This window comes from Roseisolibacter agri, assembly GCF_030159095.1.
GTDB classification, from domain to species: domain Bacteria; phylum Gemmatimonadota; class Gemmatimonadetes; order Gemmatimonadales; family Gemmatimonadaceae; genus Roseisolibacter; species Roseisolibacter agri.
On sequence record NZ_BRXS01000007.1, the window covers coordinates 1 to 57,671 of the forward strand.

37 protein-coding genes and 1 pseudogene (1 of these 38 running past the window's edge) are annotated in these 57,671 nt (G+C 68.9%); 30 read left to right on the plus strand and 8 right to left on the minus strand.

The features are described from left to right. Positions 1–169: 169 nt before the first annotated feature. From rosag_RS21220 to rosag_RS21230, 3 genes are all read right to left on the minus strand, one after another. Positions 170–910, minus strand: a complete 741-nt coding sequence (locus rosag_RS21220; RefSeq protein ID WP_284352176.1) for a hypothetical protein — start codon at positions 908–910, stop codon at positions 170–172. After that, on the minus strand, positions 907–1,698 hold the full coding sequence (locus rosag_RS21225) for a hypothetical protein (protein ID WP_284352177.1): 792 nt from the start codon (positions 1,696–1,698) through the stop codon (positions 907–909). Before rosag_RS21225 ends, rosag_RS21220 begins: the two co-directional genes overlap by 4 nt. 76 nt (positions 1,699–1,774) lie before the next feature. Continuing rightward, the gene (locus rosag_RS21230) at positions 1,775–3,019 is read right to left on the minus strand and encodes a serine hydrolase domain-containing protein (RefSeq protein ID WP_284352178.1); all 1,245 of its coding nucleotides are present in this window, start codon (positions 3,017–3,019) and stop codon (positions 1,775–1,777) included. 637 nt (positions 3,020–3,656) lie between these two features. Between rosag_RS21230 and rosag_RS21235 the strand changes: the two genes are divergently transcribed. The 8 genes from rosag_RS21235 to rosag_RS21270 all read left to right on the plus strand — a co-directional run bounded on the left by rosag_RS21235 (position 3,657) and on the right by rosag_RS21270 (position 20,071). Further along, entirely contained in the window at positions 3,657–3,911 is a 255-nt protein-coding gene (locus rosag_RS21235; RefSeq protein ID WP_284352179.1) for a ComEA family DNA-binding protein, read from the plus strand. After that, positions 3,880–5,709, plus strand: a complete 1,830-nt coding sequence (locus rosag_RS21240) for a GspE/PulE family protein (protein ID WP_284352180.1) — start codon at positions 3,880–3,882, stop codon at positions 5,707–5,709. Before rosag_RS21235 ends, rosag_RS21240 begins: the two co-directional genes overlap by 32 nt. A 133-nt stretch (positions 5,710–5,842) precedes the next feature. Then, a complete protein-coding gene (locus rosag_RS21245) occupies positions 5,843–7,024 on the plus strand; it encodes a type IV pilus twitching motility protein PilT (RefSeq protein WP_284352181.1) in 1,182 nt (393 codons plus the stop codon). A 16-nt stretch (positions 7,025–7,040) separates the two neighbouring features. Further along, positions 7,041–8,234, plus strand: coding sequence for a type II secretion system F family protein (locus rosag_RS21250; RefSeq protein ID WP_284352182.1), 1,194 nt, complete (start codon positions 7,041–7,043; stop codon positions 8,232–8,234). Positions 8,235–8,900: 666 nt separating this feature from the next. Beyond that, positions 8,901–12,548, plus strand: a complete 3,648-nt coding sequence (locus rosag_RS21255; RefSeq protein WP_284352183.1) for a helicase-related protein — start codon at positions 8,901–8,903, stop codon at positions 12,546–12,548. Next, positions 12,545–15,475 (plus strand): DUF1156 domain-containing protein, encoded by a 2,931-nt coding sequence (locus tag rosag_RS21260; protein ID WP_345784871.1) that lies wholly within the window; start codon positions 12,545–12,547, stop codon positions 15,473–15,475. Before rosag_RS21255 ends, rosag_RS21260 begins: the two co-directional genes overlap by 4 nt. After that, positions 15,472–18,294 (plus strand): ATP-binding protein, encoded by a 2,823-nt coding sequence (locus rosag_RS21265; protein WP_284352185.1) that lies wholly within the window; start codon positions 15,472–15,474, stop codon positions 18,292–18,294. The genes rosag_RS21260 and rosag_RS21265 overlap by 4 nt, the downstream gene beginning before the upstream one ends. A 538-nt stretch (positions 18,295–18,832) precedes the next feature. Continuing rightward, a complete protein-coding gene (locus rosag_RS21270) occupies positions 18,833–20,071 on the plus strand; it encodes a hypothetical protein (RefSeq protein ID WP_284352186.1) in 1,239 nt (412 codons plus the stop codon). 258 nt (positions 20,072–20,329) lie between these two features. Here the strand turns inward: rosag_RS21270 and rosag_RS21275 are convergent. After that, a pseudogene (locus tag rosag_RS21275) lies at positions 20,330–21,457 on the minus strand (IS3 family transposase). 642 nt (positions 21,458–22,099) lie between these two features. On the opposite strand from rosag_RS21275, the gene rosag_RS21280 reads away from it, so the two are divergent. Then, positions 22,100–23,872, plus strand: a complete 1,773-nt coding sequence (locus tag rosag_RS21280) for an AIPR family protein (protein WP_284352187.1) — start codon at positions 22,100–22,102, stop codon at positions 23,870–23,872. Positions 23,873–24,167: 295 nt separating this feature from the next. On the opposite strand, the gene rosag_RS21285 is transcribed toward rosag_RS21280, so the two are convergent. Further along, positions 24,168–26,432 carry a GmrSD restriction endonuclease domain-containing protein gene (locus tag rosag_RS21285; RefSeq protein ID WP_284352188.1) on the minus strand — a complete coding sequence of 755 codons (2,265 nt, stop codon included), beginning with the start codon at positions 26,430–26,432 and terminating at the stop codon, positions 24,168–24,170. Positions 26,433–27,162: 730 nt separating this feature from the next. Here rosag_RS21285 and rosag_RS21290 point away from each other — a divergent pair. The 13 genes from rosag_RS21290 (at position 27,163) to rosag_RS21350 (ending at position 42,606) form a co-directional block, all read left to right on the plus strand. Then, on the plus strand, positions 27,163–28,998 hold the full coding sequence (locus rosag_RS21290; RefSeq protein ID WP_284352189.1) for a hypothetical protein: 1,836 nt from the start codon (positions 27,163–27,165) through the stop codon (positions 28,996–28,998). Positions 28,999–29,008: 10 nt separating this feature from the next. Beyond that, complete coding sequence (locus rosag_RS21295) at positions 29,009–29,815, plus strand: hypothetical protein (protein ID WP_284352190.1); 807 nt, start codon at positions 29,009–29,011, stop codon at positions 29,813–29,815. Positions 29,816–30,103: 288 nt separating this feature from the next. Continuing rightward, complete coding sequence (locus tag rosag_RS21300; RefSeq protein WP_284352191.1) at positions 30,104–31,219, plus strand: helix-turn-helix transcriptional regulator; 1,116 nt, start codon at positions 30,104–30,106, stop codon at positions 31,217–31,219. After that, positions 31,216–32,289 carry a helix-turn-helix transcriptional regulator gene (locus tag rosag_RS21305; protein WP_284352192.1) on the plus strand — a complete coding sequence of 358 codons (1,074 nt, stop codon included), beginning with the start codon at positions 31,216–31,218 and terminating at the stop codon, positions 32,287–32,289. The genes rosag_RS21300 and rosag_RS21305 overlap by 4 nt, the downstream gene beginning before the upstream one ends. After that, positions 32,250–33,518 (plus strand): hypothetical protein, encoded by a 1,269-nt coding sequence (locus rosag_RS21310; protein ID WP_284352193.1) that lies wholly within the window; start codon positions 32,250–32,252, stop codon positions 33,516–33,518. Before rosag_RS21305 ends, rosag_RS21310 begins: the two co-directional genes overlap by 40 nt. Positions 33,519–33,604: 86 nt before the next feature. After that, on the plus strand, positions 33,605–34,930 hold the full coding sequence (locus rosag_RS21315; protein WP_284352194.1) for a vWA domain-containing protein: 1,326 nt from the start codon (positions 33,605–33,607) through the stop codon (positions 34,928–34,930). Between the two features lie 121 nt (positions 34,931–35,051). Beyond that, on the plus strand, positions 35,052–35,807 hold the full coding sequence (locus tag rosag_RS21320) for a hypothetical protein (protein WP_284352195.1): 756 nt from the start codon (positions 35,052–35,054) through the stop codon (positions 35,805–35,807). A 4-nt stretch (positions 35,808–35,811) separates the two neighbouring features. Continuing rightward, entirely contained in the window at positions 35,812–36,330 is a 519-nt protein-coding gene (locus tag rosag_RS21325) for a hypothetical protein (RefSeq protein WP_284352196.1), read from the plus strand. A 232-nt stretch (positions 36,331–36,562) separates the two neighbouring features. After that, positions 36,563–37,558 (plus strand): VRR-NUC domain-containing protein, encoded by a 996-nt coding sequence (locus tag rosag_RS21330; protein WP_284352197.1) that lies wholly within the window; start codon positions 36,563–36,565, stop codon positions 37,556–37,558. A gap of 67 nt (positions 37,559–37,625) precedes the next feature. Then, positions 37,626–38,528: an HNH endonuclease gene (locus rosag_RS21335; protein ID WP_284352198.1), complete on the plus strand. Its 903-nt coding sequence runs from the start codon at positions 37,626–37,628 to the stop codon at positions 38,526–38,528. A 741-nt stretch (positions 38,529–39,269) separates the two neighbouring features. Then, positions 39,270–40,271, plus strand: a complete 1,002-nt coding sequence (locus tag rosag_RS21340; protein ID WP_284352199.1) for a hypothetical protein — start codon at positions 39,270–39,272, stop codon at positions 40,269–40,271. A gap of 12 nt (positions 40,272–40,283) precedes the next feature. Next, positions 40,284–41,339: a hypothetical protein gene (locus rosag_RS21345; protein WP_284352200.1), complete on the plus strand. Its 1,056-nt coding sequence runs from the start codon at positions 40,284–40,286 to the stop codon at positions 41,337–41,339. 259 nt (positions 41,340–41,598) lie between these two features. Further along, on the plus strand, positions 41,599–42,606 hold the full coding sequence (locus rosag_RS21350) for a DUF429 domain-containing protein (protein ID WP_284352201.1): 1,008 nt from the start codon (positions 41,599–41,601) through the stop codon (positions 42,604–42,606). A gap of 360 nt (positions 42,607–42,966) precedes the next feature. Here rosag_RS21350 and rosag_RS21355 read toward each other — a convergent pair whose 3' ends face one another. Continuing rightward, positions 42,967–43,896 carry a hypothetical protein gene (locus rosag_RS21355; protein WP_284352202.1) on the minus strand — a complete coding sequence of 310 codons (930 nt, stop codon included), beginning with the start codon at positions 43,894–43,896 and terminating at the stop codon, positions 42,967–42,969. Positions 43,897–44,337: 441 nt separating this feature from the next. Further along, positions 44,338–45,507 (minus strand): HigA family addiction module antitoxin, encoded by a 1,170-nt coding sequence (locus rosag_RS21360; protein ID WP_284352203.1) that lies wholly within the window; start codon positions 45,505–45,507, stop codon positions 44,338–44,340. A 608-nt stretch (positions 45,508–46,115) separates the two neighbouring features. Between rosag_RS21360 and rosag_RS21365 the strand changes: the two genes are divergently transcribed. The 4 genes from rosag_RS21365 (at position 46,116) to rosag_RS21380 (ending at position 50,405) form a co-directional block, all read left to right on the plus strand. Beyond that, positions 46,116–46,388 (plus strand): multiubiquitin domain-containing protein, encoded by a 273-nt coding sequence (locus rosag_RS21365; RefSeq protein ID WP_284352204.1) that lies wholly within the window; start codon positions 46,116–46,118, stop codon positions 46,386–46,388. Continuing rightward, complete coding sequence (locus rosag_RS21370) at positions 46,363–47,544, plus strand: ThiF family adenylyltransferase (protein WP_284352205.1); 1,182 nt, start codon at positions 46,363–46,365, stop codon at positions 47,542–47,544. Before rosag_RS21365 ends, rosag_RS21370 begins: the two co-directional genes overlap by 26 nt. Next, complete coding sequence (locus tag rosag_RS21375) at positions 47,535–47,990, plus strand: ubiquitination-like system serine protease family protein (RefSeq protein ID WP_425607527.1); 456 nt, start codon at positions 47,535–47,537, stop codon at positions 47,988–47,990. The genes rosag_RS21370 and rosag_RS21375 overlap by 10 nt, the downstream gene beginning before the upstream one ends. 1,515 nt (positions 47,991–49,505) lie before the next feature. Next, complete coding sequence (locus rosag_RS21380; protein WP_284352207.1) at positions 49,506–50,405, plus strand: phage exclusion protein Lit family protein; 900 nt, start codon at positions 49,506–49,508, stop codon at positions 50,403–50,405. A 320-nt stretch (positions 50,406–50,725) separates the two neighbouring features. Here the strand turns inward: rosag_RS21380 and rosag_RS21385 are convergent, their stop codons facing one another. Further along, positions 50,726–51,739: a TolB-like translocation protein gene (locus rosag_RS21385; protein ID WP_284352208.1), complete on the minus strand. Its 1,014-nt coding sequence runs from the start codon at positions 51,737–51,739 to the stop codon at positions 50,726–50,728. Positions 51,740–51,970: 231 nt separating this feature from the next. On the opposite strand from rosag_RS21385, the gene rosag_RS21390 reads away from it, so the two are divergent. The 4 genes from rosag_RS21390 to rosag_RS21405 all read left to right on the plus strand — a co-directional run. Continuing rightward, positions 51,971–52,612, plus strand: coding sequence for an ECF-type sigma factor (locus tag rosag_RS21390; protein WP_284352209.1), 642 nt, complete (start codon positions 51,971–51,973; stop codon positions 52,610–52,612). Continuing rightward, on the plus strand, positions 52,609–55,725 hold the full coding sequence (locus tag rosag_RS21395; RefSeq protein WP_284352210.1) for a bifunctional serine/threonine-protein kinase/formylglycine-generating enzyme family protein: 3,117 nt from the start codon (positions 52,609–52,611) through the stop codon (positions 55,723–55,725). Before rosag_RS21390 ends, rosag_RS21395 begins: the two co-directional genes overlap by 4 nt. Before the next feature lie 101 nt (positions 55,726–55,826). Then, positions 55,827–56,249 (plus strand): hypothetical protein, encoded by a 423-nt coding sequence (locus tag rosag_RS21400; RefSeq protein ID WP_284352211.1) that lies wholly within the window; start codon positions 55,827–55,829, stop codon positions 56,247–56,249. A 132-nt stretch (positions 56,250–56,381) separates the two neighbouring features. Beyond that, a protein-coding gene (locus rosag_RS21405; protein ID WP_284352212.1) for a TolC family protein crosses the window boundary here: on the plus strand, positions 56,382–57,671 show its 5' portion. It continues 318 nt past the right edge of the window; 1,290 of the gene's 1,608 nt are visible here — the first part of the coding sequence; the start codon lies at positions 56,382–56,384; the stop codon falls past the right edge of the window.

The window sequence follows — 57,671 nt, forward strand, 5'->3', positions numbered from 1 at the left end:
CGGCTCCGCGCTCACCGCCCGCGCGGCGACCACGCAAGCGCAGGAGCAGCTCCTCCGCGTGCTCACCCACAACCTGCTCCTGCTTTACGGCCGGAGAAGGATTCAACAGAGCCCCTGTCATCCTGTCTCGAGCAGTTCGTCGTTCAGATCCGCAGCGCGCGGCCCGCCGTCATCGGTTCACCGTCCACAGCACCATCTGCGTGTACACCACGCGCACGTCGTAGGGCGGGATCGTGACGGGCGCTCCCGGGAGGCCGGGGGTGAAGCCGTGCGACTCCTCCACCTGCAGCTCCGCGCGCCACTGGCCCGCGCCCGTCGCGGGCGGCAGCAGCTCGCGCGGCACGACGAGCTCCGCGGGCGGGTGCCCGGTGCCGCGGTAGGTGAGCGGCTGTGTGCCGAAGATCGTCAGCCTCCACGTGCGCGAGGCCGCCGCGTCGTCGCCCGGGGCGACCGCGAGGTGCAGGCGCAGCCCGCCGTCCGTGTCCGGGCGCACCATCTCCGCGTCGAGCGCGCGCACCGTCGTGATGCGCACGCGCGGGCGGTTCGGCGTCAGGCCCGCCACCGTGGGCGCCTCGATCGCCAGCGGCTCGCGGCCGAGGACCGTCGCGAGCCGCACGCTCACGGACTGGAGGTGCCGCGTCCCGAAGTCGTCGCTCGGCCCGCCGAGCGTGAACGCGCGCCCGCCGACCTGCAGCGGCGACTGCACCTCGCGCAGCGCGCCGCGCGCGTCGCGCCCCGCCACGACGTTGCCCGAGATCGACGCGATGCCGTTCGTGTCCGCGCGCGTGGGGGAGAGCATCTGCACGCTGACGAAGGCGGTCGCCGGCGTCTCGCCCTCCGGGCCCGTGCTGCCCTGGCAGCCGGCGAGCAGCGCCGCCAGCGCGAGCGTGCGTGCGACGGCGCGGCTCATGGACCCACCGGTGCGAAGCGCAGCGACGAGATGAGCGTCACGCCGTACGCGTACGTCGTGTCGGTCGGCACCGGGCGCAGGACCGTCGACTCCGCGGTCACGTAGTACAGCAGCCGCGCCGCGACCGGACCGGCGCCCGGCAGGATCGACTGCACGGGCAGCACGAGCTCGGACGGCAGTGCGGTGACGCCGTCGACGCTCGTCGTGCGGCCGTCGCGCGCGAGCACCACCGTCCAGTGGGGCGCGACGAGCGGCGGCTCGATCCGCGACGTGGGCGCGACCACGCGCAGCCGCAGGTTGCCGCCGGAGAGCACGGGCGCCGTGCCCGCCGCGCGTCCCAGCCCCTCCATGCGCAGCGTCGCCGGCGCGATGCCTTCGATGCGCGGGAGCGCGATCGTCACGACGCCGTCCGCCGGACGTGCGGCGATCTCGCCCACGTACTGCAGGGCGCTCTGGTAGGCCGGGACGCTGCCCTCGATCGCGGTGCCGTTGACCACGAGCCGCCCGTCCTCGATACGTCGCGGGCGCCCGCCCTTGCTCCCGGGCGAGAGGTAGCCGCGGACGGCCACGAGCCCTCCGGCGGGTGCGACGCGCAGCGGCGTGGGACCGGCCGGATACGCGAGCGACGTGGACACCGTGTCGCCCGCGTCGAGCATCTCGATCGTGAGGCTGATGCGCGGCTGCGGCCCGTCGTCGGGCGGGTCGTCCCAGATGCGGCAGGACGCGACGACGGTGAGGAGCGGCAGGGCGGCGAGGCGCGCGACGCGCCGGGGGCGGAGGGACGACACTGCGGGACCTGGAACGACGGACGACGGGACGCGCGGCATCGCGCGGGACGACCCACCGAGTCTAGCGCGGGCGCCGCTAGCCGACCATCCAGAAGAGCAGGCTCGCGCGCTCGCCGCCCGTGGCCGCGCGGACGATGCGGTCGTACGCGCGGGCGCCGGAGGAGGCGTTGGTGAAGACGGCGATGGCGCGCCCCGCCTCGGGATCGGCGACGACGAAGCTCTTGGTGCTCCCGTTGTCGCCCCAGTGCCACGCGAGCGTGCGCGCGGTCGCATGCTCGCCGGTGCGCTCGAGGCCCCAGCCGAGCCCCCATGCCAGCGCGTCCGTGATCTCGGTCTGCGGCCGCAGCTGCTCGGCGCGCAGCGCGGCCGGGAGGGCGAGCGGGCCGCCGGCGGCGAGCGCGCGGGCGAGGAAGGTGCCGTAGTCCGCCGCCGTCGTGAACAGCGAGCCCGCGGCGTTGGGCTGCGTCATCACGGGCACCGGCTGGCGCTGCGGGTTCGCGAGCGCGGCGCCGCGCAGCGCGTCGGCCGAGGTCCACTCGCGCGGCGGCCGTCCCACGCGATCGGCGACCTTCGCGAAGCCGCGGCCCATCTCGGCCAGCCCGTCGCGCGGGGTGTCCGGGGCGCCGTGGCCGCTCGCGGCGATCCCCTCGAACGCCGGCAGCCAGACGAAGCTGGAGCGCTGCATCCCGAACGGCGCGAGCACCAGCTCCTCCATCGCCAGCGCGAACGGCTGCGCGGTCACCTGCTCGATCACGCGCTGTAGGAGGTAGTAGCCCTCGCCCGAATAGCGGAAGCGCGCGCCCGGCTCGAACGCGGGGACCAGCGGCTCGTCGGTGAAGCGCCAGTTGGGGAAGCCGGTCGCGTGGCGCAGCACGTGGCGCGCGGAGACGGTGCGCGCGCGGGCGTCGGTGACGTCGGGGAGCTCCGCCTGCTCGACGAGCGGCCGGTCGAGCGCGAGGCGCCCCGCCTGCACGAGCCGCAGCGCGGCGTAGGCGGTGACCGGCTTGCTGAGCGACGCGGCCTCGACGACGGTGTCGGCGGTCATCGCGTCGGTGGTGCCCGCGCGCCGCACGCCGAACCCCAGGCGCTGCGCGACGGCGCCGTCCTCCAGCACGACGATCGCGGCGCCGGGCACGCCCGTGCGCGCGAGCAGCGCCGGAATCGACGCCTGCAGCGCGGGCGAGAGCGTCCACGGACCGTCGCGCAGCGCGGGGGCGGGCACGACGGTCCCCATCGGCGGGACGCCTGCCGCGCGCGCGCAGCCGGTGAGCGCGCCCGCGACGCCGGCGGCGCTGGTGAGGAGGAAGGAGCGGCGGTCCACGGCGGGGCGGGGCAGGGACTCGAACGCGGGACGCCGAGTGCGCCCTCATTCGTCAGACACGCGCCGCGCCCGGAGCGTTTCGCGCGCGTCGCGGGGAGCCGCCGCGCGGTACCGCGGTTCGGCTGTTCACGATCGGCCGCGTACACTGGGCAAAGGTCCAATCGACTGCAGCAAGGATGAAAGTCCGAGAAGATCTGATGACCGCCGATGCTCCGCGCGGGAGCGAGGGACGTCGTCCGACACGGAGCCATCCGTCGTTATCTGATCTTTTCAGATCTTCATCCTTGCAATGCAGTTCACACCGTCGGCGTCCGCCTCGATGATCCCTGCCGAACGGAAGGCGCTCCTCTTCCTCGCGACGCTCGGGGTGCTGGGCGTCGGCGCCCGGGTCGTCGGTGGGAGCGACGGCGACGCGCCGACCGTCAGCGAGACCGCGGCGCTCGACGCGCAGCTCGCGGCCGTCGACGGGGCGATGGCGAGGGAGCGTGCGGCGAAGCGTTCCGCGAAGCGCGCGCCGACGCGACCCCGGTCACCGAGACGGCGGGCCGGTGGCCAGCCGCGTGACGATCCAGGCCAGCCATCGGGGGGTGCGGGGCGCGACCTGCCGCGCGCTCGTGCGTCTGTTTCGGGAGGTCCCGTGGAGGGGCCGATCGACGTGGACGTCGCCGACGCCGCGTCGCTCGAGGCCCTCCCCGGCATCGGGCCGGCGCTCGCGCGCCGGATCGTCGACGACCGTGCGCAGCGCGGCGCCTTCGGCTCGCTCGAGGGGCTCGGGCAGGTGCGCGGCGTCGGGCCGCGGCTGCTCGATCGGCTCGCCGCGCACGTGACCTTCTCCGGCTCTCCACGACCACCCGCTCTCCATGGCCGCCGCCCCGCTCTCCCTCGTCGCTGACCACCAGCGCATCGGCGAGCTCCTCGTGAAGGAGGGGCTCGTCACGCGCGAGCAGGTCGCGCGCGCGCTGCAGGAGCAGCAGGCGACCGGGATGCGCCTGGGCTACTGCCTGGTGAAGCAGGGGGCGATCGAGGAGACGACGCTCGTCAAGACGCTCGCGCGGCAGTACCGCATGCCCGCGGTGGACCTGGCGCGCTTCGAGGTCGACCCGCGCGTGCTCAAGCTCGTGCCCGGGGAGCTGGCGTCGAAGCACCTCGTCTTCCCGCTGAAGCGCGACGGGCGCACGCTGACGGTGGCGCTGGCCGACCCGTCGAACCCCGGCGTCCTGGACGACCTCAAGTTCATCACCCGCTACGACATCTTCCCCGTCGTCGCGGGCGAGTTCACGCTGCGGGCGCTGGTCGAGAAGCACTACGAGAGCGGCGACCAGCAGATGCAGTCGCTGCTGGCCGAGATCAGCGGCGACGACGGCGACGTCGAGATCATCGAGAGCCAGGAGGACGAGGGCGGGAACGGGATGGCCGGGGTGGACGAGGCGCCGGTGGTGCGACTCGTCAACGCCATCCTCACCGAGGCCGTGAAGCGCGGCGCCAGCGACATCCACGTCGAGTGCTTCGAGCACGAGCTGCGGGTGCGCTTCCGCATCGACGGCGCGCTGCAGGAGGTGATGAAGCCGCCGATGAAGCTGAAGCCGGCGCTCATCAGCCGCCTCAAGATCATGTCGTCGCTCAACATCGCCGAGCGGCGCGTGCCGCAGGACGGGCGCCTCAAGATCAAGGTCGGCAAGCGCGTCATCGACTTCCGCGTCAGCACCCTCCCGACGCTGTTCGGCGAGAAGATCGTGCTCCGCATCCTCGACAAGGGGAACCTGACGCTCGACCTGGAGACGTTCGGCATCGAGCCGGCGGCCGAGGTGGCGCTGATGGAGGCGATCTCGAACCCGTACGGGATGGTGCTGGTCACCGGCCCCACCGGCTCGGGCAAGACGACGACGCTCTACAGCTGCCTGTCGAAGATCAACGTCGGGGACACGAACATCATGACCGCCGAGGATCCCGTCGAGTACAACCTCTTCGGGATCAACCAGGTGCAGGTGCGCCCCGAAGTCGGGCTGACGTTCGCGGCGGCGCTGAAGGCGTTCCTGCGCCAGGACCCGAACGTCATCATGGTCGGCGAGATCCGCGACCTGGAGACGGGCGGCATCGCCATCAAGGCCGCGCTCACGGGCCACCTCGTGCTCTCGACGCTGCACACGAACAGCGCGCCGGAGACCGTGACCCGTCTGCTGGACATGGGGCTGGAGGCGTTCAACGTCGCCAGCGCCGTGAACCTCGTGCTGGCGCAGCGGCTCGTGCGCCGCATCTGCCCCAAGTGCAAGGTGCGCCGCCCGGTCGATCCGCAGGAGCTGGCGGCCGCCAAGGCGACGCCGAAGACGACGCTCCGCGAGCTGCGCTTCACGCAGGCGGCGCTCGACAACGCCAAGGCGCGCGCGACCCCGGAGGCCGCGCCGCTGCTGACGAACATCACGCTCGACAGCACCGTCTCCGACCTGCCCTGGTGGAAGGGCAACGGCTGCGACCACTGCGGCGGCACGGGCCTGAAGGGCCGCCAGGGCCTCTACGAGGTGATGGCGATGACCGGCCCGCTGCGGAAGCAGGTGCTCAAGTCCGCCGACGCCGCCGCGCTGCGCGACCTGGCGATCGCGGAGGGGATGCTGACGCTGCGCATGGACGGGTGGCTGAAGGTCATCAAGGGGGTCACGACCCTGGAGCAGGTCATCCGGGAGACGAGCGCATGAGCGGCGGCCACCCGAGCGCCGAGCGCCGAGCGCCGAGCGGCGACCGTCCCCGCCTGGCGGGCCGCATCACCAATTCCGTACACGAATCGGCGCTCGGCGCTCAGCGCTCGGCGCTCACTCCGCTGCCACACCGATGACCGCTCCCGCCGCCACCCCGCCCGCCGCCGCGCAGGCGTCCGTCCTCCAGCTCAACCTCCGCGCGCTCCTCGAGGAGATGGTGAGCCGGGGCGCGAGCGACCTGCACATCACCGCCGGCGAGCGGCCCAAGCTGCGCATCGACGGCGAGATCGTGAACGCGATGTACGAGAGCACGCTCTCGCCGCGCGACACGATGACGCTCGCCTACTCGGTCCTCACCGACAACCAGAAGAAGCGGTTCGAGATGGAGGACGAGCTGGACTTCTCGTTCGGCATCCAGAACCTCGCCCGCTTCCGCGGCAACGCGTTCAAGCAGCGCGGCTGCGTGTCGCTGGCGGTGCGCCAGATCCCGTTCACGATCAAGCCGCTGGGCGACCTGGGGCTGCCGTGGCCGGTGGCGAACTTCGCCGACAAGCCGCGCGGGCTGATCCTCGTCACGGGGCCGACCGGCTCGGGCAAGAGCACGACGCTGGCGGCGCTGCTGGACAAGATCAACAAGGAGCGGCGGGGCCACATCATCACGGTGGAGGACCCGATCGAGTTCGTGCACCGCCACCAGAACTGCATCGTCAACCAGCGCGAGGTGGGGACGGACACGAAGTCGTTCAGCTCCGCGCTCAAGTACGCGCTGCGCGAGGACCCGGACGTCATCCTGATCGGCGAGATGCGCGACCTGGAGACGATCCAGGCCGCGCTGACGATCGCGGAGACGGGCCACCTGGCGTTCGCGACGCTGCACACGAACAGCGCGGCGGAGGCGATCAACCGCATCATCGACGTCTTCCCGAGCCACCAGCAGTCGCAGGTGCGCGCGCAGCTGTCGTTCGTGCTGGAGGGGATCGTCACCCAGACGCTGATCCCGAAGGCGACGGGGCGGGGGCGCGTGCTGGCGGCGGAGGTGCTGGTGGTGACGCCGGCGATCCGCGCGCTGATCCGCGACGACAAGGTGCACCAGATCTACAGCCTGATGCAGGGCGGCAAGAAGTTCGGGATGCAGACGCTGAACGACGCGCTGTACCAGCTCTACCTGAACAAGCAGGTGACCGCGGACGAGGCGGTGCGCGTGACGAGCCACCCGAACGAGTTCCTGCAGATGATCGGGCGCCCGCAGCTGGACGAGGCGCCGACGGGGCCGACGTCGAAGCAGTCGATGCCGCCGTCCATGCAGAAGCGCTGACCCGGAGTCGAATACGATGCCCACGTTCGCCTACACCGCCCGCGCCCTCAACGGCGACCTCCGCTCGGCGACGCTCGACGCGCCGTCGCGCGACGACGCCGTCCTGATGCTCAAGCGCATGCGCCTCTCCGTCCTCAAGATGGACGAGGCGTCGAAGAAGCCGAAGGGCGGCAGCAAGGTGCCGATGCGCGACATCGTCATCTTCACGCGGCAGTTCTCGACGATGATCAACGCCGGCCTCCCGCTGGTCCAGGCGCTCGACATCCTGGCCAAGCAGAGCGAGCACAAGGGGCTGCAGCAGATCACGAAGGCCGTCGTCTTCGAGGTCGAGAGCGGTGCCACCGTGGCCGACGCGATGCGCAACCACCCGAAGGGGTTCTCGGACCTCTACACCAACATGGTGGCGGCCGGCGAGGCGGGCGGTATCCTCGACACGATCCTGATGCGCCTGGCGACCTTCCTCGAGAAGAACGACCGCCTGGTGCGCAAGGTGAAGGGCGCGATGGTCTACCCGGCGGTGATCATGAGCGTCGCCGCCCTCGCGATCGTGATCCTGCTCTGGAAGGTCATCCCGGTGTTCAAGGACATGTTCGCGTCCGTGAACATGGAGCTACCGCTGCCGACGCGGATCGTCATCGGCGCCTCGGCCTTCCTCAACGACTATTGGTGGGCGATCGGCATCGGCGCTTTCGGCCTCGGCGTCCTGATCCAGCGCGTCTACGCGACGCCCGAGGGCAAGCTCGGGATCGACAAGCTGATGCTGAAGATGCCCGTGCTCGGCGACGTGCTGCGCAAGGCGTCGGTGTCGCGGTTCACGCGCACGCTGGGCACGCTGATCTCGTCGGGCGTGCCGATCCTGGACGGGCTGGAGATCACGGCGCGCACCGCGGGCAACCGCGTGGTGCAGGACGCGATCATGGCGTCGCGCGCGTCGATCGCCGGCGGTGACACCATCGCCGCGCCGCTGGCCAAGTCGAACGTCTTCCCGCCCATGGTCATCTCGATGATCGCCGTCGGCGAGCAGACGGGCGGCCTGGACGAGATGCTGACGAAGATCGCGGACTTCTACGACGACGAGGTGGACGCGGCGGTGAGCGCGCTGCTCTCGCTGCTGGAGCCGATCATGATCGTGGTGCTCGGCGTCGTGGTGGGCGGGATGATCGTCGCGATGTACCTGCCGATCTTCGACATGGTGAACGCGGTCGGGTGAGGCTCGGCCGCCGCGGCTGTGGGTGTGCTCAGTCTGTCGCAATTCCGGTCGACAGTCCGTCGTAATCGGTTGCTCAATCCGTCGTAAATGAGGCGGTGGGGTGGCGGCGCCTTGCCCCAGAGGTTGCTCCAAACCCTGTGAACGTCCGTGCGGCCCAGCCCCAAACACGGGGCTGGGCCGCACGCCATTCGGAGGTCCTTCGTGGGGGCCGGGGCTTGGGGCAAGCACCGGCGGGTAAGCAGGTAGGGATGTCTGAGCTCTTGGGACGGGGCGCGCACGTCCGACCGCTCCTTGAGAGGGGGGCGAGACCAGTGTCGGTACGCCGGGCTACTCTGAGAAGCCACGAGCTGCCTCGGAACTCGCCCTTTCGTCCGGGCGAGCGCAGCCACACGTTTAGACCGTCAGGTTGAGCCCGGCGGCGCCGTCGGACTCCCGAAGCTGCTGCTCCCCGCCTTCCCCGTCCCTGTAGGCCAGCCGGGCTATCCCCCGACGGTATCGCGAGTGGCGATGTGAGCGGCGCCCTGGGTCTGCGGGCGCTTGCCCTGAGTCACAGGGCCGCCCCGCGCTCAATGCAACCGCATCGGACACGGTCGCGCCGGCGCTGAGCCGGACCACCCCGACCTGGACCGAGCCACTTCCTCCGCTGGTTTCCCCTCGCCGTTCCGCATGCTGCTCGAAGAGATTCACCGTGGGTTGAACCTGACCGGCGTCGAAGCTGACCAGGTGGTGCGCGTCATCGCCACTGTCCCCGTCGGCGACGGCGCCGTCCAACTGGTCTACGGACTGTCCGACGGTACCATGCGCGAGCGCCTGCTCCACGCGAGCGACGCCGCGCACCTGGCGCTCGCGACGGCCGAGCGCCCGTGGGCCTTCGACGGCGACGCCGCGGCCTTCCAGCTCGCGTGCGAGGCGAAGCGGATCGACCTCGCGTTCCTATTCGACCCGATGATGGCGGTGCACAGCTCCAACGTGGAGCCGCTCCCGCACCAGATCACCGCGGTCTACGAGAGCATGCTCCCCCGCCAGCCGCTCCGCTACGTGCTGGCCGACGACCCGGGCGCGGGCAAGACGATCATGGCGGGGCTCTACATTCGCGAGCTGCTGATGCGCGCCGACGCCAAGCGTATCCTCATCGTCGCGCCTGGGAGCCTCGTCGAGCAGTGGCGCGACGAGCTGTACGAGAAGTTCGACCTTGGCTTCCAGGTCTACTCCTCGGCGCTCGACTTCGCGTCGCCGAGCGGCAACGCGTTCGCTGACCACCACCAGCTCGTGGTGCGGCTCGACCAGCTCTCGCGCAACGAGGAGCTTCAGGACAAGCTCTGCGAGGCCGGCTGGGACCTCGTGGTGTTCGACGAGGCGCACAAGCTCGCGGCCCACTACTTCGGCTCCAAACTGGAGAAGACGGCGCGCTTCCGCTTCGCCGAGAAGATCGGCGCGCACACGCGCCACCTGCTGCTGATGACGGCCACGCCGCACAACGGCAAGGAGGCCGACTTCCAGCTCTTCCTGTCGCTGCTCGACAGCGACCGGTTCTACGGCAAGTTCCGCGACGGCGTGCACAAGGTGGACGCCTCGGACCTGATGCGCCGGATGATCAAGGAGGAGCTGGTCAAGTTCGACGGCACGCCGCTCTTCCCTGAGCGCAAGGCGTACACGGTCAACTACCAGCTGTCGGACACCGAGGCCGCGCTCTACGAGGCGGTCACGCAGTACGTGAAGGAGGAGATGGGGAAGGCCGACCAGCTGGAGGGGCGCCAGAAGGGCTCCGTCGGCTTCGCGCTCACCACGCTCCAGCGCCGACTCGCGTCGAGCCCCGAGGCGATCTACCAGTCGCTCAAGCGGCGCCGCGAGCGCCTGGAGCGCCGGGTTAGCGAGGAGAAGATCGGCGCGCGCGGGCGCTCGGCCCTGGCCAGCGGTGCGCTTCCCGGGGGAGGCCGAGCGGGTGGCACCCAGGCAGGCGGCATCCAGCCGACCGGTTTCCTCGCCGGCAACGTCGACATCCCCGACGACGACGAGGATCTGACGGCGACCGAGCAGGAGTTCCTGGAGGAGACGCTGGTGGACGAGGCCACCGCGGCCCGCACCATCCAGGAGCTGGAAGCCGAGATCGAGAGCCTGCGCATCCTCGAAGCGCAGGCCAAGGCGGTCGTCGCGTCAAATGAGGACCGGAAGTGGGACGAGCTGTCTGCGCTCCTCCAACACCAGCCGGCGATGTTCGCCGAGGTGCCCGGCGCTGACGGAACCAAGCGCCGGCGCAAGCTGATCGTATTCACGGAGCACCGCGACACGCTCAACTATCTGAGCGGCCAGATCAGGAGCCTGCTGGGGAACCAGAGCGCGGTTGTGACCATCCACGGCGGCACGCACCGCGACGAGCGGCGCCGGGTGCAGGCGCTCTTCCGGTCAGACCCGGACGTGACGGTGCTCATCGCCACGGACGCGGCAGGGGAGGGCGTGAACCTCCAGAACGCCAACCTGATGGTCAACTACGACCTCCCGTGGAACCCGAACCGGCTGGAGCAGCGCTTCGGGCGCATCCACCGCATCGGGCAGACGGAGGTGTGCCACCTCTGGAACCTGGTGGCCAAGGAGACGCGCGAGGGCGACGTCTACCATCGGCTGCTCCAGAAGCTCGAGGTCGAGAACGAGGCGCTCCAGGGGCGTGTGTTCGACATCCTCGGTGAGGTCTTCGAGGAGAAGAGCCTCAAGGAGCTGCTCGTCGAGGCGATCCGCTATGGTGATCTGCCCGAGGTGCGCGCCCGGCTCTCGACCAAGGTCGAGCAGGCGCTCGATCGCGAGCACCTGAAGGCGCTGCTCGATCGAAACGCGCTGGCCCAGGAGACGCTCTCCCCCGAGCGGCTGTTCGCGGTCAAGGAGGAGATGGAGAAAGCGGAGGCGCGCAAGCTCCAGCCGTACTTCGTCCGGCGGTTTTTCCTCGACGCGATGGCGACGGTGGGCGGGAGCGTGCAGCCGCGCGAGGCGGGCCGCTGGGAGGTGACGCACGTGCCCGCACTCGTCCGCGAGCGCGACCGGGTGATCTCGGGCCGGAACCGCCGCGAGCAGGAGCCGGCGCTCAAGCGCTACGAGCGGATCGCGTTCTCCAAGGACGCCGTCCAGCCGCTCGACCGGCCGGGGCTCGCCCGCGCGGTGCTCATGCATCCGGGGCACCCGCTCATGCTGGCGCTGAGCGACCTGCTCCTGGAGCGCCACGCCAACCTGCTCCGCCAGGGGGCGGTGCTCGTGGACCCGACCGACGCCGGGACCAAGCCGTCGCTCCTCGTGCTCCTGACGCACGACGTGAAGGACGGCGATGGGGCGACGCTCTCGCGCCGGCTCCAGTTCGTGCGCGTGGCCCCGGACGGGACGACGACGTTCGCGGGCTGGGCGCCGCACCTCGACTTGGAGCCGCTGGTCGAGGCCGACCGGCCGCTCGTGGAGCCGCTCCTGGAGGCGGCCTGGCTGCGCGCTGACCAAGAGCAGCAGGCGGTGGCACTCGCCTCGACCACGCTCGTGCCCGAGCACTACCAGGATGTCGCCGGGCGGCGAGTGGCGCAGGTGGACAAGACGCTCCACGCGGTGCACGAGCGGCTGACGAAGGAGATCCAGTTCTGGCAGGACCGCTGGCTCCGGCTCAAGGAGGACCAGGAAGCCGGGAAGGACGTGCGGCTCAACGTGGAGAACGCGCGCCGCCTGATCGCGGACCTGGAGGGACGGCTCGAGACGCGGAAGGTGGCGCTCCGGGCGATGCGCCACGTCGTCAACAGCACGCCCGTGGTGCTCGGCGCCGCGCTCGTCGTGCCGGTCGGCTACCTCCGACAGCAACGAGGCGAGGAACCGGCGGGCGACACGTGGGCGGCTGACGCTGCGGCCCGCGCGCGCGTGGAGCGGCTGGCGATGGAGGCGGTGTGCCGGGTCGAGCAGGCCCGGGGCTGCATAGTGTTGGACGTCTCGGCGCTCAAGTGCGGGTGGGACCTCACGGTCCACGCCCCGCTGCCGGTCGCCGGTCGCCCCGAGACCGGCGCCGCGCCTGCGTCGAAGGGCAGAAAAGCACCGCTCCCCGAATCACGGCACATAGAGGTGAAAGGCCGCGTCGCCGGGGCAACGACCGTGACGGTGACCCGGAACGAAATCCTCTACGCGCTCAACCAGGGCGAGAAGTTCGTGCTGGCCGTGGTCTTCGTACACCCGGACGACCGGACAGAAGGCCCTTACTACGTGCACCGGCCGTTCGACAGGGAGCCCGGCGCTAACGAGGCGTCCGTCAACTACGATCTGCATGGCCTGCTCGCGCAGGCGGAGCTTCAGGAAGCATGACTGCTGCGAACCACCCGGTGATCGCCCCGAAGAAGCTGATCGAGGTCGCTCTCCCGCTCGATACGATCAACGAGGCGGCGAGCCGCGAGAAAGCAATCCGTAGCGGGCACCCGAGCGCTCTTCATCATTACTGGGCACGGCGGCCGCTGGCGGCAGCGCGAGCGGTGATTTTCGCTCAGGTGGTGAACGATCCCTCGTGGCGTTGGGAGTACGAGAGCCCGGGTCAGGAGCCTCCGAGTCACCTGAAGGCAACTTGGGCGAAGAGCCGTCGCCGGCTGTTCGGAATTCTTCAGGACCTCGTTCGATGGGAGAGCAGCACCGATGCTGCACTGGTCGAGCGCGCCCGGAGTGAGATTCGGAAGAGCTGGCGAGAGACGTGCGAGGCTAATCGCGACCATCCGTTCGCGGCCGAGCTGTTCGACCCCGACGTGCTGCCGGCCTTGCACGACCCCTTCGCTGGTGGTGGCGCCATACCGCTCGAAGGTCAGCGACTCGGACTGGAGGCGTTTGCGAGCGACCTCAATCCGGTTGCTGTGCTCATTAACAAGGCGATGCTGGAGATCCCGCAACGCTTTAATCGTCGTCCGCCTGTCAGACCCGAAGTCGATACCCGTGCTCTCATTGAGAGGGAGTGGCACGGAGCGCAAGGTGTTGCAGAGGATGTCCGCTATTACGGCGCCTGGGTGTTGGAGCGCGCGCGCGAGCGAGCAGGGTTGATGTTCCAGGCCGCTCCGATCACCGCCGAAACGGTACGAGTCCGGCCGGACCTTGTGCCGTATGTGGGACAAACGCTTCCGATAATCGCGTGGATCTGGGCTAATACTGTCAAGAGCCCTAACCCCGCGTTCGCGCACGTAGATGTTCCTCTTGTTTCGACATACGTCCTCTCCGCAAAGAGCGGCAAGGAAGCGTTTCTCGTTCCCGTCGTAAGTGGGGACCAGTATCGCTTCGAAGTATGTGTCGGCAAGCAACCTACTGCGGACGCAAGAGCCGGAACTAAGTTGGGCCGCGGCGCGAACTTCCGATGCTTAGTGTCTGGCACTCCAATCTCAGGCGACTACATAAAGTCTGAAGGGAAGGCAGGGCGTATCGGATCACGGTTGCTCGCCATCGTCGCCGAAGGCAAGCGCGGACGAGTGTACCTCGAAGCTTCCGCTGCTGACGAGGCGCTTGCGGGTTCGTGCGACCCCGACTGGCGCCCAGACATCGAGATTGCCGGAAGCACTCAGTACATCGGTGTCCGACCGTACGGTGTTCTCACGTTCGGTCAGCTGTTCACTCCACGCCAGCTCGTCGCGCTCAACACGATCGCGGACCTCATCAGTGAGGCGGGCGCTAAGGTTCGCCGAGACGCTGCTGCCGCAGGGCTGGCAGATGACGACATCAGCTTGGGTGCGGGTGGAGGCGGCGCTAGGGCATACAGCGAAGCGGTTACGATTCTGCTTTCCTTTGCCCTAGACAAGTTGGCGGACCTCGCCAACAAGTCCTGTGCGTGGGAACCCATCGCGCAATGTCCGCGACACCTGTTCGGCAGGCAGGCCATACCAATGGTTTGGGACTACGCCGAAGGCAACCCGCTTGGCGAGAGTTCGGGATCGTGGAGTGTCATTGTCGATGGCATTGCGAAGGCCTTCTCCAACGCGTTCGGGACTGACCTCACGGTCCCCGCTGGCCATGCTGTGCAGGCAGATGCAGCAGAACAGCTCCTGTCGCTGAACAAGGTCGTTTCGACTGACCCGCCGTACTATGCAAACGTCCCGTATGCTGACCTCTCAGACTTCTTCTACGTGTGGGCGAGGCGGTCCCTACGTATTGCGCTGCCTGAACTCTTTAGCACCATTGCGGTCCCGAAGCAAAATGAACTCGTAGCGTTTCCACATCGTCATGCGGATGGGAAGGACGGCGCTGAGCGCTTCTTCCTTGCAGGGATGACGAAGGCGATGCAGCGACTTGCAGAGAGTGCGCACCCCGCGTTCCCGGTAACGATCTACTACGCGTTCAAGCAAGCCGAGACCGAAGATGAGGCGGGAACTGCAAGCACGGGATGGGAGACTTTCCTCGATGCGGTGATTAGAGCGGGGTTCTCAATCACAGGTACGTGGCCGCTGCGTACCGAGAACGAGAGTCGCCTCCGTGGGCAGGAGTCGAATGCTCTTGCCTCAAGCATCGCGCTCGTGTGTCGCCCGCGTCCTGCGGGGGCTGCGGTCACTTCGCGCCGAGCGTTCACGCGTGAGCTTGGGAAGATCCTTCCAGGTGCCCTCGACGCCATGACGCGGGGCGCGGAAGGTTGGGGTGCTCCAGTCGCGCCAGTCGACCTTTCCCAGGCCATAATCGGTCCAGGAATGGAGATCTTTACGAAGTATGCGTCGGTGCTGGAGGCCGATGGGCAGCCCATGGCGGTTCGCACGGCCCTTAGCCTGATCAACCGCTTCTTGGCTGATGACGACTTCGATGCTGACACGCAGTTCTGTCTAGCCTGGTTCGAGCAACACGGGTGGAACGCCGGGACGTTCGGTAGCGCCAACGTCCTTGCGCAGGCGAAGGGTACGTCGGTGGATGGGGTACACGCCGCTGGTGTGCTGAGATCGGGAGGAGGCGAGGTGCAGCTACTTCGGCCTGCGGAGTATCCGGAGCACTGGGACCCATCCAGCGACAGCAGGTTGCCAGTCTGGGAGCTATTGCACCACCTCGTCCGAGTCCTTCGTGCCGGTGGTGAGTTCGAAGCTGGAGTCGTACTTGGTGCAGCGCAGCCGAAGGCTGACTCTGTGAGGCAACTTGCTTACCGACTCTACACGCTTTGTGAGCGCGCAGGCTGGGCGGATGATGCGCGGCAGTACAACGACCTGATCACCAGTTGGGCAGCTATCGAGTCTGCCGCCCAGCGATCCCCCGTATCGCAGGCGCAGGTCAACCTCTTCGACGCATGACGAGTCCCTCACTTAAGCCGTGGCGCGAGATCGCTGTCCCGCACGAGGACGTACTCCAGGGCACGTTTCAACAGTCGGAGTTCGCGGCTGACCTGACCGCCGTCCACACCGGCAAGGCCGGTCCCGAGTACCAAGACCCCGTCGCCTTTTTCTCGCGCACCTTCATTACCGAAGGCATGCGCCTCCTGCTCACGCAGGTGGCGGCGCGCATCGCGGGCCGCGGCGGGGAGCCGGTCGTCCAGCTCCAGACCGCCTTCGGGGGCGGAAAGACGCACACGATGCTGGCCGTCTACCACTTGGCGACCCGCAACTGCGCGCTGTCGGATCTGGCGGGCGTGCCCGCGGTGATCGATCAAGCGGGGCTCCTCGACGTGCCGCGCGCACGCGTCGCGGTGCTCGATGGCACCGCCCACGCGCCCGGGCAGCCGTGGAAGCATGGGAAGACGGCCGTTCGCACCCTCTGGGGCGAGCTGGCCTGGCAGCTCGGTGGCGAGGAGGGCTTCGCCCTCGTGCGCGAGGCCGACGCGACCGGCACCTCGCCGGGGAAGGACGTGCTCGCCGCCCTCCTCCAGCAGTACGGCCCGTGCGTGGTCCTCATCGACGAGCTGGTGGCCTACGTCCGCCAGTTCGGCGAGGGGCAGACCCTGAGTGGTGGGACTTACAACTCGAACTTGTCGTTCGTCCAAGCGCTCACCGAGGCCGCCAAGCTCGTCCCGAACGCCATCGTCTTGGCGTCGCTCCCAGAATCGGTCGTCGAAGTCGGGGATCAGCGAGGCGTCATGGCGCTTCGCGCGCTGGAGAAGACCTTCGGCCGCGTGCAGGCGCTCTGGAAGCCCGTCGCTACCGATGAAGCCTTCGAGATCGTCCGCCGGCGGCTATTCGAGCCCGTGCGCGATACGAAGGCCCGCGACGCGGTGTGCCGCGCCTTCGCTGACTGCTACGTGGCCGAGGGCGCCAAGCTCCCGTCGGAGACGCAGGAGGGGCGCTATTTCGACCGGATCCAGCAGGCCTATCCCATCCACCCCGAGGTCTTCGACCGCCTCTACGAAGACTGGACGACCATCGACGGTTTCCAGCGCACCCGCGGCGTGCTGAAGCTGATGGCGAAGGTCATCTACCGGCTCTGGAAGGACGACCAGCGCGACCTGCTTATCCTCCCGGGCGGTCTGCCGCTCTACGACTCTGCCACCCGCGCCGAGTTCACGTACTACCTGCCGGCCGGGTGGGACCCGGTGATCGAGCGCGACATCGACGGCGACCGCGCCGAGACGACGGAGCTCGAGACCAAGGAGCCGCGCTTCGGCCAGGTGAACGCCGCCCGCCGGGTGGCGCGTACGCTTTTCCTCGGCACCGCGCCCTCCTCGGTTGCCGGTCGGAGCGGGACGCGGGGGCTCGACCGCGCCCGCGCGCTCCTCGGCTGCCTCCAGCCGGGGCAGGGCGCCTCAACCTATTCCGACGCGCTGAACCGGCTCTCGGACCGGCTGCACTACCTGAACACGGCCGGCGACAAGGCACAGGACACCGCTCGGTTCTGGTTCGACACGCGGGCAAACCTCCGGCGCGAGATGGAGGATCGGAAGCGCCGCTTCGACGACGCGACCGACGTACGCTCGCGCATCGCCGATGTGCTCAGGAAGTCGGTGAACGCCACGCTCTTCGACGGCGTGCACGTTTTCACCGCGCACGGTGACGTGCCGGACGACACGGCGCTCCGGCTCGTGGTGCTTCCGCCCGAGCAATGGTACGCGCGGGAGGAGGGGCGCCCCGCGACGGACGCCGTGCTGGAGGCGGTGCGCTCCAACGGGCAGAAGCCCCGTTACCGGGGGAACCGGCTGCTCTTTCTCGCGGCCGAGAATGGCACGCTCCCGCGGCTCCGCGACGCAACGCGCGTGGCGCTCGCGTGGGGCTCGATCGTGACGGACATCCGCGACGGGAAGCTCAACGTGGATCTGCTCCAGCAGAAGGCCGCCACGAAGGAGCTGGAGCTGGCCGAGGGGGCGCTCCCGCGCGTGGCGCGCGAGTGCTACCGCTGGCTACTGGTGCCGACGCAGGAGGCGCCGACCGACCGCACCGTGAGCGTCGAGGCATTCCCGCTCGCCACGAGCGGCGGCTCGATTGGGGCGGAGCTGGAGCGGGTGTGCACCGACAATGAGCTGGTGATCACCACCTGGTCGCCGATCCACCTGCGCACCCGACTCCGAGAGCTGTACTGGAAGGCGGACCAGCCGGATGTCGAAGCGCTGACCGGCTTTTGGGAGGACACGCTGCGGTATGTGTACCTCCCGCGGCTTCGGAAGCAGGAGGTGCTCGCGCAGGCGATCCGCGCCGGCGCGGCGACGCGCGACTTCTTCGGCGTCGCCTATGGACGGAGCGGCGAGGACTACGAGGGCTTCCAGCTCGGCGCGCCCAGCGTCCAGGTGGATTCGACGCTGCTGCTGATTGAGCCCGCGGCGGCGCTCGCCTACGAGGAAGCCAAGCAGAAGGTCGTCGTCCCGCCGACCATCATCGACCCGCCGCCTCCGGTTGGCCCTGACGTCATCGACCCTCCGCCTCCGCCCCCGCCCCCGCCCCCGCCCCCAGTTCAACGTTTCCGTGCCTACCACGGGACGGCGGAGGTGCGGGCGAGCACGGCGAAGACGAAGCTCGTCGAGCTGGCAGAGGAGATCATCGCAGTGCTGGCCAGTGATCCGACTGGTACCATCCGCGTCACGCTGGAGATCAGCGGGGAGTATCCGGCCGGGGTGTCGGAGCAGGTGCAGCGGGCGGTGTCGGAGAACGCGAAGATGCTCCATCTCAAGGTTAGCGAGTGGGAGATCTGACGTACTGCTGGGTGCGTTGTGATGTACGTTCCAAGACTGCCATGCGCGCCTCGTGGGCCGGTGGCAGAAAGGGCGCATGCAACAGCGTCGCCGCGGGAAGAGACGAAAAGTGAAGTGCATCGACCTTGTGACCCGTCAACATGACTCCACCGCCTCCTGCATACCAGAGTAACCCGGTTCATCAGAACGGACGGCCGGGTAGCTCGCAATGGTGGCTCAATGTCGCTGAAGAGAACGACTGCTTCGTTATCGCGTTCACCCAGGGTTGGGTCAGCACGCATGAGGGTTGGGGCTTGTGGATCGTCGATGGTCGAGCGGTGCATCTTGGGGTCATTCAGGATCACGTGACCCCTACGTTCTTCGCGAAGTTTGAGTGTAAGCGCCCGATGATGCCGTGGCACGGCTACCCGGAAGACCAGTGCCGGACTGACGATCGCCAGTGCGTTCCTGACGAGGCGATTCTGAGTGATTGGGAGCGAAAGGGCTATATCCGTCCGCAGGTAGCGAAGAAGGTCGGCCTTCACAAGCGGTGCAGGCTATGACTAGCGAGATCGATCTGGTCGCTCCGCCGGTGCGGATAGAGCTTCCTGGTGAGTTCTGGGACTCCCAGGTGTACGCGGGTGGTTTACTGCTCTTCACGCGCGAGGGGTCTATCCGCACGCTCGACTGGCGTCAGCTCGTAGCGGAGCTACCAATTGCAGAGGAGCTGCGCATCGTCGCGGATGCCGCGCTGCTGAGCAATCATCGCCTGTACGGGGCAGGTGCTCGCGAACTCATCTCCGACCCAGAAGTCCGATCGCTGCTGATGAGTAAGTTCGTGCGGCTGTCGCAAGCCGTTGTCTTGTGGGATGCTGCTTCAAGGGCTCGCGTCAGCGAATTCGAGAATCCTGTGCCGCACCCCCATAATGATTCGGAGATCCACTACGATCAGTTGTTCTTGGGTGGCACGAGCGGCCTTTACCAGATTGCAACTGATCCCGCGCGGCGCGGTAAGCGCACCCGTCAGAAGCGAAGTGATGTCGCCGTCCTCGACCTGGCTGCAGCCCATAAGACACTGGCTGTGGCTGCTGGCGCAGACGGTCTTTTCGAGGCTGTGATCACGGACACGCCTCATCGTGATCTCGCCCCACTTACAACCGTTCTTGAGGAGACGTGCTCCTCATGCGACTGGTCATTTGAGAGTCTGATCGCGAGCGGTCCTAAGAACCGACTCACGTTTGCAGAGTACGATCGGGTGCCTGCGTCGGAACCTCGCGCCGGTCGGCGAATCCCGTACGTCCGCAAGTTCGAGCAGCTACTCACAGAGTCCGACCTGTTCGGTTCAGAGGCAGGTGAGTCGGCGATATGTTGGGGTGCGCATGAGCGCGTATATCGAGCGCTCGGCTCGCGAGTAGAGACAGTGCGATATCAGCCTGGGAGAGCGACCGAGAACACCCCCGCGTTTTTGAGTCCGGAGGCACACCAGATTGACATGGCCGATAGCGGGCTCCCGCCGCTATCGGCCCGCACAGCCGCCTTCGGTAGTGTTCTCGAGCTGGATGATGCACTTCACGTTATTCCGACCCTGGGTACTTCGTTCACGATCCCCGGCGAGCCAGTCTCGTGGCGTGTGTTCCCTCGCTCGCGTGACTACCTCAACCACCTTCACATCGTGTACGAGGATCGATTGGTTATCTACGCCTTCACCCACGACTACTTCGCAGATCAGGACCGGAAGTGGTCGGGGTTCGAGGTCGGTCGATCCGAGACGGCGGTTAGAACGCGGCGCAAAGAATAGACGCGCTTCGCTTCGCGTTACCCTGTGATGCCTTCGACGCCGAAAACATCCAAAGAAGTCCGTCAGGTCCGCGGCTGTCGACCTGCGTACTTCTAGAGACCTCGCGTCGCGGCTGCTCTCGCGTGCAAGGCGCGGGCGTTGCGCACGTAGCGCATGACCGTATCCACACGCGCGTGGCCCGTTTAGTCCATGATCTCGTCCATGCGCGCGCCGGCCGCCGCGGCGCTCGTGACCCTTCCCCGCCGGGAGGGCAGGCAGTTACGGGTCAGGTGAGAGGGATGGGGCTGCGCATCGCAACAGGAAGTTGCGCGGGGTGCGCCATCCGAGCGCGCTGTGTGGACGGCGCGCGTGGTAATCGCGCAGCCAGCGTTCGATGCACTCCTGGGCGTCGGTGAGCCTGGTAAACCACTGCTCGTTAAGGCATTCGTCGCGCAGCCGGCCGTTGAAGCCCTCGACGAAAGCGTTCTCGACCGGCTTGCCGGGCCGGATGAAGACCAGATAGATTCGACGCTCGTGTGCCCACGCGAGCTTCGCGCGGCTGGTGAACTCCGGCCCGTTGTCGCACACGATGCTCGCCGGGAGCGCGCGGCTGCCGCGCATGCGCTCGAGACACGCGACCACCCCCCCGCCGCCAAGCGAGAGGTGGACGGCGATCAGCGGACACTCGCGGTCACGCGCTTCGGCGCCTGAAGTCGTCCATTACAGTCAGGAAGCGGAACACCCGGCCGTCGGCGAGCGGGTCGTGGACGAAGTCCACACTCCACCGCTCCCCCGGTCGCGACGGCGCCGGCGGTGCGACGCGCGGCACGGCCGCGCGGGTGCAGCGCCGGCGTCGGCGCACCGCGAGCAGCTCCTCAGGGTAGACCCGCTCGGTGCGCTTGTTATTGCGGACGAGCCCCTCGCGCTGCAGCAGCCGATGCAAGCGCGGCACGCCCCAGCGTGGGCGCTGCGCCACGAGAGCACGCAGGCGTGCGCGCACCGGCGCGTCGTTCTCCGCGTGGCGCGACGCGTACATATAGCTCGACCGGCCGATGGCGAGCAGCCGACACGCTCGGCTCGCGCTCGCGTGGCGGCTCGTGCGCAGCAAGGGGACCGCTCGCCGCCGTTGCTCCGCCGTCACCCCTTCCGTCCCACCACGTCTTTGAGCAGCGAGTTCTCGAGGGCCAACTCCGCGACGAGCTGCTTCAACCGCCGGCTCTCCTCCTCAAGCTGCTTCAGGCGGCGGGCCTCATGGAGATCTAGGCCGCGGTACTTCGCGCGCCAGCTGCGGAGCGTTTCCTTGCTGACGCTGTGCCATCGACATACCTCGGTCGCCCGCGCACCGCTCTCGGCCTCGTGCACGATGGCGGCGATCTGCTCATCCGTGAACCGACTCTTTCGCATCAGATCCGCGCGCCGCTTGGCAGGTCAGGACCCATAATGCACCGGCCTCAGCGTGGGGAAGGGTCACCATCTCTCTCTGGTCGGCGAGTCGCTGGCCGCCTCGTAACAGGGGCGGCGGGTGAAGACCCGGTTCCTGCGAGGGCGCGGTTGCTGGCGAAGCACCGGCACGTACGGCCGGTCGATCCACCGGCGGAGGGCGCGGCGGTCGACCGGCCCCGCCGATGCGGGCACCCGCCGCGACCGGCTGGCTCCACTACTGATCCTGTGAGCAGGCGCCGGAGCCGTTCCCAGCGCGTGAGCGCCGGCGGAGACGTTCGCCGCGCCCTGAGCGGGGCGGACCTGAGCCCGCGCGCTCCCCGAGCCATTCGATCGCGCGTGGCGAGACTGGCGCACCGCCCGTTCCGGGCCCGCGCCACCCGGAGGTGCCAGTCCATTGTGATCATGGTGGGCGACGGGCGCCTGCCGCTCGCCGGAACCGCGGGTCGTTCCCGTGCCGGCGCTCGGCCCCACTTGCCTCCCCTTCCGGATCACTCCTACCGTGCCCGCATGAGGTCGGTGGGCATGCGCCGGCGGCTCCGCGCCGGGTGCCCAGCGTTTATCCAACGCGCACCGTGCCTTCCTGCTCACCCGCACCAGCACCCCGACGTGCCGATTACGCAGAAAGACAAGCAGCAGCTCGACGAGCTGCATGCGCAGCACGGCCGCACCTTCGGCGGCAAGAAGGAGGACTACTTCGCGCTCCTCTATCTCACCCGCAAGTTCAAGGTGGAGCCCGAGGAGATCGCCCACCAGGTGGCCTTCGGCAACCGAGACTACGGTCTGGACGCCTACCACATCGACCGCAAGGCGGGGAACCTCTACCTCTACCAGTTCAAGTGGAGCGAGAGCCACGCCCTGTTCCGCGAGTCGATGGTGCGGCTCGCCGAAGCCGGGCTGCCGCGCATCTTCGGCAATCCCACCCAGGACCCGCTGCAGAACGAGTTCCTGCGCTATCTGGCGCAAGACCTGGAGGAGTGCCGCGGACTCATCGAGCGCGTCTACGTGCAGTTCGTGTTCAAGGGGGACCGCGACGCCGCCGAGGCGAGCGAGGGGCTCGCGAGCCGCCGGGAGGACATCGAGAACAAGCAGCACCTGCTCGAGGCGTACTTCGGTCGCGACATCACGATCCGGGTGGACGTCATCGCGGACCGGCCGGGTTTCCCACCACCCGCGCCGGTGCAGACGCACGCCGTTCAACTGCGCGACGCGGTCGTGACGACCCACGGCGACCGTCGGCTGCTCGTGGGCTTCATACGGCTGATCGACCTCCACGACATCTACCTCACCCTCCGGCAGCGCTTCTTCGACCGAAACATCCGCGCGGCGCTGTCGGCCGACAACGCGCCGAACAAGCGCATCCGCGGCGCCCTGGCGGACATCGTGTTGCACGAGAAGGAGGAGCCGGATGTCTTCGCCTTCCGGCACAACGGCGTGACCCTGGCGGCCGAGCGGGTCTCGCTCGACGGCGCCACCGCGACGCTGCACGTGCCGCGGCTGCTTAATGGGGCGCAGACCGTCAGCAGCCTCGCGCGGTTCCTCGAGGACCACGAGGCCCACCCGGGACTGCGCCGCGGGCGCGAGCGGCTCGAGCGCGTCCAAGTGCTGGCCAAGATCGTCGAGGCGGATCCGGCGAGCGAGTTCGTCGTCGAGGTCACAATCGCGAACAACCAGCAGAACCCCGTGCAGCCGTGGGCGCTCCGGGCGATGGACCGCCGGCAGGTCGACCTCGCGGACAAGTTCCGGGAGGACGTCGGCATCTTCTACTCCCGCCAGGAAGGGGCGTTCGAAAGCCTGTCGGACGAGGAGAAGCAGGATCTCGGTATCGAGGACCCGAAGGACGTCCGCATCCGGCCCCTCGCCCAGACATTCCTCGCGGCCCAGGGGGAGATCGACAAGATGTCGCGGCTGCCCGACGTCTTCGAATCTACCGCGCTCTACGAGGCGACCTTCAAGTCCGCGTACTCGCTCCCGAGCACGAACACGCGCAGCATCGTGCTCGCCTACAAGGTCGGGCTGGTCCTCAACAGCCCGTGGGAGAAGCTCCGCGAGGTCGCGCCGGCCAAGTACGATGCCCCGATCCGGCGCGCGAAGTCGCTCCTCTGGGCGCTGCTCGTGCAGGCGCTCCTCAACGATCCGAAGCTCGAGCACGATCGCGATCAGTACGGCGGCTCGCTCGCCAAGGAGCGGGCGTTTCGCGAGCGCCTTCAGGCGCTCACGACGTCGCGGGTGTGGCCCATCCTCCGCGAGGTGTTCGCCGCGCCCACGTACCAGGAGAAGCTGCAGCAGGAGAAGTTCGAGTTCCTCCGGACCAAGGAGGTCTACAAGCGCGCCATGGACGTCGCGTACACGAAGTGGAACTGGAGCCGACGGCCGCTCTGAACGCGCTGGCCAACGGCAAGTCGATTACGCTGCGCTGAGGGCGGACGGTGTCAGTCCGCCCTCCTCGACCTCGACGCGAATGCACAGGGCGCGACGCTCGACGACCGCTACCCTCCGAGGGGGATGAGGTAGCACGGGGCGGTCCGGTGGGTGGCGTGTCAAGTCGCCTGGCGCAGGCGGTAGCACGTGTGGTTCTCCCCGTCGAACATGCCCCAACGCTCCACCAGTGGTCATGTTCGAGTGCATCGCGACGGACACTCGGATCCCCTCGCGAACGGCATCCCGACGCAGCGTCTCACTTGAAGCGCTGCTGGATGTACTCGTGCATGTGGCTTGGCGGGAGCGCGGGCGAGGACGCGCCCGCGCGGATGTAGAACTCCTCGGCCGACCCATTCTGCAGGAACACCGGTCGGTCGCTGCGGTCGCACTCGACGACGAGCACGCGTGTTTCTCCGATGTCCGTGAATGCAGGCCGGAGACACGCGTGCACGCTATTCCCCAGGTACTTCTTCACCAGGTTGTCGAGGTGGAGAGCCAGCTTGTCCTCGCTTTCGAATCCATCGCGTTCCAATCCGATCGGCGCACCTGCGTCGTCGACGCCCACGAACAGCGTGCCGCCCTTTGAGTTGAGGAATGCGGCGAGGGTCTTCAGTACGGAGTGCTCCATCTTCGGGTCGTTCTGACCCGTATGCAGGTTCCTTCGCAGCGTGGACTTGAACTCCGTAAGTGGCCCCTCGCCACGACTGATCCGCGCCTCGAAGGTGTCCGCATCCGCCGGAACCGTCTCACCGTCGGTGAGGCGCTGGTACCCATCCGCGATGACCTTGGCGATCCCACGTCGCCGTGCCTCAAGGAACTTCGTGTACTCCATCTGCTCCCAGCCGGTGGGGAGCGCGTGCCAGTACGCCTGATCCGCGCGTTCCTTGGCGGTGTGACGGCTCCAGTACTTCGGGAAGTACTCCGACGGCGGCGTGTCGGAGATCGCGATGTTGTCATTCCATTCGACCAGCGCGTAGTTCGCGATCTGGTTCGTCTGCGGCGCCGAGGTGAAGCCGAGGCCTGACAGGTAGCTCTTCGGAAAGAGGTGGTGCCGTTCGGCCCCGGACTTCGGCGACTTGATGGACGGGTCGAGCACATCGCGGGTGCGTTTCCTGGAGAAGAGCACGCGCGCGTCCAGCACGTTCAGCGACGCGAGGTATGCGAAAAGCAGGGGGCTCGTGGCGGAGGACGTGTCGAGGCGGTTCGGAAGGGTGACGGCCCAGAAGTCCTCCGTGAGCTCCGCCGCCATCGCCCGCTCCGCCCAGGCAAGGAAGTCCGACGCCGACGCGGCAGAGCGCAGCCCGGCAAGGTCGCGCTCCATCAGCGTCTCGGGCGAGCCGCCGGTGTACCGAGACGTCACGGACGCCATGAAGTACCAGCGTCCGATGATCCGACCGAGCGTGTTCGGGTTGACCTTGAGGTCGATCCGTCCGATCAGGAAGAGGATGTACGTGTAGAAGACGGTCGTCTTGGAGCTGATCAGATTCGCGCCCGTGAAACCCGACTGCTTGAGGACGCCAAGGAAGTCGTGCCAGTGCGTGAGGTTGAGCGCATGCGCCTGCGCCTCCTGCAGCCGCGCGAACTGCTTGTCACGCTGCGACTCGCTGAAGACCTCCGTGTCCATGTCCTTGCCGCGGAGCACCGAGTACGCGGACTTGAGCCGTGCGCGGCGGAACGCCATGCCCACGGCGACGCGGAGGAGCTGGTCGGGCGAGGGCTCGACGAAGTGATTGTACGCGCTCGGACCCGACTTGCTGGGATGTCGCGCGGCGCGACAGAAGCTCTCCAACTCCTTGCGGCCGTCCTCCCAAAAGACCGACATCAGCGTCAGGATGAAGTCGGCTTGATTCAGCTTCTTCCCTTCGCTGTTGATCCGGACGAACACCTCGGCGACTTGCTCCTCGTCGATGTTGGCAGCGAGCTGCAGGACGGTGAACGGGTAGCCGGTGAGCGAGAACAGGCGCTGAAGGGCGGTTTCGCACGCCTTGCGCTGATCCGACGTTAGCTCGACTCCGTTCCGTTTCCGATGCGCCTCGAGGCGCTCGAGGTACTCGCCGACGATCCGGTACTGGCTCGCGTTCGGACCGAATAGCTCGGACACGTTGGGGAGGTACTCCGGGTCCCGGCGGATGGCGGCGTCGCAGACTTGGAACGTCCCGTCGGTGGGTCGGAACGCGATCTCGATCCGCTCGGTCTCGTAGTTCTCTCGCACCACCGGGATCCCCTTCAGCACCGCGTAGAGCGACGTGAGGCGCTGCTGCCCGTCGACGATGAGAAGGTGCGGGACCTTCTGGTGGCCGTTGGTACCGATCTGCTTCGTCTTCTCTCCGACTTGGTTCTCCCAGAACAGGAAGTACCCGACCGGGTAGCCGCGGTACATCGAGTCCAACAGGTCCCGCACCTTCGCGTTCTTCCACACGAACGGGCGCTGGATGTCAGGCAGGCCGATCTCGCCCATCTGGATGTCCTCGATCAACTTCGAGAGCGAGTAGCCGACTTCCTTGAAGAGCGTGTTGGTCATGTGGAGGGTGTCGAACGGCGGGAGGACGACGGCTTCGATTGCTGCCCGAGGAGCCCCTCGTCGGGCTGGTCGGTGAGCCAGTCGTTCGCGCGGTGGGGCCGCCGTCAGCGGCGTCGGGCGGGACCGGCAATGTTGTACGGCGCAGCGTTCCCCGAAAGACGGACGTTTGCCAACGTCGCCGAAGACTTTGGTGCGGGGCAGAGGGCTAATCAGCGGGGGACCGGAAAGACCCTCAGACCCCAGCACCCTCTGCGGCAGCCGCCATCAAGGGCCAACGGGCGCGGATCGGAGGCGCCCGCGGAAAGGACCCACGCACACCGCTGCACGTCGGCCGGCCTGTCGAGCCGCCCGATTCCTTTTGTGTCCGCTCCGGAGCCGCTCTGGAGCGTCCACGGTGCCGCGAGGTCGCACACGGGGATGCGACCGATCGAGGCCGGTCTGCTCCTGCTATGCGGCCATGAGACAATTGGTCCGATCTGGACCGGGCGGCCGCTGGCAGGTGACCGCCACCTCGTCGTGCTCCGCGTCTATGGCCTTGTCCCGCGGCAGCTCGGAGCGAGTGTTGGGGGGCCGCCCTAGAATCGCGAGGGGCAGAAGCCGCCGTGACCCAAGTCACGCTATTGCCCGGCGGCCTGTAGCGTTACAGGTTGTTAAACGTTTGGCCACGGCACGGCGACCTGGTCCGGGGGACGCACTCCGGCCGGCGCGGTGCCGCCGCACCTGGGGATCCATGACGGACGACTCCACCGCCCGCCGACCGGCGAACGCGTTCCGCAGCCTGTTCGACCGACGGCGCAACGGCCATGGCCCGCATAACGGCGCGGCTGACTCGCGGAGCCCGGCGCCGGGCCCCGCTGCCGGCCCCGGACCCGGCGACGCGCGTCTGTCTGAGGCCTACCGGCAGCAGGGCAGCCGTGCCGTCGACGGCGACGGCGGCTCGGAGGATACTGGCTCGCCCCCGCTGCCGGTGATCACCACCGTCTCGCTGGACGGTGCCCGGCCGATCGTCGTGGACGATCCGCTCGCCGACAGCGACGGGGCCGCGTCAGGCGTGCACGCCATCACCAAGAAGACCGACTACTGGTTCGAGCGGGAGGTCGGCGGCATCGAGAAGCAGGCGGTCGAGTGGGCGGACGCATGGGCTGACAAGGGTCTGCCGCGCCACGACGTCCCGCGGACCGAACCGCTCCAGCCGGAGCAGGTCCTGGCGAAGCGCTGCGCGCAGACGTTCCGCGACTGGCAGCTCCGCGTTCGCACGAAGATGCAGGATGCGATCGAGAAGTCGAGTCAGCAGCTCGGAGAGCACGTCGGCGTGCTGCGTAGTCGGGTCGCGCGGCTCGAAACCGTGAGCCACGAACTGGCAGAGCGGGGCGCGCGCATCGAGAAGCTGCGCCGTGAGGTGGAGGCGGCGAAGGTCGATCCGGTTCGCTACGCGGCGTTCGTCCCGAACCCGGTGTTCTGGATCTGCGCCGCCCTGCTCGCGGGTGTGGAGTTCTTCGCGAACTTCCCGGTGTTCCGGCTCCTGCTGCCACTCGACGCGACGCTCGAGCAGGCCGGCGCGAATGCGGCGCAGAACATCGACGATGCGAGCTGGCTGGCGGGCCTCGAGTTGTTCGCGCGGAATCTCGTCTGGAACGTCGAGGCGGGCCTCGTCGCCGCGGTCGCCGTGATCGTCCTGGTCCTGCTCGGAAAGCAGTTCGGCAAGTCGCTGCGCCCGCTGGTTACCCTGCGCGAGGACGATCACCCGCTGTCGCTGGGTGTGGTCCGCACGCATCGCCGCCAACACGGTGTTTCGGTCGCCATCTCGCTGTTCGGGGTCTTGTGCGTGCTGGGCTTCCTTGCGCTGTCCCGCGGTCAGATTGCCGCCACGGCGGACTCCCGGGTCGCGCAGGACTCGATCGCGCTGGCGTCCGCCCGTGCCGACTTCACCAAGGCGCAGGCAAGTCGGGATCGGAACGGGATGAACGAGGCGCTCACCCGGGTCCAGCTGCGGGAAGAGGCGCTGCAGCGTCACCAGGACGCGGCCGCGTACGCGCGCACCGTGCAGCTCAACAACTGGTCCATCGCCCTCCTCAATCTGGGCCTGATCGCCACCGCGGCGATGCTGGGGTTCGGCAACGCGAAGGCGGACCTCGGCGACGGGAAGGGCGAGCACCCGGACCTCGTGAAGCTGCGGGAGCGGTGCAACGAGCTCCGTCGCGAGCTCGTCACGGTCGACGCGGAGTCGCGCACCGCCGTCAGTCAGGCGCACGGGTCGATCGGTCACGTCCAGCATCTGCTCCGCGCCCACCCCATGCGCGGTTGGGAGTCGAAGCTCAAGCGACTCGAGAGCGTGCTCCCGCTCTTCCGCGGCGAGAACGCCCGCCGCCGGGGCCTGGACCCGGCCAACATCCGGGCCTTCGACGAGCCGCCCGTCCTCGAGCTGCCGCCGATCGACGAGTCGCTCGCCTTCACGGAGCCGGCGGAGTTCGCTCGGCTCGTGCAGGAGCTGAACGACCTGATCGCGCGTCTCGCCCAGATTGCGCCGCGCATCAGCCAGATGCGCGCTGTGGAACCCGTTGCTTGAAGGTGCTGTCGTGATTCCGCGTATCCCGCTACGGCCGGGCCAGGTCGCCGTCCTCACGTCCGCGTTGGTCGCAGCGCTGACCGGGAGCGCCTGCTCCACTTCCCGGGCGGAGTCCGATGTCGGGGCGCCGGACACGACGACGTCGACGGCGTCGGCCGTACGCCCGTCGCGTCTCTACATCGTTGGAGTCGACGTCTCGGGCTCCCTGACGCCCACGCGCCGTCAGGAGGGGCGTGACCTGGTCAACAGTCTGGTCGGCCAGCTGACGTTCGGTGATCGGCTGACGATCGTCGAGACGTACCGATCGCGTTCGGACAGCGCCGGACAGTGGACGGACGACGCCCCAATGGCCCGGAATGCCAACGCGCCGAGCGGGAACGAGAAGCGTCGCCTGGCGCAGTTCCAGCAACGCGCACGGATGATGGCCGAGGGGTTCTTCGAGCCGGATCCTGCGCGCCCCGTGCTGTCGACCGATATTCTCGCCCTGTTGCAGCGGGCGTCGGACTACGCGCACAGCGCGCGTGACCGCCGCACCACGTTGCTCCTGGTGTCCGACATGCTCAACGCCACCCACACGCTGAACATGGAGAAGGCGGGTGGCATTCCAGACGCCGGGTGGGTCGCCGACGCGAAAAGTCAGGGCCGTCTGCCTGACCTGAAGGGCGTGTGCGTCGTCGTGGCGGGCGCCGACGTGTCGTCGCCGCGCGGGATCGCGGCGCGAGAGTTCTGGCGTCGATACCTCACCGCGTCAGGCGCCGAGTTCGATCCTGCCCGGTACCGCACCCTGATCGCCGACGCCGCCGACGTGGGCTGCTGACGCATTCCGCCGCGGCGTCGCGTCCTGCGCACCGTGGCGGAATGCGCCTAGAGCCAGTGCCGCCGCTCTCAGCCCGGCGCGCACGGCTGGCCTGCCGGAGCGCAACAACCCCGTTCGCGCCTGCGCCCGCCCATCGGCGTGCGACGCGCACCCCTGGCCCGGAGAGCGCAGATGGTGCGACACGTTCCTGCTCCGGTCGACGGATCGGATACACCATCCGACCCACCATCCGGTGCGTCCGGCACGCGCTCCCAGCGCGAGACGCCAAAGATCCAGCGGTGGATCGACTTGCTGGCGGCGCTCCTCGCCCACCAGTGGCCCGCGACGTTCGACGATCTGGCCCGCGCCGTCCCTGCCTACGGCGATGAGGCACGCGCGCTGGATGCACGGCTGCGCATGTTCGAGCGCGACAAGGACGAGCTGCGCGCTTTCGGCGTGCCGATCGAGACCGTACCCGGCGAGGAGCAACCCGGCTACCGCCTGCGGAAGGCCGACTTCTACCTCCCATACCTGGCTGTCGCGGACGCGGTGGGCGGATCGGGTGCAGCGCGCGGCCGCACCACGTCCGCCGCTCCGCAGCGGATCGACCGCTGGGGCTACCAGTCGCTTCGCGTGCTGGCCTTCGAGCCGGAGGAACTCGGCGCGATTGCCGCGGCGGCCACTCGCGCGCGGGCGCTCGGCGATCCCGCGCTGGCCGAGCATGCGGGACACGCGGTGCGGAAGCTCGCGTTCGACCTCCCACTCGACACCGGTGCGGGCGAGGACGTGGCGCTCCTCCCGCCACGCGCGGCGTCCGATCCCGCGGTGCTGGACGCGCTCGGACAGGCGCTCCTCGCGCGCAAGACGGTGACATTCCAGTACCGCGCAATGGAGCGCGACGAAACCACGACGCGTACCGTCGAGCCGTGGGGGCTGTTCTTCCTCGGCGGCCACTGGTACCTCGCGGCGCGCGATCCGGCACGCGGCGACGGGACCGCGGGGCTGCGGAATTTCCGCGTCAGCCGCATCTCCGAGGTGTCCTCCCACGGAAAGCGGCCGCAGTCACCGGACTTCGAGGTGCCGGCGTCGTTCCGCCTGCGCGATCACGCGCGGGCGCGGCAGCCGTGGGAGCTCGGGGACGGTGAGGAGGAGGTCGCGGTCGTGGAGTTCCGAGCCGAGACGGGCGCCACGCTGCCGGCGCTCCGACTGGGCGAGCCGGTCGACGGGGCGGGCATCGCGCGGCGTCGCTTTCGTGTGCGCCGACGGGAGGCCTTCGTGCGGTGGCTGCTGACGTTCGCTGGGGAGGCGCGACCCGTCGCACCGCCGGCACTCGTGGACGCGTACCGCGAGCAGCTGCAGCGGACATGGCGCGTGCATGGAGGAGCCTCGTCCCGCGGTGCCGGTGTGACGGGGGACGCGCCATGATCCCGCCCCACAACCCGCCGGCCCCTCGCACCGGACCGCGTACGGAGGACCGCCGGCGCACGCCGGACACTGCCGCCGCACAGCTGCGCCGCATCCTCGACCTCGTGCCGCACGTGGCCGACGGCGAGCCGCACCCGATCGCGGAGCTCGCCCAGCACGCGGGGGTGGACGAGCGCACGCGGCTGCGGGACCTGCAGTCGCTCTCCTCGCGCTTCGACGCGCCAGGCGGTTTCGTCGACGGGCTCTCGATCTTCGTCGAGACCGAGACCGCCGAGGTGCACACGAACCACTTCCTGCGCCCCATGGGGCTCACGGTGCCGGAGCTCCGCGCGCTCGAGCTGGGACTCGCGGTGCTCGCGGCCGAGCGACCCGCGGAGGGGCAGCGCGCGATCGACGGGGCGCGGGCGCGGCTCCGGGAGGCGCTGGGCACCCGGGCGACAGCGGCGGCGCTCGACGTCTCGACGGCCGGTCCGGCGGCCCCGCTGGACGCCGCGGGCACCGCGACGCTCGCCGTGCTCCGCGAGGCGCGTCTGAACGGCCACAAGGTGCAGCTGGCGTACCGGAAAGCCGAGGTCAGCGACGCATCGGAGCGAATCGTCGCGCCGTATGCGCTCGTGGTCGCGTCGGGCGCCTGGTACCTGGTCGCACGCTGCGAAACGAGCGACGCGCTACGTGTGTTCCGGATCGACCGCGTGGTGTCCGCCGTGGCCCTGGCGGAACCGTTCACCGTACCGGAGTCTTTCGACGTGCGCGCGGTCTTCCGCGAAGGTCGGGCCTTCGTCACCGACGCGCCGCCGGAGACGCTCGTCGTTCGGTACGGGCCGCGCGTCGCGCGCTGGGTGGCGGAGCGCGAGGGTAGGCCGCTGGACGACGATGGGTCGCTGACGCTGGAGCATCCGCTCGCCGACATCAACTGGGCGGTTCGGCACCTCCTCCAGTATGGGCCAGATGTCGAGGTCCTCGGGCCCGACAGCGTGCGCCAGGCCCTCGTGGAACGGGTCGACGCGATGCTCGCCAGTCTGGACGAACCGTGGAGCAGCCCGGGAACGACGCCGGCAGGCGCCACGTGACGGCGCCTGTGCAAGGCGCGCCGACACCGCATCTCCTGACCGTCTGGGATCCGCTGCGGCTGCCGGATTCCATGGAGGCGACCGCGCGCCACCTGTTGGCGCTCGCGCAGGCGCACGCGGCGGGCGAGGGGGCGGACCACGACGAGGATGACGTGTACGTCTGGTGGGGGAAGATGCGCTCGCCGCACCGGCAGCAGCCGCTCCCGCACCTGGCTGAGATCCTGGCCGTGGACGATCATCTGCGCGCTGCCGCTGGGGTGACATCGCCGGGCGACCACGAGGTCTCGCTCGCCCCGGATCGTGAGGTGCAGCTGTACCTCACCGATTACCGGTCGCTCTACGTGGCGCACGTCGGCGAGGTCACACAGGACGATCCCAGGCTCCATCCGGGCGAACGGGCGCATCTGCCAGCCGGCGTCTACACCGATGAGGTGCACTGCGACTGCTGGTTCCTGCTCTTCGACATCCGCCGCGTGGTGCTCGACGACACGCGGGCTGTCGTCGCCGAGCTGCGGAAGCTGCGGAACACGCGCTACGCCGGCCGTCCGGTGTCGCTCTACGGCGGGATGGTGGAGCTGCCGCTGCTCGTCACCCGCGACGATGGGGCACGGTGGTTCGATCACAGCACCCGGCTCCGGTTGACCGAGGGGCGCCCGTGGGTGGAGTTCGACGCGGAGCTCTCGGGCGTAGGTGCGGTCGCGGCGTCGCTTCGGGACGACGTGTTGGGCGAGGCGACCTGGCTGGCGCTCGATCCGGCGGCGCGCCAGTTCGTGGCCACCGCCGAGAAGATCTTCCGCGACCACCGCGCCGACCCGGCATTCGACTTCTCGCCGGTGATCGTCAACCTCGCGAAGGCGTATGAGGTCCACCTCGGGCTCGCCTTCGGGGCCGTGGCACATCGGTTCTCGCCCAGTGCGCGGCGCGTCAACATGGATGGCCGCCCGGTGGACGTATTCGAGCGGCAGGCGCCCAGTCTCGGCGCCCTAGGAAAGGCGCTCGGCGAGAATCTGGACCTCCGCGCGGCGGTGTCGCGCCACGTCGCGAACGCGGCGTGGGTGACGACGAGCCTCCCGCCGATCCTCCGCCAGCTGAGCGAGGCCCGCAACCCGGCGGCGCACAGCGAGCCGGTGACTCGTGAGGACGCCCGGCGCCTGCGCGACGCGCAGCTGGGTGTCGGCAGCGCGGCCATGCTGGACGAGCTCGCGCGGGTCCGGGCACTGACCGGCTGACGCCGGGAGCGGGCGCGGGCGCGGCGATCGACTGTCGGTGGGGTCTCGTATCGTGGGGGCGTCCTCCCACCCCTGGAGAGTCGCTCGTGGAGACTACGCTCGTCGCCGATTACGACCTCGTTCCCGCCCCCGACGGCACCTGTGCCGGCTACGTGGTGCGCGCGCTGCTCACCCTCTCCGCCGACCCGGGCACCGAGCCAGGGCGCGCCGCGCTCAACCTCTCGCTCGTTCTCGATCGCTCCGGCTCCATGAGCGGTGAGCCGCTTCATGCGGCACGGCGGGCCGCCGCCATGCTCGTGCGCCGGTTGCGACCCGAGGACGTGGTCTCGGTGGTGGCCTACGCCGACCAGGTGTCCACGGTTGCGGAGCCGGCGACCGGCGACGCACAGCGGGCGCTCCCGCGCGAGATCGAGCAGATCGAGACCGGCGGCTCCACGAATCTGAGTGGCGGCTGGCTCCGTGGCCGTGAGTTGGTCGGTCGCACGCTGTCGGCGCAGCGAATTGCGCAGGCGGATGCGGGCGGCATGCACCGCGTGTTGCTCCTGACCGACGGCCTCGCGAACGCGGGGATCACGGATCCCGCGACGCTGATCGGGATGTGCCGGGCCGCGCGGGAGCAGGGCATCACGACCACCACCATCGGCTTCGGCGAGGGCTACGACGAGGCGCTGCTGCGCGCGATGGCAGACGCCGGAGGCGGCAGCACGTACTACATCGAGCGGCCCGACCAGGCGGCCGACGTGTTCGGCGAGGAGATCGACGGGCTGCTGTCGCTCGCGGCGCAGAATGTCGCGGTGGACATGCGCGCCGCCGACGCGGTGCGGCTCGTTCGCGTGCACCACGACTACCCCACGGCACCGCATGCCAATGGCGCCCGCGTGGAGCTGGGCGACCTGTACGCGCGCGAGCCGCGGGCGCTGCTGGTGGAGCTGTTCGTGCCGCTCCCGCCCGGCGAAGTGCCGGGAGCGTGGGCGCCACCGGCGGTTGGGGAGCTCGTGGTGCACGCGCACGTCGTGCTCCCCGATGGGGGGATCGAGCGTCAGGAGATTCGCCTGCCGGTCGCGCCCACGCTCGGCGCAACGGGCGTGGCCGAGCCCACGATCGTGCGCGAGCGCGTGCTGCTGCAGGCTGCCGCTGCGCGGAATGCGGCGCTCCGGGCGCGCGAGGCCGGCGACTTCCAGCAGGGCGCACACCTGCTCGCCGAGGCCGCCCTTGCAGCCGCACCGTACGTCGGGAGCGACCTTCGAGTCGCGGAGGAGGTCGAGGACCTCGAGGCCATGGCCTCGCACTTCGCCGAGGAGCGGGTCACCGCAGCGGACGCGAAGTACCTCGCGCAGATGGCGTACGCGCAGAACCGGGGGAAGGAGGGGACCCGAGCCACGCTGCGGCGCAGACCGCCCCCGCGCGCTTGACGGGCCGGGGAAGCCGGTTCGGGGGTCCAGACGCCCCTGCCGAGCTTACCGATCGGTGATCCGCACCCTACAATCGCCGTTGCCGACGTCGGCGCCCAGGCGAGTCCTATCCCCTTTCTGCATGACCTACGTGCACCCGGCCGAGCGACTTTGGCGATCGCACGCCCCGCCGACAGGCTATCCCGCGGGTGTTGTCTCCGTGCCGGCGCCCATCCCGGGGCGCGCCTTCTTCCCGGGCGGGTACGGCCTGTGGGGCGCAGGTGCTGACCGGCTGCCCGACTTCCCGGTCGGCGGCGTCATGGTGCTCGGCCACGACTTCCACTCGGAGTCCGGGTACCGCGAGTCGCTGGGGCTCGGCGCCGAGCGGGAAACGATGCCGACGTGGCGGAACGTGCGCGCCCTGCTGTGCGAGGTCGGCATCGCCCTGGAGCGGTGCTTCTTCACGAACCTGTTCATGGGGCTGCGCGCCGGCACCGCGACGACCGGCGTGTTCCCTGGCGCTACGGATGCCGATTTTGTGGCGCACTGCCGCGCATTCCTGCTCGGGCAGCTCCGCGCGCAGCGGCCGGCCCTCCTCCTCACATTGGGCGTGCACGTCCCGCCCATTGTGGGCACGCTCTCCCCCGAGCTGGCACCCTGGACGGAAGGGCGGGGGTTCCGGCACCTCGACGCGGCCGGTCCAGTGCGGACCGGCGTCACTTTCCCCAGGGTTGAGGGCCTGTGCACCACCGCTGTGACCCTGGTGCACCCGAGTCTCCGCCACGCCGGCGTGCGGCACCGTCGTTACGCCGGCCTCGCGGGCCACGCGGCGGAGGTGCGCATGCTCCGTGACGCCATGGCCGCAGCGCACCTCGCGCCTGACCACGAGACGGCCTGACCAGGTGCCGAACCACCACCCCGACTCCTCCGTACGGCGCGGCCAGCGCGTGCTCTCGATGGTGCACGAGCTGCACAAGCGCGGCTACCAGCGGCTGCGCGTCATGCCCGGCATGTCGCCGTCCGGCGGGTACTGGCGCTGCAACGTGACGCCCGCGTCCAACATCCTCCGCACGCACGGGGCGATGGCGCGCGACTTCACCGCGCTCACCGCCCACTACACGTCCGGGATGGAGAACGAGTACTTCGGGTGGCAGGATGCCCGCACCGACTCGGCGCGTGTGCTGGCCGACAAGTTCGTCGAACGCTTCCCGGAGATTGCGGCGGCGGCGGTCGGCCGCGACTGGGCGTACGTCGGTTGGTACACCGAGATGCTCGGTATCGCGGAGCAGGGCTATCTGCCCGTCGCATACGCCGACTGGTGGGATCCTCTGCCACCTGGGATCCTGCCGACGATGCCTGCCTATCCGCGTGGACTGGTGATGCCGCCAGAAGGGGAGGCGGAGCAGGCCGTCGAGGCGTAGCCGCTCCATACCGAACCTGAGTGGCGCGTCGGCATTGTCGGCCGCGACGACGCGACCGGCAGCATGCGGAGGCGCGCGGAGGAACGCGGCCACGCGCTCCGCATTCCACGCTCCCACCCGTAACTCCCATGTCAGGCGTTGCACGGCCGCCATGCGTGTCGTGCAGAGGTGGGCAGCTTTACAGCCCGTCGCGCGGCTGCGTCAGGAGAGGTCCTCGAATCGGAGCATGTGAGTGGGACACGACGATCCGCTACATCGGAGGCAGATTCGCGCTGCGCTCATCGCCCGCCACGGGTGGCGCGTGACATCGCGCGTAGATGGCTCGGTCGACGTCGACGTCCCGCCCGACGTGCCTTCGGCAAACGCATTTGCCGACGCGGTGCGTTCCGCCGTGGGAGCGCTCGGCTACTCCCCGACCGTGGTGATCGGTGCCAGCGGCCGGATGGTCCGCGTGCAGACCGCCGAGACCCTGCAGCAGGCCGGCCGCGGCGCACATGGCTCTCTCGGCTCACAGCGTGCGTGCGACCGCCACACCATCCGAGCTGATCGTCGGACGGCGCCCACAGTGCGTCAAGGGGGCGTCCGGCCGTCGCCCTCCCGCAGTCTGGGTGCGAGCGACGGAGGGGTGCCCAGCTGGCTCGACGTGCTCGAGCCCCTGTCGGTGCCCTATCGGAGCCATCTGTCCCAGGGGAGCGACCTCCTGACGTGGCACTTGGAGGCCCAGTTCCGCGCATTTCACGTGACTGCTGATTGGCAGGCGCGGTGGGAGCATGCCGCCGCGGCTGCGGCGGACACGTGGAACAAGCGGCCGCTCCTCGCCGGGACCGACAGCGGATGCCCCTACAGTTGTGGTGAGGTGGAACTCGTCGCACGGTTCAGGACCGCCGGTTATACCGCCTACTGGATCAGCGAATGGTCTGGCTTTCCCCACGTGCCGTCCTGGCAGCCCTTCTGCATCAAGCGGAGCGAGCTGCGGGAGCGCCTGCCGAACGTCTGGGAGCACGACCGCGCGCTCCGATCCCGGTTCCCCGACCTGGATCTCGGGCCTTCAGGAGGGCATCCGGACGTCGTCGCCTGGCGTCCTGGAGCCACCGAGTTCCGGTTCGTCGAGTACAAGGGGCCCGGGGACTCCATTCGACCGAAGCAGGCCGCGTGGGCGACGGCGCTCCTGCGCATCGCGGAAGACGACGCCTCGTATGCGGTCGTGATCGGGCGTGTACGCCAATGACAGAGAGAGCCGCCGGTCGGTTCGTGCCGGGATGGGGGCACCTCCCAAACACCGGGGCGCCGGGCCGATGACGCGTCGCGCACAGCGCCGCGAGGGCAGGGCTGCCGACTCACGCCCGTTCGCGTACCTGCTCACCTGGAATCCCGGGGGCGGGCGCGGCTCCGTCGACGCATCCTACGAGAAGCTCGCGGCGTTCGCCCGGGACGAGCGCCCGTGGGTCTCCTGGAGCTGCGGCAACTCGCAGGGCATCCCAGCCGGCTCCCGAATCTTCCTGCTCCGGCAAGGGCGCGTACCGCGCGGAGTGGTTGCATCCGGCTGGGTGACCCGCGGGAGTCATGAGGACCTGCACTGGCAGACGGAGCGCCGTGCTCGCGGCGAGTCAGCCTGGTATGTCGGGGTGGGATTCGACGCGCTGCTCCTCGACCCGGCGGTTGAGCCGCCGCTCGATGTCGCATCGGCCACCGAGGGCCCGCTGACAGGTGTGCCGTGGGCCACCCCGCGATCGGGCATCGCCATCCGGCCCACCACCGCAGCCGCACTTGAGATAGCCTGGACCGCGCATGTGGAGCAGTTGCGGCCGGTCTCGCTTATGGATGATCCCGAGCTCGCGGCGGTCGAGGGCCACGTGCGGAAAGGCCTAGTCGCGCATCGGTCTCGCGAGCGTGCGCTCCGGGCGGCGAAGCTCGCCGCCGTACAGGAAGCCGATCCCGAGGGGCGACTGCAGTGCGAGGTGCCTGGATGCGGCTTCGACTTCGCCGCGCGCTATGGGGCGCTCGGAGCTGGGTTCGCGCACGTGCACCACCGATGGCCGCTCGCCGAACTTGAGGGCCCCAGGCTCACGACGCTGGCGGACCTCGCGGTCGTCTGCGCGAACTGTCACGCGATGATCCACCGGGGTGGCCAGTGTCGAGAGCTCGATGATCTGATCACCCAGCGCACCCTGAGCACTGCGCATGACGCCCGTTCCTGAGGCCGCGACTGCATCGCAGCCGACCTCCCCGTTCCATCTCGCACGCAGGTCTTCCCCGTACCCGACGAGCAGCGTATGAGTCGACGACCCGTCGATACAATCGGCCCGGCGGTCCAGGGGCGCGCCTACGTGCGCTCCGAGTTGGAGCAGCGAGGGTGGACGGTTCACGAGGTGACTGACGGGGGCGTCACGTTCCTGGAGGGAGTCGCTGAGACGGGAGCCCGCGTCCGTGTCCGTGTGAAGTCGAAGCGGAGTGGCACCTGGCAGCCCACCGTGACCAGTGGCCGTGAGACTCCGATGCCGCCCGCCGTACCCACCTTCTGGATGTTCGTGGATCTCGGTGCGTCACCGCACACGGTGTTCATCGCGCCTGATGAGTGGGTGCGGAGGGACATCTACGAGGCGCACGCCGCGTACCTACGCACGAACGGTGGTCACCGGGCGCGGAACGACGCGTCGAGCCACCACGCGATCTCAGCTGCGCGTCTCGAAGGATGGCGCGGCCGGTGGGACCTACTTCGACCGGAACCCGCATGAGAACGAAGCGCTCGATTCAGCGCCGCCTGACGCTGGTCAGTCGACGGCACACCGCCGGTGCACTCTCCACCGCACTGCGTCGCCTAGCTGGCGTGCCCGCATCGAAGGGCGCGTGCGCGACCAATCACCGGCGCAGCCCACGAGCTGCGATGGCGAATCGCGAGACGCAAGCCCCCGTCCTACCACCACTGCTCACACGGACCCATGAGCGACACGTTGGACTTGGGCGACTACTTCCTCCGATTCCCGGAAGCACTTCAGGACAAGTACGGCACCACGTTCGGGGTCGGCTTCCAAGACATCAAAGAGCGCTTCGCCCCTGTGGGTCTGGGCTCACGCTCGATCACGGTCGACGACGTCCTGGCGATCTTCGATGTGAGCCTGCCGTTCGTCCAGGACTGGACGAAGCCGGATCGGGAGGAGCTTGATCGAAAGATGAACGACCGTGAGCGCCCCGTCGCGGCGCTGATCCGCGACCTCCGGAGCGTGGAGTATCGGCGGGAGATCATCGTTGCCCTGGTCAACGCCTTTCGTGAGCTGAGCCTCACGGCGCTCGTGCTACACCACGTCTATCCGGACCGCTTCGCCATGTGCAGCCATCACCTGGCGAGCCAGCTGTACGTCACGGGCCCCACAGTGCCCACGTTCTACATCGACTATTGCACGGAATTGCGAGAGTGGGCGCGCAGGCGCTGGGCAACCCCCGGCATCCGAACGGTCGTCGATGCGGAGTTCGCGCTCTGGACTTGGTATCGCCTCGCATACTCCCGCAAGCACGCGGACCCGGTGCACCACGGCCGCTTTCACCGTGATGAGTGGGTGCAGGAGCGAAGAGCCCTGCGCATCGCGAAGGCCCTCAACACGACCGACCGGCTGGACCTGGCGCGCTCGTACCTGGAGACGGACGCGACTGTGGCCGCGCTGATCGCGTGGCGCGAACTGGAGGTGGTTGCGCGCACGGTGTCCGGGCCAGGAGTGCTCCGCGAGGACAACTGTCGCGCGCTGTTGAGGAAGCTCCCACCCGAACGGTTCCCGCGCGGCACCGATGGGTACACCCTCGCGAACCTCTGGGACCGCCGGAATCAAGTCACGCACCACGGCGCGGAAGTCAGTCGGGTCGATGCCAAGCGCATCGTCGACGGCGTCACTGCCTTCGTCGAGCACAACAGCGAGGTAGCGTCAGCCGGCCTTCGCAGCATCCCGTGAGCTGAAGCAATCGTGCTGCTGATCCACACTGCCCGCGAGGCGCGCACCGCAGTCCACACCTGCCGGCAGCTCTTGCGCGCGCCCGACGCGTTCCACGGACCGCTGGAGGAGCTCTACGAGCGGTTCATCGTACCGAATCTGCCGGAGCCGGCCGCGGTGGCCGACTTTCACCGTGCACTCGTGGAGTTCCTCGGGACGCCGGACCCGCTGCATCTGCTCCGGCAGGTGCGCGGGACCGAGCGCGGGGCTGTGTATGAGACTGACGAGGGCGTGCGTTTTAAGGCGACCGACAATGCGCCGGCGTGGTGGACCCATGCGGCGCTCTTCCAGGAAGTTCGGGTTGCACCCGGTGCGATGGGGGACGTGGTGGCCACGATGCCGGCGCACCTCTTTGAGGTCTCCGCGACCTGCCCGCCGACGGCGAACATGGCCGGATGGCACATCGCGCATCTCGCAGACGTCAAGGACGGGTATACCAACTACCGTGTATGGGCGAAGCAGGAGGTCGTTCGCCGCTTCATTCGCAACGTGCACCCATGCAACCACTGCTTGCTGCCAAAGCCCGAGTGGCAGCGATGGGGGGCGGATCGCCGGGTGACCGGGTTCGCGGCCACGCGGTTCGCCGCGCGATACGCGGATGTGTGGGATGAGTTCGCCCTCCTGGCGAACGTCGATCGCGCTGCCCGATCAGCTGAAGGCTTCGAGATTGCCTACACGTACGGCGTGACGACGGAGGACCAGGCCCGCGAGGGCGTGGCGCAACGGCGTGAGCTCCATCTCACCAGCCGAAGCGAGTGCGCGAGCGGGGGGGTGGTCGTGGCCTGCTATACCGCCACGCGGCTCACATTCCGGGCAGCTGTCATCGAGCCACTGGCGGATGACGAGCGGTTCCGCGTCGTGACGCCGGATGGCACCTTTGAGATGACGAAGGCGCAGTTCCACCGGGTGTTCGCCAACGTCGTTCGGTCCGTCAGCTACCGAGAGCGGGGCGTCTACCACTACCCGAGTATCCCGAAGGCGGCAGCGCCGTTCCTCATCGAGGAAGAGCGACCGGCCTCCGGCTCGTGAGGCACGTTCCGGCCGGCGGCTTCAGCGTGGCCACGGGAGGCCGAGCAACGACGACACCGCGGCCTTCAGCGTTGGCAGCCGTGCCGCCGTGCCGCCGTGCCGCCGTGCCGCCGGGCCACCGGGCCACCGTGCCGCCGGAGACCTCGTCCGCAGCCAGTGACGCCAGCGGACACGTGATGCAAGGCAGGCGCGCGAGGCTAACACTGGGATCCGCGTCGCTCCTCTGCATGCTTAACCCCCGGATTGGCGAGTCTTCCCTGTGACCGTCGTTTCGCTCGACCTGGCGTACCGATCCTATGAGGACAACGGCTTGGTGGTGCTCAGAGGGAGCCGTGACACCATCACGGTCACGATCGAGCGTCTGCGCCGGCGTAGCGTCCCCACGCCTGCAACCCTCGCGCGTGAAGTGCAGGCCGTCGCGCAGGCCCATGAGGCGACGTACCTGCTGATCGACGGACCCCAAGGCTGGAAGGACCCAGCGTCGGGGCTCCTGCACGCCCGACACTGCGAGCGAGCACTCGCGACGCCGGCGAAGACGGGAGAGCTCGGCCACTGTCTGCCCGCCACTTGGCTGGGGTACGTCGCCTTTTCGATCGACGTATTCGACTGGCTCACGGCCACCGGTTGGCGGCTCCTGGGCGATGAATTCCCGCTGGCGTCATCGGGCGGCCCGACGGTGGCGGAGACCTTCCCGACCGCGGCGTGGCGAACCCTGAGAATCGCACCTCTCCCGGGCAAGTCGCGTTCGACCGCCGGAGACGTTCGCGCGTGGTACGGCGCGCTCGAGGAGCGCTACTCGCTGATCGTCGATAGTGAACCCACCCACGATGAGTTACAGGCGATCGTCGCGGGCATGGCCGGCCTCGCGCTGGAGCGTGGTACAGACACCGAGGTCGCGAGGTTCGGGACGGCTCCGTTCAGGCGAGACGGTAGCTGGCGCGAGGGCTACATCGTCTGCCCGCGTGCCGATCGCGACGATTCCCGAGCTTTGAGTCAGCCGAGGCCCACGTCAGGTGGGTCGGTGAAGAGGCGCAGGTCAGAGCCGGCCGGTCGGAGTAGCGCTGCGAGGACGACACAGCCCGGTTACGTCAACCGGAACCAGCAGGAGGTGCTGAGCGCCACCGGTCGTCCTGGATCGGATCACAACGCCCTGACGTACCTTCTCCGCTGCCAGCGCTGTGGCAACGAGTACGGCGCGAATGGCACGGACATCTGGCAGCGCCGCTGTCCTCAGTGCCAGGGCGGCGCGCCGGGCAACCCGCTATAGCGTCGGCGGCTCTGGCGACCGCCCCGGATGCTATGCGAGCGTCAGCACGCGGACTCTGCCCCCAGTGAAGCAGTGCCAGAAACCGAGCACCACGCCGAGCGCGCCCAGCCGAGCCCCCTGGCGGCAGTCTGCGCGCGAAATCGAGCTTTGTCTGGCAGTACGGAATAGCCACAAAGGGCACGAGCGACTCGAGGACCGATCCCCGGCGACGCGCCCGTGAACGGAGGTCACGTTGAGGAGGCACCGCGAGCCGGCAGCGCGGGCGGCAGCGGCCCGGCTGATGACGTCGAATCCTTCCGGAGAGCCTTGTCCGGTTCTCGCTCAGTACGGTCGTCAGGCCCCGCTAGGATGACGATGCCTTCACCGTTCGTCCGGCGCCTTCCACGTCGCGAAGCGCTGCAAGGCGTCGACGCTGCCCAGAAGCTCGCGTGCACGCTTCACCCGGTCCAACAGCACGGCGCGCTCGTCGTCACCGAGAAGCGCCGCGCGCCTCTCTGCATCCTCGAAGAAGCTCTCGACCTGCTTCGCCGCGCTCCATGCCTCGATGAGCGCGGCGAGCTGCTCACGACTCTCTTTCACATGCTGCGCGCGGCGTCGCTCCGCTTCTTCGCGCCGCCACTGCTCCCGCTGCCGTTCCCACTCTTGCCGCTGGGCCTCCGCGCGTCGTTCTCCTTCTTCAACGAGCTTCGCGACGGTCACGGCCGCGGACTCGAGCTCCTGTACGATGTCCGGGATCTTCGATGCGAGCTCGCCCTTCCTCGCTTCACGCCAATCCTTCTCCCACGTTGCGACCGCGTACGGCGATGATGCTCGCAGGCAGAGCTTCCCGCTAGCCATGTCGCGCTTGTGGGTCCACGCGTCGTGTGCGTAGGAGCCCCGCCGTCTCGCTACAGGAAGTTGGGTGACGGGAACGTACTTGCCATCGACGTATCGGACCTCCACGTCCTCGCTAACCTCGAACAGCGTGAGGCCGATTGCCACCGTGCCGACGTACACGACCGTCGGCCGATCAGGGCTCCAGCTCCCGTAGCCACCCCGATCGCGACCGCCGCCGCTTCGCTCATCGACTGCCGGGCGCCGAAGGTGTTGATCACGGGGCGCCAAGGCCACCCCGTATCCGTGCCGCTCCAATGCGGTGAAGAGCGTGTTCGCCGTGGTGAGCGCGCGATCGAGCGTGTCGTTCGAGACGAACAGGTCGACGAGCAGCCGCTTGGCCGGTCGAAGGTGGCCGCTGTCCGACTGCCGCGCCCCGTCGAAGTGCTCTCGGGCACCCACGATCAGCGGGTGCACCTGCCCTCGGGGCGTCCTCGGACGGAGTGGAATGGGCGAAGGCGGCGCAGGCGGCTTCGGTAGGGCGCGTGAGACGCGCTTGGGCTCATCACCTCGCGTCCATTCAAGCGCGTCACCGGGTCGTGCGTCCGCGAGCGCCGGCTTGGCTGGCGCCTTCCCGACGTCCAGCTGTGCCCAGTAGCCGCGTGCCGGACGCGGCACGTTCAGCTGCTCACAGATGCGAGCGAGAGAGCTCGAAGAGACTCCATATCGGGCCGCGACCTTGGTCATCGGTTCGGCCCAGACTTCCGCGTAGAGCTCTTCCCGACTCACGGCCATAGAGCATCGCTGGTCAACGCGTTCAGCAGAGCTATGCAGACTGACCTGCGCGATCGCATCGAATGAAGATACTAGCTGTCAGCCAAGTCTCACCTGCGCTGCACGCTCGCCGAGCGGGACGACTTACGTCGGGCGGTGGCTCTCATCGTTCTCGTCCGCCCAGCGAAAGGAGCGCTTCAGGATCGTATTGAGGTTCGTTCGATATGGGACGACTGCGTCGTGCTGTAGTCGCCCCAGTACAATCCCCGGTGAGATCCCAAGCGAGTCCGCGAATGAGTAGATGGACGCGACGCTGAACTCCCCTGCTTGAACGAATGCCCTGTAGCGATCGGGGGGAATGAGGAGATCACGCGCAAAGCGGTTTGCCTCCTCTTCCTCCTCAACGATCGAGCGAGCGGCGGATGCCTCTGCACGCGCGTCGCCTCTTACTGTGCCGCCGACCTCCTCAACGAAAATGCTTCGCTTGCCATGCAAGAGAATGTGACCGGCCTCGTGGAAAAAAGTGAACCAGAGGTGGTCCTCAGTCTTATACCGAAGTGTGAGTTGAATTAGCGCCCTATCCGAACTAAGCCATCGGGTTGCACCGCACACCCTGAGTTTCGGCAACTCGCGTACAAAGACTACAACCACGCCCGCGTCAGCACACGACGATGCGAGCGCATCGCAAAACACGTCTGGCTCCTCCCGTGTGAGCTTCCGCGCGTCGCTGAGAACGCTCTTGAATCGCAGCGCGTCAAATGGTCGGGTCCTCGTCTGCCGCGCCTCGAGTTCTCCTCTGCGCAACCAAGCTGCGACAGCCCCGAACTCACTGGCGAATACGGCGGACTCGCGGAAGGCCACTGCGTTTCGCACTCCGCCCCAGACGTCCCGCCACGCTTCGACTGAGGCCACGCCGAAAAACGAGAGCACGTCCTCTAACTGCTCGACGAGCGACTCTCGGCGTTCGATCCACCCAGTCCGGACGAGATCCTTAACCGGGATCTCGGTGAGCCAGTCGGTCTGTTTCTCGAGCCGCTCGCGTTCGGCAATTCTCGCGAGCGCGGCGCGGTAATTCTGCTCTAGTGAGTTCCAGAAGGACGCCGGCACTCCGAGCACGCGCTCGAACTGCAAGGCGGTCTCCGGCGTGATCGCCGCCTTCCCGTTAATGATCTCGTTGATGGTCTTCTTTGGCCTTCCGGTGCGTTCCGCGAGCTCGCTCTGAGGAATGCCAAGTGACTCAATAATTTCGAGCACGGTCTCGCCGGGCGGTACGGCGTAGTCGGGCGAGAATGCCCTGGCTGGCTTAACGCCCATGATAGTCCTCAACCCCTAGGATGCGGATGGCCGTGATCTTCGCCTTGTCCACCCCGCCGTCGGCGAGGCAGGGGATCTCGTCCTGGTACGGCTCGAACACAAGCCGGAAAGGGTGCTGTACATCGACCGCGAATTGGCCATCGCGGTCCCCAGAAAGCGGGTGCAACCGGGCAGGGGGTAGACAGCTGATCACAGCGAGACTCTCGGCAGCCGCCAACTCGGCGAGCCGTCGACGCACGACGCGTGAGCGCTCCGCCCCCCACATGCGGACGGACTCGCGCTCGACAGAACAGGACTTTTCGAGCTTCCGGCTCTTGAAGTGTAGTTCCATGAAACCCCGAAGGGCAATAAGAGATTCACCCCAAGGGTGAATCAAGCACTTGCGGCTGCGTCGTTCGCGGGCTACATTATCGTTAACCCCGTGGGTTAACGGCAGCAAGTGTCGCGCCCGCCGGCGTCGGCCGAGCCCGGTACCCGTAAGGTAGCGTTCCGCGGCGGGGTGTGTCAGCGAGCTGACCTGTCGGGTGCCGCGGCCGAACGGAACGACCCGGACACGACACATCACGGTTCCGCCATGCCGCTTCGAGTGCGAAGCAGGAGACGGGAAGATGTCTGAGGTAGCCAGCGGTCACGGCCCGGAGGTGCGCACGCTCACGATCGTGGTGAACGGGCGCGCGACATCGGCAACGAAGACGCAGCTGTCGTTCGCCGAGATCGTCGCGTTGGCCTTTCCGCAGGGGACGACTGGGGACAACACGGCTTACACCGTCACGTACCGACGGGGGCATGGAGAGAAGCCTGAGGGCACCCTCGTCGAGGGTCAGATGGTCAAGCTCAAGGACGGGATGATCTTCAATGTCACAGCGACTGATAAGTCGTAGCCCTGACCTGCGGCGGCTTCGAGATGACGGCTACGCGATCGAGGTGCGGGCCGGCTTCCTCCTAGTCCACGATGTCCCCTACCTCTCGGTGGGCCGGGTTATCCAGCGCGGCGTGCTGGTGTCCGCGCTGGACCTCGCCGACGATGCTACGGTCAGGCCGAGCACCCACGTCGTCTACTTCGCAGGAGCCCATCCGTGCAACCTCGATGGCTCCCCGATCACTCAGATCGAGCACGGGAGCGGCGAGTCGACGCTCGCACCTGGGATCGTCGTCCATCGCTCCTTCTCGAACAAGCCGGGCGCAGGATACCAGGACTACTACGAGAAGATGACGCGCTACGCCGCGATCATCTCGCATCCAGCGCAGGCGATTGACCCGGCCGCAACGCCGCGCACCTTCCGCGTCGTGGAGGCGGACGATGCGGAGTCGCCGTTCGAGTACGTGGATACCGCGACCAGCCGGGCCGGCATCGGGGCGTTCGCGGAGAGCTTGCACGGGCAACGAATCGCGGTCGTGGGCCTTGGCGGGACGGGGTCGTACGTGCTCGACCTCGTCGCCAAGACCCCGGTGGAAGAGATCCATCTCTACGACCGCGACTCGTTCTCGCAACACAATGCGTTCCGGTCGCCTGGTGCGGCTTCCGTCGAGGACCTGCGACGCCAGCTCGACAAAGCGACGTACTTCCAGCAGCAGTATGCTCGGATGAAGCGCGGGGTCATCGCGCATTCGTACTACCTCGACGCGACCAACGTCGATGAGCTCCGAGAAATGGACTTCGTGTTTCTCTGTGTCGACAACGGCGACGTCCGGCGACAACTCGTCGAGAGCCTCGAGGCGTTCGGCGTCCCGTTCGCGGATGTCGGCATGGGAGTCTACGCGTCCGAGCGCGGGCTCGGAGGTGTACTGCGCGTCACGAGCAGTACGCAGCGCCGGCGAGCGCACGTGTTAGACGGTCGTCGCATCCCATTCGCCGGGGACGACGGCAATAACGAATACGTCCGCAATATCCAGATCGCCGACCTCAACGCGTTGAACGCCGCGTTGGCGGTGCTCAAGTGGAAGAAGCACCTCGGCTTCTATCTCGACTTCGAGAAGGAGCACCACACGACGTACACCATCGACGGCAACACGCTCACGAACGAGGAATGCGCGTGAACCGTCGGATGCGCATCCGGCACGAGTTCGTGGAGTACGTGCCACGCTCGCTGGAGGAGGGGGTTCTCTACATCTCGATCCCGTTCGCGACGGCGGTCCACTGCTGCTGCTGCGGATGCGGCGAGGAAGTCGTGACCCCCATCAGTCCTACTGACTGGTCGCTGACATTCGATGGCGAGACCGTTTCGCTCAACCCGTCGATCGGCAACTGGAGCTTCGCGTGCGAGTCCCACTACTGGATTCGTCGCAACGGAGTGCAGTGGGCGGAAAGCTGGACTGCGGGTCAGATCGCGGAAGGGAGAATGCGGCACCGTGCGCACAAGGAATCGCAGGCGCGCGCCGAGCGGCCGGTACAGGATGTTCGGCGGGGAAACGCCAACGGTAGCGCAAACCGGACTCTGCTACAGCGCATCCGATCCTGGTTGAGTCGTCGCCGCGACGGCTGACCGCGTCCCGTGGAGGTGTCCCAGCACCTCTGTTTCACAGGCTCAGGCAGCCTCCTGCTGCCGGACGTCTACGAGCAGTTCGACACATACCGGTCGGGGAGGGTGGCAGAGCAGTTGAAGAAACTCCTCGGCCTCGGCTGAAGGTGAGTTCCTTCAACCGCTGCGGTCCGTGACTCTCTAAGCTACTTGGTCTCGGCGACTCGTCGACCGGGACTGACGCTCTATGACTAGAAAACGAAAAAGGCGCGCGAACCAGGAAGCCTTCGAGAGCGCGTTCGCGGCTGTGCCGACGGATACCTATAAGCATAGAGTGCTCGCGCACCTTGCCGATGTCTACTCGGCGATTCGTCCTCTCGCCTGGCTCGATTCAAAGCGTCGGCTGAACTTCGTGGGCTCCTCGCTGCTATTTGAAGTCGGCACGACACGCCTACTTGTGACAGCGGCTCATGTGCTTGATGAGGAGGCGCGCCACGGACCGCTGCACGTGGCGACACCGGCGGGACAGACGACCGTAGGCGGCCTCCGTCGGTGGACACAGGCGCCAGATGGCGATCGCGATGCTGACCCGTTCGATCTCGGGTTCGTTGTACTGGATCCCCAGACTTCCCAAGCACTGGCGAGCTGCCGACATCTCACCCTAGAGGACGTCGATCCGAGTCTCGAAGATCCGGAACTGCCAGAGGACTGCTTGGCAATCGGCTTCCCGGGAAATTGGGTGAGCCATTCCGATCCGGCGACGGCGGTTGCGACGCCGATGTTCGCTGTCGGCCCGCGATTGAAAGCATCGGAGCACCAGGGCCTCGGAGTGGCCGAGCCCTTCCATGCCCTTATGGGTTTCGACAAGGAGAGCAGCGTGGATCTCGAAGGGCCACGAATTCCTCCTGATCCGTTTGGGATGAGCGGCGGTGGACTCTGGCGATTCTCCAGTCTTCGTCGCGGCCAAGAGGCGAGGAATAGGCTGCTCGGAGTTCTGATCGAATGGCGCGGGCCGACGCTGATAGCGACTCGCGCAGGAGTATTGCTCAGCGCCATACGTGACCTAGTGCCAGGTGCATCTGCTGAACTCTCAGATGCAGCGCCCCCCGATCTGCGCAACGAGCGAGAGCGGACAGAGCCCGAGAGACGCAGGACTGACGCTCAGGAGCCCGGGGATTAGCACCTCCTGGGCACATCCTTCCCAGCCTTGACCAGTCCGCGGAGATCATGCGGTCGTTCGCCGGCCGATCTGTCTCCACGGCGCGCGGACCGATCAGGTGCCGCAGGAACTCGGTGCCGTCTCGTGAGTGATGCTCCACGGGCTGCGCAAAGTCGTGTCGCTCGATGTTCGCGGTGATGAGACGGCGAAGGAGGTCGCGACAAAGGAGGTGGTTGCGACGATGTGATCGCTGCATCCAGCGAGGCCGCTCGGCACGCTCGCTGGCTGTAAATGGCAGCACTCTAAACTATGCCGAGGAGCGAAGGAGCCGAATGGCAGATAGGGAGCATGACGATTCTGAGCTTTTGCGAAGCGCCGTGATGGCAGCCATCAACGGTGCAGCCCCTGAGCGTCGAATAGAAGTCGCGACGCTCTGTTCTGAGCTCGAGCCGTACTTCGCGCGGCTGGCCGATGCACCAGGATTCAAGCTGCAGGCGGGGGCGTTTAGCTCGATAACCCTCACCCAACGAACGCTCGATCAGATATGGATTCTCGGCTACATCGCGTGGCAGTCGCTATCCGCGTATGCGCCGCTCCTGATGCTGACGTCTGGGAAGGCTGATGTGGGCAGTGCGGTACTCGACACACTGCCGGGACAGCACGCGGAAGAGAAGGCGATGGCTGAGGGCCTTCGAACCGTCCGACACTTGAGCGAAGTGCTTGATAGAGAGCACTTCGAGTGGCCCCCTCACGTGCCGCGGCCATCGCCCGACGGGGGCAGGAGTCAACAAGAGAAGGCCGTAGCAGACCTCAATGTCATTGCCGCGGCATACGTCTTCTTGCATGAGCTCCATCATCTGCGGTGCGCGAAGGAAGCGCGTTCGTTCGCGTCCGTTCTGGACGAGGAGCTCGAGTGCGACGCATTTGCGAGGGGCTTTCTGCTGGACGCTGTGGACCAGTACGTACGCGATAGTGCAGAGGAGCGGAGTGCCGTGCTCAGCAAGCGGGGAGCAGGAATAGCGCTTGGCTGCTTCATCTTGCTCCACGCAACGAGGCGGTCTGCGTGGGCGGGTTCGTCATCACACCCACCGCTGGCGAAGAGGCTCCGCGTGCTAGCCGCGAGAGTAGACGTACCCGATGACGCGCTTCATTGGAGGTTTCTGGCCGCGTTACTTCTCGCGGTGTTGCGTCAGGACGGGTCGCTGCCCTCGAGCGTTCCCGCGGACAGCTGGCGGGATGCGTGTTTGAAGCTGATTGGCGTAGTGGAATCAGTTGCGTGACGGATGGCCGATAGCCGAGCGGCTGCACACGCGAGACGGGGACGCCCTGTGGTCATCGGCGGCATCCCTTCCCCGAGGCAGACGACCTCGCGAGCAAAGAGCAGGGGCGGGCAGCCGACCTCGCATGGCACGTCGGTAGATGGGCCAGCGGCCCGTCTCAGCGTCCTCGTGTCGTATCGAATCACCAGCCCTGAGGACCAAGGAAGACGGGTCTTTCGCGTCGGGAATTACGAGGAGCATACGGGGGCCGGCGGTCGGAAATTACGTCGGATTGTCGTCCGAAGTACGACAGACTGATCACAACCACACGCGCGTCGGCGTCAGCGTCCCACGAGCCGCGCGCGCACGCTCACGTAGATGTTCGACTCGCCCGTCGACCGCGTGGAGCCGAAGTAGAGCGTCGCGCCATCCCACGACAGCGACGGCCGGGTCTCGGCCGCCGCGCTGTTGACGGTGCTGCCCAGGTTCACGGGTGCGGACCACGCGTCGCGCGCCTGCTCGCGGCTCGCCATCCAGATGTCCTGCGCGCCCAGCCCCCCGGGGCGCGTGCTGAAGAAGTACAGCTCGAGCGCGTCGCGCTGGACGTACGGCTGCCCATCCTCCTGCGCGCTGTTGACGCCCGGCACGAGCGTGGGCGCCTGCCAGCGGCCGGCCCGCCACTCGCTGGAGTACAGATCGGCGTCGCCGCTCACCGCGCCGGCCGGCTCGGGTGAGAGGCCGCCCGCGCGCGTGCTCGAGAAGTAGAGCACCGGGCCGCGCCCCGGCTCGGTGAGCGGGACCGGTCCCGCCTCGTTGGCGGCGCTGTTCACGGCGCAGCCGAGGTTCTCCGGCGGGTCGATCGTGCCGTCGTCGCGGAAGCGCGTGACGTAGATGTCGTCGCCGCCGCAGCCGCCCGGCCGGTTGCTGACGAAGTAGAACTCGTGGCCGTCGCGCGCCGGCATCGGGCAGAAGTCGTTGAAGGCCGAGTTGATCGGCTCCCCGACGTTGGCCGGTTCGCCCCACGGCTCGTCGACGCTCGCGCGGTGCGACACCCAGATGTCGATGCCCCGGCTGCCCGGCCGCGTCGACGCCAGGAAGAAGGTCTTCCCGTCGCGTGACGACGCCGGGCAGCCGTCGAGCGCCGGCGTGTTGAAGTTGGGGTGCGCCCCGGGCCAGGCGGCCTCGATGCGTACCGCGGGCGACCACGCCGTGGTGGCGCCGATCCGCGCGACGGCCTCCTCCGGCGTCGCCCACCGTGGCGCGAGCGCGTCGCGCGTGCACCCGAGCACCGATGCGGCCAGCGCGATCAGCGCCGCGCGTCGCGACCAGTCGAGTCCCTTCGTCAGCGTGAGCATCCGGCTCCTCCGTGTGGATGGGTCTGGGAGCTCGCGCCGCCCGATCCTACGCGAGGCCCCTCATCCGGCTCGTACGACGGACGGCGCGTCGATCGGCTCACGGCGGTGGCGGGGCACAGCGCGGCGCGGGCGGCGGGCGCGCTCACGCGCTCTTGTCACGGCACGTGCGTGGTGCATCTTGGCAAGCCGGAGCAGCCACCCGTCACGTCGGCCCGAACCGACAGGGAGGCCATGACCGCACCCCGGCCCGGATCCGCGCGCGAGCCCACGCCGCGCCAGCCCGCCATCGCCCGCCTGCTCGAGGAGGTCGGCGCCGGGGACCGCGCGGCGTTCGACGCGCTGGTCCCGCTCGTCTACGACGAGCTGCGCGTGCTCGCGCGCCGGCAGCGGCGCCGCTGGCGCGGGGACGAGACGCTCGACACCACCGCACTGATCCACGAGGCGTATCTGCGGCTGGTGGACCAGCCGGGACCGGGCTGGACGAGCCATCCGCACTTCCTCGCCGTCGCCTCGCGCGCGATGCGGCACGTCCTCCTCGACTACGCGAAGCGCAGGCGCGCCGCGAAGCGCGGAGGGGCGCGCCGGCAGGTCCCGCTCGACGTGGTGGACGAGCGGTCGCTGGCGGGCGGCGCGTCGGCGGAGATGCACGCCGAGGCGCTCATCGCGGTCGAGGAGGCGCTCTGCCGGCTCGAGCGGCACGACCCGCTGCACGCGCGCGTGGTCGAGTGCCGCTTCTACGGCGGGCTGACCATCGAGGACACCGCCGACTCGCTCGGGATCTCGGCGGCCACCGTCAAGCGCCGCTGGGCGATGGCGCAGGCGTGGCTGTACCGCGACCTGACGTGCACGCGCGAAGGAGGCGAGCGGGCGTGACCGACGAGGCGGAGCGGCTGTACGAGCACGCCCGGGCGCTGCCGCGCGAGGCCCGCGCCGCGTTCCTCGACGCGTCGTGCCGCGACGATCCGCACCTGCGCGACGAGCTCGCGTCGCTCCTGGAGCACGCCGCCGCCGCGGAGGAGTTCTTCGCGCGCTTCGGCCGTGCCGCCGGCGGGTCTCCGAGCGCGCTCCGCATCGAGGACTCGCGCGCGTCCGCGTCGGCGCCGGACCCGCTGGTGGGGCGCGCCGTCGGCCGCTACCGGATCCTGTCGCGCATCGGCCGCGGCGGGATGGGGACGGTCTACCGCGCCCACGACACGCGTCTGGCGCGCGACGTCGCGCTCAAGTTCCTGCCGCCGCACCTGGGCGCGCAGCTCGACGCGCGGGAGCGGCTTCTCGTGGAGGCGCGGGCCGCGGCGGCGCTGGAGCACGCCAACGTCTGCGTCGTGCACGAGATCGGGGAGACCGACGACGCCCGGCCCTTCATCGCCATGGCGCTGTACGAGGGCGAGACGCTCAAGCAGCGGCTCGCGCGGGGGAGGCTCACGGTCGACGAGGCGACGGACGTCGCCGTCCAGATCGCGCGCGGGCTCGCGGCCGCGCACGCGCGCGGCATCGTCCACCGCGACGTGAAGCCGGGCAACGTCATGCTCACGCCCGAGGGCACGGTCAGGCTGCTCGACTTCGGGCTCGCCAAGGTCACGGACGTGTCGCTCACCCGTCCCGGTGCGACGCCGGGCACGATCGCCTACATGTCGCCGGAGCAGGCGCGAGGCGACGCGGTCGACCAGCGCACGGACCTCTGGTCGCTGGGCGTGGTGCTGCACGAGATGCTCACCGGCGCGCGGCCCTTCCGCGGCGGGAGCGACGCGGCGCTCCTCCACGCGATCCTGCACGCCCCGCCGGAGCCGATCGCGGCGCGACGGCCGGAGACGCCAGAGCGATTGGTCCGCGTCGTGGAGCGGCTCCTGCGCAAGGACCCACGCGAGCGATACGGAAGCGCGGCCGAGCTGCTCGCCGACCTGGCGGGTCGTCCTTCGCGCGCCGTCGGACGCCGCGTGCGCATCGCGGCGCTCGTGGTCGCGCTGCTCGCCGCCGTCGTCGGCGCGACGGCGTACTGGTACGCCGGGCGCGACGCCGACGCGCGATGGCTCGTCGACGACGCGCTCCCGCGCATCGAGCGGTACCTCGACGTCGCGGACTTCGAGTCGGCGTACGCCCTCGCGAAGGAGATCGAGCGGCGCACGCCCCAGCGCCACGAGCTCGCCGAGCTGTGGCCGCGCATGTCGTGGCGCGTGACCCTCACGTCCGAGCCCGAGGGCGCGCGGGTCTTCCGTCAGTCGTACGGCGTCGCGACGGACGAGTGGGAAGCGCTCGGCCGCACGCCGTTGCGGGGCATCCGCGTGCCGTACGGGCTGTCGCGGCTGCGGCTCGAGCTGGACGGGCATCGACCGATCCTGCGCGCGCTGGGCGGCGCGCACCTCAACTGGGAGGAGCTGAAGGCGGTCGATGCCGACATGCTGCTCGTCGGCCCGGAGACGTACCGTCTCGACACCGAGGAGACCCTGCCCCCCGACATGGTGCGCGTGCCCCGGCAGCAGGTCGTGGTGGGCGGCGACGTGCTCGAGGTGCGCGACTTCCTGCTCGGCCGCTACGAGGTCACCAACGCCGAGTACCGACGCTTCGTGCAGGCGGGCGGGTATGCGCGCCCGGAGCTCTGGGACCCGGTCGTGGTGCGGGGCCGGCCGGTGACGTGGGAGGCGGCGAGGCGCCGGTTCGTGGATCGCACGGGACGGCCGGGACCGAGCACGTGGGAAGCCGGCGACTTCCCCGACGGACGGGACGCGTATCCGGTGTCCGGCGTGAGCTGGTACGAGGCGGCGGCCTACGCGCGGTTCGTCGGCCGGGAGCTGCCGACGGCGCACCACTGGCAGGCGGCGCTGGCGAACTCGATGTTCCCCTGGCTGCTGCCCGCCAGCAACTTCAGCGGCCAGGGGCCGCGGCCGGTCACGACGAGCCGCGCGATGACGCACGTCGGCGCGTTCGACATGACGGGCAACGTCCGCGAGTGGACGCGGAGCCGGATCGGCGCCGAGCGGATCATCCTCGGCGGGAGCTGGAACGATCCGTACTACATCGCCGGCACGAGCGACGCGTCGGCCCTGCCGGAGGACCGGTCCCCGACCAACGGCTTCCGACTGGCCATCACGCACGACGCACCCGCGGTCGCCGCACGGCTGCGCGCACCGATCCGGGCGCGCACCACGGTGTCGGTCGATGCGAAGGGGCAGCCCGTGTCGGACGCGGTCTTCGCCGCGTACGGGCGCCTCTTCGACTACCGGCGCGGTCCGCTGAACGCGTCGGTGGAGCGGATCGACCGCACCCGGCTCTGGACCCGCGAGCGCGTGCGGTTCGATGCGGGCTACGGCGGCGAGCGCATGCTCCTCCACCTGTATCTCCCGACGACGGGCGCGCCGCCCTATCAGACCGTCGTCTACTGGCCCGGCTGGGACACCTTCGCGCTGGACGACGTCGATCTGTACTTCGCCAAGCAGCTCGACTTCATCGTGAAGAGCGGCCGGGCCGTTGCGTTCCCGATCTACGAGGGCATCTTCGACCGCAAGGTCGGCGACGTCCGGCGGCGACCGGACTTCGACACGGCCGAGTACCGGGACAACGCCATCGATGCGGTCAAGGACCTGCGCCGGTCCATCGACTACCTGGACACGCGATCCGACGTCGATGCGCGCAGGATCGCGTTCTTCGGGTACAGCTGGGGCGGCGTGAACGGCCCGCTCGCGCTGGCGCACGAGCCGCGGCTCCGCACCGCGGTGATCGAGGTCGCGCTCCTGCCGCCGATGTCGGCGATCCCGGAGGTCGATCCGATCAACGCGCTCCCGCGCGTGCGCCAGCCGACGCTGGTGCTGAGCGGGGAGTTCGATCCGATGGTGCCGGTCGCCAACGCGCGGCGGTACTTCGCGCTGATCGGCGCCCGCGCGGCCGACAAGCGCCACGTGCTCGCGATCGGCGGGCACTTCATCCCCCGCGACCTGCTGATTCGCGAGACGCTGGACTGGCTCGACGCGCACCTCGGACGCACCGGGCGGTGAGGGCCGGCCGGCCGGCGGCGCTGCCGCGCGCCGGCTGCGCCGACGCCGGCGTAGGGGCTTTCCCGGTTCACGCCGACCCGCGGCGCGCTAGCTTGTCGGTCATGGCCGTGCTCCGCCGCGCGACGGCGCTCCTCACGGGGCTCGCGATCCTCGTCCTCTTCTTCGCCGAGTCCGGCTTCGCCTGCGCGATGCCGGACGTGACGGGCATGGGCGGCGCGTCGGTCGTCACCGCGCACGCCGACATGGCCGGGATGGCGGGCATGGACGACATGGCGGGCATGGACATGTCGATGCCGTCCACGGAGGAGTCGCAGCCGACGCAGCCGCCGGCGGACACGCCGTGCCGCTTTCCGTGGGCCCCCGCGGGCTGTCGCGACATGGCGCCGTGCGGTCCGGCGACGCTCGCCGTCGCCGCGTGGGTCCCGTCCACGCGCACGCCCGTGCACGACCCGCTCGCGGGCGATGCGGTGATCGCGCCCGCCTCGGTCGACACGCCTCCCGAGCCGCCCCCTCCCCGGGCGTAGTCCACCCTCACCCGACGACCCGTCGCCGGTGAGTCGTCCCCGGGCATCGTGCCCGGGGAGCCCACGCGTTCCCGGCCGCCCGCGAGTGCGGGCGCGGCCGCACGCGTGGCGTGGACCCACGCTCGAACTCCCATGCAGCTCGCCCGATCCGGGGCCGGCGTGCGCGCGCGAGCATGCGCCGCTGCCGCCGCGCTCCTCCTTCCGGCCACGTCCGCCGGCGCGCAGCGCTCGGCCGACGCGCTCGACTCCCTCGTCAGCGCCGCGCTCGCGGCCAGCCCGCTCGTGCGCGCCGCGGCGGCCCGCGTCGATGCGGCCGCGGCGCGCGTCGGTCCGGCCGGCGCACGCCCGGACCCGATGCTGATGGCCGGCGTGCAGAACCTCCCGCTCTCCGCGCCGGGCTTCGCCGACGAGATGACGATGGCGATGGTCGGCGTCGGCCAGACCGTCACGCTCCCGGGCAAGCGCGCGCTCCGTCGCACCGCCGCCGAGCGCGAGGTCGACGCGGCGCGCGCGGAGGTGGCACGCGTGCGGCTCGACGTCGCACGCGACGTGCGCACGGCCTACCTCGATCTCGCCTACCTCGATCGCGCGCTGACGCTCGTCGCGCGCAACCGGACGCTGCTCGTCGAGCAGGTGCGCGTCGCCGAGTCGCGCTACGGCAGCGGGGCCGACCTGGCGCTCGCTCCGACCACCTCGATGGCGTCGCGCGCCGCGCCCCTCGCGATGCCGACGACGGGCGCACCCATGGCGGCGGCGCGTGCCGCCACGCCGCGCGTCAGCGCATCGGCATCCGCTCCCGCCATGGGAGGCATGGGCAGCATGGGGGCCGGCGGTGGCGACGGCACGCCGATGCTGCCTGCGGCCATGCCGGCCGTGAACGCCGCGCCGGCGGTGATGGGCGGCGCGATGCGCGCGCCGATGCCGGGCGGCGCGCTCCAGGAGATCCTGCGCGCGCGCGCGGAGGTCGCCCGGCTCGCGGAGGACGCCGCGGCGCTGGTCGAGGAGCGGCGCGCGGTGCTCGCACGGCTGAACGCGGCGCTCGACCGCCCCTCCGCGACGCCGGTCGACGCGACCGTGGTGCCCGCGCGCATCGTGCGCGCCGCCGTCGCCCCCTCCGCGCGTGAGGTCCGCTTCACCTCCGCCGCACTCGGCGCGCGCGCGGCCGGGTCGCCGCTCCCCTCCGTCGAGACGCTGCAGGCGCTCGCGACGGAGCGGAGCCCGATCCTCCGCACGCACGAGGCCCTCATCGCCGCGCAGCGCGCGCGCGTCGAGCTCGCGCGGCGCGAGCGGCGCCCCGACCTCGACGTGGCGCTGCAGTACGGCGTGCGGCCACGGCATCCCGACATGATCACCGCGACGGTCTCCGTGCCGATCCCCGTGCAGCGGCGGCGCGTGCAGGACCAGCTGGTCGCGGGCGCGCGC

What these genes read in the sequence shown, in the direction of transcription:
- rosag_RS21400 (WP_284352211.1), top strand. Translation starts at nt 55,827, where the DNA reads ATGGCCGTGCTCCGCCGCGCGACGGCGCTCCTCACGGGGCTCGCGATC.
- rosag_RS21290 (WP_284352189.1), top strand. Translation starts at nt 27,163, where the DNA reads ATGACGGACGACTCCACCGCCCGCCGACCGGCGAACGCGTTCCGCAGC.
- rosag_RS21250 (WP_284352182.1), top strand. Translation starts at nt 7,041, where the DNA reads ATGCCCACGTTCGCCTACACCGCCCGCGCCCTCAACGGCGACCTCCGC.
- rosag_RS21370 (WP_284352205.1), top strand. Translation starts at nt 46,363, where the DNA reads ATGTCACAGCGACTGATAAGTCGTAGCCCTGACCTGCGGCGGCTTCGA.
- rosag_RS21385 (WP_284352208.1), bottom strand. Translation starts at nt 51,739, where the DNA reads ATGCTCACGCTGACGAAGGGACTCGACTGGTCGCGACGCGCGGCGCTG.
- rosag_RS21255 (WP_284352183.1), top strand. Translation starts at nt 8,901, where the DNA reads ATGCTGCTCGAAGAGATTCACCGTGGGTTGAACCTGACCGGCGTCGAA.
- rosag_RS21245 (WP_284352181.1), top strand. Translation starts at nt 5,843, where the DNA reads ATGACCGCTCCCGCCGCCACCCCGCCCGCCGCCGCGCAGGCGTCCGTC.
- rosag_RS21380 (WP_284352207.1), top strand. Translation starts at nt 49,506, where the DNA reads ATGGCAGCCATCAACGGTGCAGCCCCTGAGCGTCGAATAGAAGTCGCG.
- rosag_RS21260 (WP_345784871.1), top strand. Translation starts at nt 12,545, where the DNA reads ATGACTGCTGCGAACCACCCGGTGATCGCCCCGAAGAAGCTGATCGAG.
- rosag_RS21305 (WP_284352192.1), top strand. Translation starts at nt 31,216, where the DNA reads ATGATCCCGCCCCACAACCCGCCGGCCCCTCGCACCGGACCGCGTACG.
- rosag_RS21360 (WP_284352203.1), bottom strand. Translation starts at nt 45,507, where the DNA reads ATGGGCGTTAAGCCAGCCAGGGCATTCTCGCCCGACTACGCCGTACCG.
- rosag_RS21265 (WP_284352185.1), top strand. Translation starts at nt 15,472, where the DNA reads ATGACGAGTCCCTCACTTAAGCCGTGGCGCGAGATCGCTGTCCCGCAC.
- rosag_RS21365 (WP_284352204.1), top strand. Translation starts at nt 46,116, where the DNA reads ATGTCTGAGGTAGCCAGCGGTCACGGCCCGGAGGTGCGCACGCTCACG.
- rosag_RS21240 (WP_284352180.1), top strand. Translation starts at nt 3,880, where the DNA reads ATGGCCGCCGCCCCGCTCTCCCTCGTCGCTGACCACCAGCGCATCGGC.
- rosag_RS21375 (WP_425607527.1), top strand. Translation starts at nt 47,535, where the DNA reads ATGCGCGTGAACCGTCGGATGCGCATCCGGCACGAGTTCGTGGAGTAC.
- rosag_RS21340 (WP_284352199.1), top strand. Translation starts at nt 39,270, where the DNA reads ATGAGCGACACGTTGGACTTGGGCGACTACTTCCTCCGATTCCCGGAA.
- rosag_RS21285 (WP_284352188.1), bottom strand. Translation starts at nt 26,432, where the DNA reads ATGACCAACACGCTCTTCAAGGAAGTCGGCTACTCGCTCTCGAAGTTG.
- rosag_RS21390 (WP_284352209.1), top strand. Translation starts at nt 51,971, where the DNA reads ATGACCGCACCCCGGCCCGGATCCGCGCGCGAGCCCACGCCGCGCCAG.
- rosag_RS21320 (WP_284352195.1), top strand. Translation starts at nt 35,052, where the DNA reads ATGACCTACGTGCACCCGGCCGAGCGACTTTGGCGATCGCACGCCCCG.
- rosag_RS21270 (WP_284352186.1), top strand. Translation starts at nt 18,833, where the DNA reads ATGACTAGCGAGATCGATCTGGTCGCTCCGCCGGTGCGGATAGAGCTT.
- rosag_RS21220 (WP_284352176.1), bottom strand. Translation starts at nt 910, where the DNA reads ATGAGCCGCGCCGTCGCACGCACGCTCGCGCTGGCGGCGCTGCTCGCC.
- rosag_RS21335 (WP_284352198.1), top strand. Translation starts at nt 37,626, where the DNA reads ATGACGCGTCGCGCACAGCGCCGCGAGGGCAGGGCTGCCGACTCACGC.